Genomic DNA, 57,671 nt, shown 5'->3' on the forward strand with positions numbered 1-57,671 from the left:
ACTATGCCAGACCATTGGATTTTTTTGGCTTTTTCCCGACGATAGGAGAAAAAATGATCTTCTTGTTGATAGGTACAAAAAGGAGCGATCGCGATTTGTTCATCCCTAATTCCTAACTGTTGTAGTTGATGATAAATCACCCGTCGCACGTCTAAGCGCACTTTTCCTTTTTCCTCGTCAGCAAATAAGGGGGAAGGGGAGAGGTTAAATAAATTCGCCAGAATTTGCTCGGGATTGGTTTCTTGGGGAAATAAACTTAAACCCACTTCTGCGGCAACTTCTCCATCTACTTGATACACTTCTCCGGCAATTGCTGGCCCCAGGGCCAAGACTAAGTTATCTAAACAACTACCGGAGTTTAATAACTGCTTAACTGCTTTGACAACTATTCCCTTAGCTGTCCCTCTCCATCCAGAATGAATCGCCACCCCAACACCGCTAGAGCGATCGCCTATTAGTACGGGCGTACAATCAGCACTGGCTACCCAAATCCCTTGACCGGAAGCATCGGTGATAATTCCATCCGCTTCGGCTATTTCTGGGTTAGTAATCCCTTGGGGATTTAATAGGCGATCGCCATGTACCTGTTTGACCCGATAAACTGGTACATTTGCCCCTAAAGCGTCCGTAAAAGCTTCCGGGGTTTGGGGGTAATAATGACGGGTAAAAAAGCCGTGGGACCAATCCTCTAGGAGATTACAGGTAAGATAGGGCAATCCTTGCCATGTTTGCCATTGCCACAGAGAAGTCTCGGTTAATCGGACATTGATCGCTACATTGGTCACAGTCTAAGCCTCTCTGGCTGCAATAATACCTTATTCTCTCCTATCCTAGTTCTGAGCTTGGCTAAAAGGCAACCGGAAGATTATTACTTAAAACCCTTGACAAATGGCGAGATTTGCTTTAGACTTTTTATATAATGGGAATCCGTGCGCCCATATATATATAGTTTTTGGGCAAAGATAAGAGAGAAAAAAATAGACTCCAAAACCGGGTTGAGTAGGAATGAGGATAAAGGTGTGAAGACGGAAAATTTCTCTCCCGGACAAGCATTAAACAAAGCATTATTCGAGATTCGCGACAGATTGAGGAAAGGGCAGATTTAATTTTAATGTTATGTGGGGATGAATATTATCCAAATACCTCTAATCAGGGGATTATGGCAATTATCGAGGATTTATAGTTCTCCTTTGAAGGTTTTTTCTCTGAGTTGTTTCACCTCGTTGATTTTGCCTTGTAGGTTATCAAGATAAGTGAAGATTTCTTATTCTAAATCCCCACTTTCACTCATATTCACCCTCACCTATAAACAAATCATAAAACAAAGAAACCGAAATAATAACCGTTTGTTCTAATTCTATCATCTCCTCAAAATCCCGATCACCAGTAATCAAAAAATCCGCCTCACTAACCCTTGCTAAAGCGATAAACTTAGCATCTTTGGCATCTCTGGCAAAATCTACAGTAACATTAACTTCTATTACTTTAGGAATCGTTTCAATTTTATCAAGCCATTCCTGTCTTACTTCATCAGTTAACTTTAATTTCCGTCTATTTAAAACTTCTCGATATTCGGTTAAAATTTCCTGAGAAACTATCCAATCAATATCAGAATGGTCACTAATAAATTGAACAATCTCTCTCGGTTTTCTTCCTTTTAAAACTGCAGAAACAAGAATGTTAGTATCAACAATAACCTTCATTCTCCTCTCCGATAAGCTTCAATTTCGGCGGCTATTTCTTCTTCTGTAATATCTTGAATACCCGGAATTGCTTGAGTTTTATTAAATAAATTCCTTAATTCCTGACTTAACCTTACTCTTTCAGGATCAATCGGTTTGTCCTTATTTTGTTCCCGTTCTTTTCGATACTTCCTAATCTTTTCTTTTAATAAGGCTTTTGCGGATTCTCTCCCTTTAACATAATCGGGTAATATAATTTCATCCTCCTGTTCTTCTAATAGCTGAAACGCTTTAGAGATAACCTCTTGAGGGGTATTATATTTACCAGTTTTCAGTTGTCTTTCTAAAAACTGTTCCTGTTCAGGGGTTAACGTAATTTGTATCATAATTACCAAATAGTTTGAAGATTAGATAAAGCTTGAATATAGCAGAAACCTTAATCTGACCCTGATGCCTAACAACATTTTCTTTATCCTGATTTAAAACCCCCTTAATCTCAGCCATCAACCCCCTGATTCTTGCATCCTTTTTCATAATAGCACTCAGCAACTGTTCGGGGGGTAAATGTTCAAAATCTTCCAGGAACTGGGGAAGTGGGGAAATTTTCAGAAAAACCCTTGACAAATGGCGAGACTTGCTTTAGACTTTTTAGATAATGGGAATCCGTGCGCAAATATATATATAGTTTTTGAGCGAAGATAAGAGAGAAAAAAATAGACCCCAAAATCGGGTTGAGCAGGAAGAGGATAAAGGTATGAAGACAGAAAATTTCTCTCCCCGACAAGCATTAAACAAAGCATTTCTGAGAGTCAAACCGAGTCGTAGTCAGGTAGAGAAGTTTCAAACCCACCTGACTGGAAAGAGGGTGTGGGGTGTAGGGTGTGGGGTGTAGGGAAGGAAACCTCTTTCATCTGTGGGGGTGAAAATTTTTTCATCGGGACTAACTACAATTCTTAGGGAGTATAAACGAGACAGAATCCAAAGCTGACTGCTGATGGATATAAAATCGGCTCGATTTTTTTCTAAAAACCCTTGACAAATGACGAGACTTGCTTTAGACTTTTTAGATAATGGGAATCCGTGCGCAAATATATATATAGTTTTTGAGCAAAGATAAGAGAGAAAAAAATAGACTCCAAAATCGGGTTGAGTAGGAATAGGGATAAAGGTATGAAGACAGAAAATTTCTCTCCCCGACAAGCATTAAACAAAGCATTTCTGAGAGTCAAACCGAGTCGTAGTCAGGTGGAGAAGTTTCAAACCCACCTAGAACAACTTTTGGGGAGTATAAACGAGACAGAATCCGAGGAGTTCCATAAAAACCTGCTTGCAGACTTTCTCAAACACAGCTACTATAGTCCCCAACATTTCATCAACACCAAGGGAAGGAATGATTTAGTCATCCATAATGGGAAAGAATCGCGGGATTCCGTGGGGGTAATACTGGAAGTCAAGAAACCCAGCAATAAAAGCGAGATGCTGCGGAGAGACAAACTCAACTGTAAAGCATTACAGGAATTACTCCTCTACTTCCTACGGGAAAGAATAACCGAGAAAAACCTAGAGATAAAACACCTGATTGCTACCAATATATATGAGTGGTTTATCTTCGATGGGAATATCTTCGAGAGACTATTCGCACAAAATCAGGAACTTGTCAGACAGTTTAATGACTTTGAGACGGGGAGACTAACGGGAAAAACCACCGACTTCTTCTACAAACAGATAGGGGAACCCTTCCTGAACTCCATACTCGATTCCCTGACATACACCCATTTTGACTTGCGGGAATACTCCCAAACCATCCGGGAAGACGAACATAACCTTATCAGTCTCTATAAAATCTTTTCTCCCGAACACCTCTTAAAACTCCCCTTTGCGAACGATAGCAACAGTCTCGACAAAAACTTTTATAGTGAACTGCTGCATATCATCGGATTGACAGAGATAAAAGAGGGAGGAAAAAAACTCATCCAACGTCTGCAACCGGCAGCGCGACAACCCGGTTCGCTGCTAGAGAACGCTATCAGTCAAGTGGAGAGTTTAGATAAAATCTCTCGTTTACCCAATCCCGAAGAATTTGGGGAGACGGAAGAGGAGAGACTATTGAATATCGGTTTAGAGTTGGGGATAACCTGGATAAATAGAATCCTCTTCCTCAAACTATTAGAAGCGCAGATAATTAGGTATCATCGGGGGGATAAATCCCTAGGGTTTCTCAATTTAGGCAAAATTGCCAACTATGACGACTTAAATCGCTTATTTTTCAGCGTTTTGGCCAAAAAACAGACAGAAAGAAGCAAAGACATCCAGAATACCCATACTCAGGTTCCCTATCTCAACAGTTCCCTATTTGAACCGACAGACTTAGAACAGTCAACCATAGTCATCAGTAACCTGCGTTCGGAGAATATAGAGATTTTTGCAGGAACAGTCTTAAAGGATAGTCAGGGGAAAAAGCGAACAGGAGAAATCAACGCTTTAGCATACCTATTTGAGTTTCTCAATGCCTACGATTTTAGCAGCGAAGGTGGGGAAGCGATACAGGAGGATAATAAGACTCTTATCAATGCGTCAGTGTTGGGATTAATCTTCGAGAAAATCAACGGATATAAGGATGGTTCCTTTTTCACCCCCGGTTTCATCACTATGTATATGTGTCGGGAAACGATTCGACGCGCAGTAATAGAGAAATTTAACCAGAGTCAGGGATGGGATTGTCAGACAATCGAGGATGTGTATAACCGCATCAAAGACAAAACGGCAGCCAATGCTATTATCAATAGTCTCAAAATTTGTGATCCTGCGGTGGGTTCGGGACATTTTCTTGTTTCTGCTTTGAACGAGATAATCGCGATTAAGAGTGAGTTACAGATTTTATTGGATAAAGAGGGTAAAACTCTCAGGGATTATCGGGTTGAGGTGGTGAACGATGAGTTAATCGTCACCGATGATGACGGTAATCTGTTTGAATATAATCCCCGCAACCGAGAAAGTCAGCGAGTACAGGAGACTTTATTTCAGGAAAAACAGCGTCTGATTGAGGGGTGTCTCTTTGGAGTTGATATCAATCCCAACTCGGTGAAAATCTGTCGGTTGCGTTTATGGATTGAGTTACTCAAGAATGCTTACTACAAAGCAGATAACGAGTTAGAGACGTTACCGAATATCGATATTAATATCAAGGTTGGCAATTCTCTGATTAGTCGCTTTGGGTTATCCAATGATTTACAAGTCTTTTCCCGCAAAAGTCGTTTAAGTATCGAGAGTTATAAGGATGCGGTGAGAGTCTATCGCAACGCGGAGGATAAGTCGCAAAAGCGTGAGATGGAGAGATTGATAAGCGAGATTAAGAGTAGTTTTCGTCAGACTTTACAGTTAGATGAACCTCTGAAAAAGCGCTTGCGGGGTTTGGAAACGGATTTATATAGTCTAGAGAATCAAATTTTGTTATTTGAGGAGTCACCCAAGGAAAAGAAAGCGCGGGAAAGGAAGATTATTCAGTTAAGGAATGAGATTGATAAGTTACGTCCGCAACTAGAGGAGATTGAAAGCGGTAAGATTTATCATAATGCTTTTGAATGGCGCTTCGAGTTCCCCGAAGTCCTAGATGATAAGGGGAATTTTATCGGTTTTGATGTCATTATAGGTAATCCTCCTTGGGGAGCAAAAATAGATAATAAACATCTAACCAAAATAAAAGAGAAAAATTCCGATATTATCGTGAGAATGATAGATTCTTTCATGTTTTTTGTTAATTTGACATTCTCCATTAAATCGCAATATGGTCTTATCTGTCAAATTATCCCCGATGTTATTCTCTATCAAGTTGATAATGAAAAATTACGAGAGAAAATTTTTAAAACCCATCAATTAGAGATAGCTTTTAATCTGGGAGATAGAATTTTTGAAGATGTTGCTAGACCATGTTGTATTATACTTCTGACATCGAAATTTACTAATATATCTTGGGTGGGAGAATATCAAAAATCTTCTGATGATAGTGTTAATAGTCTCAGTCACAATTTATTAATACCAATAGAGACATCTTTTTTTAAAACAATTCCTAATCAAGTCATTACTACTAAAAACCTAATTGGATACAAAATTATCAATAGATATAATAAAATTAAACTTAGAGACTTAATAGATCAAGATGGAATTCAAAGAGGAGTCAGTCCTGATTTAAAAGAAGCTTTTATTGTTGATAAAAAAAATATCGATAAATTCCATCTGGAGCAAAATTTTATTTTTCCTACTATTACTGGTGGGAGGGATTTAAATAAATACTTGATCTCAGATATTGATAAAAAGATTATCTATACTAAAAAAACGGATGATCCTCAATTAATACCGCAAATAATTGAGTATTTAAAATCTTTTAAAGAGCGAATAACTTGTGTAGAAGTTAAAGAAAATAAACATCCTTTTTGGTCTTTGCACCGTCCCAGAAACCAAGAAATTTTTCTAAAACCAGAAAAAATTATTGGTGTGATTACTGGAGATAAAATTATTGTTGCTTTGGATAACAATCAAATATTTCCAACGGATGGACTATACTTAATGTCCAGTAGCGGAAGATTATCCAATAAATTTTTATTAGGAGTTTTAAACTCAAAAATCATTACTTATTTTTATCGATTATTGTCAATGGAAGTTAATCGTACTTTAGCTCAAATAAAGCCAACAATTTTAGAAGAAGTACCGATTGAAACACATCCTGAAACCTTAGTAAAAAAAATTGAAATTAAAGTCGATCAAATTCTCACGGCTAAAAAATCTAATCCCAAAGCTGACACCAGCGAGTTAGAAAAAGAGATTGACAAAATAGTGTATGAATTGTATGGATTAAGTGAGGAAGAAATCAGGATAATAGAGGGGGAAATAAAATAAATATAAATGTAGGGTGTGTTAGCGAAGCGTAACGCACCCAAAAGCATCCCAAAGGACTAAAAAAAATTTGATCCCCCTAAATCCCCCTTAAAAAGGGGGACTTAAATTTGATACATTCGTTCTCATGATAAATTCTGTTTTTAATAGTATGATGAACTCCCAATCGAACTTTAAAACCCATCTCCCCACTTCCCCATACCTATTACCTATAATTATTAGTATTCTATAATACCAATGCTTAGGAAACTATAAAGAAAATCCCAAGATTGAGCGAGTACCTTGGCAAAAAAAGCTATAATAGAATAAAATGCCTAATTTTTTCAACAAAATTGTTATGATAGTTACCAATAGACAAGAGCTAGAAGAACTGATACAACAGGTAAAAAAAGCTCAACAACAATTTGCCAACTATAACCAAGAACAAGTAGATCTTATCTTCAAAAAAGCCGCATTAGCAGCCAACAACGCTCGCATTCCCCTAGCTAAAATGGCAGTACAAGAGACAGGGATGGGAGTAATAGAAGATAAAGTGATTAAAAACCATTTTGCCTCAGAAATCATCTACAACAAATATAAACACAGCAAAACCTGCGGCATTATCGAAGAAGATAAATCCTTTGGATTGCAAAAAATCGCCGAACCCGTGGGCATTTTAGCGGGGATCGTACCCACTACAAATCCCACCTCCACAGCCATTTTTAAAGCCCTAATTGCCCTGAAAACCCGCAACGGCATCATTTTTTCCCCCCATCCGCGAGCCAAAGACTGCACCATCGCAGCGGCCAAAATAGTCTTAGAAGCGGCCGTCAAAGCAGGCGCACCGGCCGGTATTATTGGTTGGATCGATCAGCCATCGGTGGAACTTTCCCAAGCATTAATGCAACATCCCAGCATTAATTTAATCCTTGCTACCGGCGGTCCCGGTATGGTAAAAGCGGCCTATTCTTCCGGAAGACCTTCCCTAGGAGTCGGTGCCGGCAATACCCCCGCTTTAGTGGACGAAACTGCTCACATAAAAATGGCCGTTTCCTCGATTATTCTCAGTAAAACCTTCGATAACGGCATGATTTGCGCCTCGGAACAATCGGTAATCGTTGTCGATAGCATCTATGAAGAAGTTCGACAGGAATTTATTGATCGCGGGGCCTATCTTCTTTCCCCCGAAGAAAGGGAAAAAGTCGCCGGGATTCTCCTCAAAGATGGTCATATCAACCCCGATATCGTCGGACAACCGGTAGAAAAATTAGCCACCATGGCCGGAATTTCCGTTCCCGAAGATACCCGCTTACTAATCGGAGAAGTAGAAAATATTGGCTTAGAAGAACCATTTTCCTACGAAAAACTCTCGCCAATTTTAGCCATGTACCGAGCGAAAGACTTTGAAGATGGGGTAAAAAAAGCCGAAAAACTGGTCTTATTTGCCGGTCGAGGTCATACGGCCGTGCTTTATACCGCACCCTCCAATCGGGAACATATTAAGCACTTTCAAGACAACGTACAAACGGCCCGGGTATTAATTAATACCCCTTCCTCCCAGGGTGCGATTGGTGATATCTATAACTTCCGTCTCGATCCTAGTTTAACCCTCGGTTGTGGCACTTGGGGCGGTAATTCCATCAGCGAAAACGTCGAACCTACCCACCTATTAAATATTAAAACCGTAGCCGAGCGCCGGGAAAATATGCTTTGGTTCCGAGTACCACCAAAAGTATATTTTAAATACGGGTCATTACCGATCGCTATTCGGGAATTAGCCGGCAAAAAACGGGCCTTTATTGTCACCGATAAACCTCTTTTCGACCTAGGAGTTACCGCACCTTTACAGGAAATTTTAGAAGAAATCGGCATCACGATTAATATCTTTTATGATGTGGAACCCGATCCTTCCCTAGAAACCGTCGAACGGGGGTTAAATGTAATTAATACCTTCAATCCCGATGTAATTATCGCTATCGGTGGCGGTTCCCCCATGGATGCCGCTAAAATCATGTGGCTACTCTACGAGCATCCAGAGATAGAATTCGAGAGCTTGGCCATGCGTTTTATGGATATCCGCAAACGAGTCTATGAATTGCCCCCTTTAGGTGAAAAAGCTCTCATGGTGTGTATTCCCACCACTTCGGGAACAGGATCGGAAGTGACTCCCTTCGCCGTCGTCACCGATCGCCGTAATAATATTAAGTATCCTCTGGCAGATTATGCCCTAACTCCCAGCATGGCAATTGTCGATCCGGAATTAGTGCTAAATATGCCGAAAAAATTAACAGCCTACGGCGGAATTGACGCTTTAACTCACGCTCTTGAGGCCTACGTCTCGGTTTTAGCCTCAGAATATACCAATGCTCTTGCTCAAGATGCCATCCGACTGCTGTTTAAATACTTGCCCAGTTCCTATCATAACGGAGCTAAAGACCCGAAAGCGCGGGAAAAAGTCCATTACGCGGCGACTATGGCAGGAATGGCCTTCGCTAATGGCTTTTTAGGCATCTGTCACTCCATGGCCCACCAATTAGGGGCAATTTTCCATATTCCCCACGGTCTAGCCAATGCCTTGATGATTTCCCACGTCATCCTCTATAATGCCACCGATGCCCCCTTTAAACAGGCTACCTTCTCTCAGTACAAATATCCTAACGTGAAGTGGCGCTATGCCAGAATCGCTCATTCCTTGGGATTGGGAGGAGAAAGCGAGACCGAAAGTGTGGAAAGATTGGTATTAGCGATCGAATGTTTAAAACGGGAAATCGGTATTCCGGCCAGTATTAAAGAGGTAATTCCCGAAACTGAAGCCGAATTTATGGCCAAATTAGACCATTTAGCCGAACAAGCTTTCGATGATCAGTGTACCGGAGCCAATCCCCGTTATCCCCTGATTGAGGACTTAAAAACCCTGTTAATCCAAGCTTATCACGGCAATTTGCCCCTAGAGGTGGCGGTAAATGGTCACGGTGAGGTCAGTCTTGCCGATTTGAAGTTAGAGCCGCAACCGTTGAGCTTGTAGGGATAGATTTTGCCTTTGATTCCCCCTACCCCCTGTAGGGTTGATTCATGAATCAACCCTACTTCTTGCCTTTTGCCTATTGCCTTTTGCCTTTCTTCACTGGGAAATTTATTTTGCAGGACTACTTAAAAATTATCTTTTTTCCCCCGCAGCCGTGCAAACACTTGTATTGGTTCGCTGCTATCCATGGTCATGGCCAAAGCGGGACTATCCCAACGCAAAAAAGGATTAGTCAGCTTTTCCGTCCCCAAAATTGCCGGAATCGTGGGAATATCTTCAGCGCGATGTTTTTCCACTTCCCGATAACGCTGCTGCAAAGCAGCATTATTAGGGTCAACTGTCAAGGCAAACTTTAAATTATTTAACGTATATTCGTGAGCGCACCAAACCCTAGTCTGGTCAGGCAGCGATCGCAATTTAGTTAAAGAAGCCACCATTTGGCCCGGTGTTCCCTCAAATAAACGACCACAACCCCCCGAAAACAGGGTATCACCACAGAATAACTCGCCGTAATCTCCGGGGTTAACCGGGGGAAAATAATAGGCAATATGAGCGCGAGTGTGGCCGGGGACAAAGAAAACCTCGGCCCGGCGACCGGCAAATTCCACCCGGTCCCCCTCCTCTAAAAACAGCTGCTGGCCCGGAATGCGACCGCGATCCTCCTTTCCCCCATAAACACAAAGATGGGGATAACGATTAATTAAAGCCTGATTAGCCCCCACATGGTCGCCGTGGTGATGGGTATTAAAAATAGCGACTAAATCCACCTGTAAAGCCTCTAATCGCCTGAAAACGGGTTCAGGTTCCGCCGGATCCACCACGGCCGCGATTTTTTGTGCCGGATCGTAGAGGAGGAAAATATAATTATCGGAAAGGGCGTTAAGACGTTCGATCTCCATGGTAGAATTTTGGGCTAAGGTTTAACTCGATCATACCTATAGCAGCATCTTTGAGAAATCAGGCTAGAAACCTCAACCACTGGGACAAAATCTTAAATATGGCCGATGTAGAATAATAACTATAATAAAAGTGTCATAAAAAAGCAGTGAATTTATAGTAGTTATGACGATCAAATTTCGGTTTCATCCAGAGAAAGCAGTTGAAGCCGCTGCTATACTCTTAAAGCTGCACGGCAAACCGATGAAGTATTTAGGGTTGCTGAAAATGCTCTATATAGCTGACCGTCTTGCTTTAAAAACCATGGATCAACCAATTACTGGGGATAGATATGTATCAATGGATTATGGACCGGTTCTCAGGGGTGTTTATGATTTGATTAAAGGACAGCCCGTGGACTCTGCTTTACCCCTGTGGTCGAAATATATTTCTCCCCGGGATTCTAATTATGTTGACCTGCTGCAATATCCCGGCAATGAAGAACTCTGTGAAGAAGAAGAAATGATTCTTAAACAGGTTTACAAGACTTTTGGCCATCTCAATCCCTTTCTTGTAGCCGAATGGACTCACGATTTACCAGAATGGAAGGATCCCCATGGTTCGGCTATTCCAATTTTAGTGGAGGATGTTTTGCGATCTATGGGTAAAACGGAGGAGGAAATCGAAGATATTAGCCAAGAAGCCCAGCGAGAAGCCTATTTAGATGGAGCTTTACATGGCTAGTCTGGTAGTCAAGCTGGGGGATGCCTTTTTAATCGATACACCCCCTAATAAGCAACATCTCTATATTGCGATCGCAAAGACTTCTGAAAATAGATATTTATTTGTCAATGTTACAACTCGAAGAAGCAGTTCGGAAGCTACTTGTGTGCTTTTGCCCGGCCTTGGTGTCCCGAATTTTATCGTCTGTGAATCCGTGATTGCCTATCAATTTGCCCGGGAGATGGATGCCACGGAATTAGCCAGTTTAATCACTGCGGGTAGTCCGATTCCAAAAGGCTCCTGTTCAGCCACAATTCTCGCACAGATTCAGCAAGGTGGTCTAGTTTCTCGACGACTGAAAAACAAGTACAAAATTGCTCTTAGAGCTTTCTTAGATACATAGCTTCAGCCGTTTTCTGGTTAACAAGTTTTTGTCCCCTAACTCCCCGCAGGACAGGAATCGGCGAAAATTACGCAGGGAATCCCCACATGACTAACGGGAACAATATAGGGTTCTGTGGGGGGAAATAAAGCGACAACGTGGGGAACGGGACGGGGAGTATAATGCACTTGCGACTGGCCCCGATAAGCGAGGGAGGTGCTTGCTCCTGAATCCAACATCACCGCCTCCCGAAAGCCTGCCTGTACTAATAATTCTCCCAAAGCCATGGAATCGATCGGCTCTCGGGAAACCCCGATTACTGGCTGTCCTGCCTGATTAATCCCCCAAAAAGCCCGGTGACGCAGGGCATCAAAACCGTAAAGTGTACCAAAGGATTCTCGGGATTGTGGTTGTCCATCTTTGACTAACCAAGCGGCCGCGACAAAAGCATCCGTCACCTTGAGATCATCTCCAGCCTCCGCTGCGATTCCTTCTAGGGTATTATGACGGGCAGGATCAAAAGGAAGATAACGCACCCATTGATCAGTAATGATTACTAAAGGACGACCCTCTAACTTGCCGATTTCCCCTTCATATCCCGGGATAAAGCCGCCATTTTCGCTTAAAACCGGCCCGATCATCTGATTTGAGTCCAATTCCTTGAGAGAGAAAAAACCGCCATCTACAGCCGCGATCGCTTCTGTGCCAGCGATAATTTCCTCCACTTGATAACGACTATCAGCGTGAATAGTTTTGGGAATCCCGCCACTAATCAGAACAAGTGTATTAGTTGGGAATTCCACTTCCCGTTTTTGGATGGTGGTGGCAAAGTTAAAACCGCCATCGGTACGGGGTAAGGGATCACCTCCCCAAGCTTGCGGGACAACTTCCCTAGTGCGCGATTGCCCAAAGCGTCCAATCGTGAGTAAATCGGGGGATTGGCCAGCAAAATGCTCATCGAGGTCATTCATCGATAAAGCCGCCCGATAACCCGCTTTTTTGACGAATTCCTTCACTCGATCGTCCGCCTTCCCTTCCGGATAGGTAAAATAATTAATCGGAATACCCAATTCTTTTTCTAAGATTTGTTTCGATTGCTTGACTTCTTGCTCCAAATCTGCATCGGACAATAACCTTAAATCCCGGGGATGACTAACACTATGGGAGACAATCTGTACTAGAGGATCGGCGGCCATTTCCTGGAGTTGTTGCCAAGTGACACTGGTTCGGCCGGTTTTTTGAGTCATTTTATTGATATAAATCGAGAAAACGGCGGGATAGTTATATTTTCTCAATAAAGGATAGACATACTGGTAATGTCCCCCATAACCATCATCAAAAGTCAATAAAACCGGTTTAGCGGGAAGGGGGATACCTGTCCGCAGATGGGAAATTAACCAATCGATACTGATCGGAGTTGCCCCGATTTCCTGCAAAAATTGAAAATGTGCCTCTAATTCGCCTGGGGTAACGTCAAAAAATACCTCTTTTTCTGGTAAAATGTCGTGATACATTAAAATCGGTACTTTAGTTCCTTGAGCGCGGGGATGAATTTCCGGCCAGGGGGCTAATTCGATCGCTGTTGTCGAGTTATTTAGCCAATTATCGAGACTAATATCGTTTTTTTGGAGAGATAGGGAAAAAATCACTCGATCTGATAAGTTTTTATAGGTTTTACAATCAAAAATTCTCGATATATCCTTAAAAGAACTATTTTCTCGGACATAATCCGCGCATTCCGGTTGAAACTCCCTAAAAGGTGCGGGGAGAGAATCACCCCCCACCAGAGCATTAGAACGAGGATAGAGAGAAATTGCCCAAATAATCAGACAAACGACGATAAATGCCAAAAATCCGTATAGGGGAAGGAAAGAAAAGGAAGATTTTTGCCGAGCTTGCCAACGCATAAGATCAAGTAATAAAGTAAAAAGTAAAAAGTAAAAAAGCAGATAGGCCCTGAGTTACCGAAAAAACTGCCTTTTATCTAGATTTTTGGCTTTTGTTTTCTCGTCAGCAAAGCCCACTGATTACAAGCTGAGTTTCCCCATAATCCGCTCCCTTGTCAAGTTTTCTAGAACACCCTCATCAGTTATCAGTTATCAGTTATCAGTGAGCAGTGAGCAGTGAGCAGTGAGCAGATTTGAGTTTTCAGTGGACAGTGGTAATCAGTGAGCAGTTGTCAATAGACTACCTTTATTGATTCTCCTTATTTCCCCACACCCTACACCCCACACCCTACACCCCACACCCCACACCCCACACCCCATCACCCCACACCCCTCCTATGTTCACGCGGACTAAGTTGGTAAAGCGTGACACAAAACTGCTAGAGTTAGCAAAGACGAGTATATAAACTTTACAGATATTGTATGAGAGTTTTGGTTATTGGCGGAGACGGCTATTGTGGTTGGGCAACGGCACTCCATCTATCAAATAGAGGTTACGAAGTAGGCATACTTGATAGTTTAGTTCGTCGCTATTGGGACTTACAATTAGGCTGCGATACCTTAACACCGATCGCACCCATATCTCATCGGATTCAACGCTGGCAAGATCTGACGGGAAAATCGATCGATCTTTTTGTCGGGGATATCAATAACTACGACTTTCTGATTCAATCCCTGCGACAGTTTCAACCAGACACCATTGTTCACTTCGGAGAACAGAGATCTGCACCCTTCTCCATGATCGATCGCGAACACGCGGTTTTAACCCAAGTTAATAACGTTGTTGGCAATTTAAACATCCTCTACGCGATGAAAGAGGAATTTCCCGAAGCGCACCTAGTGAAACTGGGAACGATGGGTGAGTATGGTACACCGAATATAGATATTGAAGAAGGCTACATCACGATCGAACATAACGGTCGTAAGGATACTTTACCCTATCCCAAACAGCCTGGTAGTATGTACCATCTCAGCAAAGTCCATGATAGCCATAATATCCATTTTGCCTGTCGGATGTGGGGTTTAAAAGCCACGGATCTCAATCAAGGGGTGGTTTATGGAGTCCTCACCGAAGAAACGGGAATGGATGAGATGTTAATTAACCGTCTCGATTACGATGGGGTTTTTGGTACTGCTTTAAACCGTTTTTGTATTCAAGCGGCGATCGGTCATCCCCTGACAGTGTACGGTAAAGGTGGACAAACGCGAGGATTTTTAGATATCCGCGATACCGTGCGTTGTTTGGAATTAGCGATCGCCAATCCCGCTCAATCGGGGGAATTCCGCGTTTTTAACCAATTTACCGAACTGTTCAGCGTCGGTGACTTGGCACTGATGGTGAAAAAAGCTGGTTCCGCGTTAGGGTTAAATGTGGAGATTAACAATCTTGACAACCCGCGCATCGAGTTAGAGGAACATTATTTTAACGCTAAAAACACGAAATTACTCGATCTAGGCCTACAACCTCACTATCTCTCCGATTCTCTCCTCGATTCCCTCCTAAACTTCGCCACCAAGTATAAAAATCGGGTAGATATGAATCATATCCTACCAAAAGTCACTTGGAAACGATAATTTATTAGTAAATGATAAGTCGAGGATGGGTTACTTGCCCATCCTTTCCTTTTTTCTAATGTATCGGAATCAAACTCGATCTTAATCGGCACTGATGAGAATTATGGTCGTCCGCAATTGGGGAAATTAGGGCAACGTTCCCGCATTAACTGGGAAAATTCCGTTCTTTGAGCGGGAGTTAAGACTTGGCGAATTTCCAAAAAACTTTCAAATTGCAGGTTACTCATTTCTTGGCGATTGCGAGAGATTTGCTGATGTTTAGCACGGATATCTCGATCGGAAGCATTATTCGATAATAAACTATTTAATTCTTGTTCGTTGTTTCTAATGGTTTCTCGCAACTTTTTGGTTTTTTCCTGATATTTCTGACGAATAGCGGCAATTTTCGACTTTTGGTCATCGCTAAGGTTTAATTGTTCGATTAGTCTTTCTCGAGAATTATTCATCCCACGGGGACGACTCTCAGGACGCTGGGGAGAGCCAGTTTGAGCAGTGAATAGACGATCCTGGGGATAGGATAGCACAGTGGCAGTTGGGACTAGGTTAGCCGCCAGAGTTAAAGCCATGGTCGTGCCGAGAATCGAGAGAGTAGAAAGGGACATAATTGACCTCGACCAAGAAATTAAGGATTATAGGTAGAATAGGTGAGTTGAGGCTCGTTTAAGCTCATCCAAGGCGAACTATAAACGCTAGGAGCAGCCATCGGTGGAGCGATGCTATGGTTCCAACTCTCCACTAAAAAAGCTTCTAACTCCTCATCGGAAATTTGGCCTAGTTGTGGATGAGGATGAGACCAACGATAGGAAGCAAAAATCAGCGCCGATAAGGCAGTAATACCAGTTATCCACCCCAATAAAGGCAGCAATTTTGGGCAAGTTACCGGCCTTTCTCCCTTAATCATTTGCATTAACTGTTCTTCTTGATCTATCGGTCGAGGTGGCAGCGATGGACGATAGCGACGCAGAAAATTAACTACTTTCTCATCTTCCGGGGACATTAGAGAACTCCTTGTTTTTGCAAAAATTGACCCATGGTTTTACGCGCATAATGAAGACGTGATTTCACCGTACCGAGGGGAATTTCTAAGATTTGGGCGATTTCCTTTTGGGGTAAGTCCTCTAGATCGTGAAGGACAAGGACAGCGCGATGTTCTAAACTGAGAATTTCTAACCCTTGCTGGACCACCTCCTCATAATGCAATTGCATCAAATCAGGACTATCTTGGGGACGGGATTCACTATCAAGGGGGTTTTCCTCATCAGTGCTTTTGGCCATCCTCATTTGTCTTTTGGCTAATTGTCGCCGACCATCGATCGCCACATTGCAAGTAATCCGATAAACCCAAGTGGAAAAGTATTCAGGTGAACGCAATTTCGGCAACCCGTGCCACACTCTTAAAAATACCTCTTGGACAAAATCCTCTAGGAATTCCCTTCCACAGAGTTGATAGAGAGTAGAGCGGATTTTTGGTTGATAAAGACGGTAAAGGTGACGAAAAGCACCCCTATCACCCCTTTGACATTTCAAGATTAACTCTCGATCGCTCACACTTGTTTGCTTCTCGGTTATCACCTCGATCATTCCCCTCACCCCTAGCTACTTGTCCCTTTAGACTAGGGGGTGTCAAGAATGGTTCATAACCAGTGATCAGTTATCAGTGATCAGTTATCAGCTTTTTTCTCCCCACACCCCACACCCCACACCCCACACCCCACACCCCACACCCCACACCCCACACCCCACACCCCACACCCCACACCCCACACCCCACTTCCATCACCGAGGGAGTAATTGTTGATAGAAATCCAATTGTTTTTGAGCGAGGGCTTTATTAGTATAATTGGTCATTACTCTCTGATAACCCCTCTGGCCTAATTCTTGAGCGAAGCTGGGATTATCTAAGAGAGTTTGTATCGATTTAGCCAGTGCATCCCCATCTTTTTCGGGAAAAATTAGACCTGTATCGGCAATAACAAAGGGAATTTCTCCCGAATCAGAACCAATAACAGGAACCTGACAGGCCATGGCTTCAATTAAGACATGACCGAATTGTTCTTTCCAACCGACGGCCGTTAAGGTTTTGACCTGATAGGTGGTTTCTGACGGCAAAACTAAAGTGTTCATCAGGTTAAGATAATTAACTACTTGATCGTGGGGAACACTTTCCACTATCATCAAGCGCTCGCTTATTCCTGCGGCTGTAGCTTCGCTGACTATTTTATCTTTCAGGATTCCCCGACCTAACAGTAATAATTTCCACTTACCTGTTAATTTAGCTACAGCTTTAATCAGCGTTAGAATGCCTTTCTCTTCCACAAAACGACCGATAAAACCAATCACAAATTCATCACTTTCAATACCTAAAGATCGAGCTAAATCGGGTTGCTTGCTGGGGGAAAAAAGAACTTCATCCACGCCTAATTGTGGTAAAACGGTGTATTTACCCCTGTAACCCCGTTCTTTTAAAACATCTACCCCGTCCTGATTACCAGCGATTAAACCATCGGTATTTTTCAGGTTATAAGCTTCTAACCAAGAGATGGGAAATTTAGGAGTATAGGGAAGATTCCACCAAGTAAAAAATACATTTTTAGCCCTAATATTTAAGAGACGATTCAGAGTAATAAATTGAGCATAAGCGAGAGATTTAGAACCCTGTTCCACTTGAATAATATCGGGTCTAATTTTTTTTAATAAAGGAATTATATCAGTGCCAAAAGTTAATAAAGCTTGGTTATTTTGGCTAAAATTAGAGATAGGAATAACTCGGAAATTGTCGGCTATTTTCGGTTGACTTTCAATGATTTTATTTTGGACTCCTCCCGGTTGCCAACGTTGGGGAACAACAATAGTAACTTCAATATTGGGATTTAATCTTGTCAGGGAGCGCAGTTTCTCACAGTTGAGATCAACTATATATGTATGACTAGCGACTAAAATTCTCATAGATTATCTAGTTTTGTATAAATTTGGCCATCATTCCAGAGGGACTTAACTTGAGTTTTCAAAGCATCCAGAAAACCTAAACTATAAAAAATTCCCCTAGAAAGGATTTTAATCGGGGAACCACCTTTATTACAGGGAGGATTGCCAAGAACGTGACAATCAAATAATTTAGCGTAGAGTCGCAATTGTTGAGCGAGAGTGAGATTTTTCAGAGCCATCAGAAAGTGATTATGATAAAAAGTCGTCTGATAACTCAGAGAACGAGTGCTAATATCATGACAGCCGCCGGTTTCTTCCCCTAAATGAACCAGATAAGCGGTGGGAGCGTACCAGACATGATAGGGAGTCTGGCGTAACCTTAAGCAAAAATCCGATTCCTCGCGCACGGCACTGCCACGAAAGCGTTCATCGAACCAAATGCCGTATTTCGTAAATATATCCTTCCGGAAAGACATATTACAGCCCCGGGCCGAGATTACCTGCTGGGGTTTAGTGGTGTGAACAAGGTCGATGTAATACCAAGCAATGCCCGGATCCATGGCTTGGGGGGGTAAAAAGTCGATTTCGTAGGGTTTGCTGGTATCTGTCCCCATTTTTTGGGAGTCACCCAATTTCATGCGATCGAATACCCGACCGGCCACTACACCTATCTCAGGGTTCTTGACAAAATTCTCACTATGTGCCTTGAGATAATTATCCGGGAGCCGCACATCATCATCGATAAAAAGAACGATATCGCCTTGAGCGCGACGGACTCCATAATTTCTAGCACCGGGTAAACTCGCCCAATCCAGCCGATACCAGCTAATTTTGTGCTGATTAGCCAGATTTTCTAGATAGGATTGTATTTCGGGGCTGTGGGTAGCGGTTTGGTCGATAACTAATACCTCAAAATCGGGGTAATCTTGTTTGAGTAGGTCATCGAGGGTATCTTTAAGGGGTTCTTCGCGTCGATAGGTGGGTATGATGACAGAAATCGAGGGAAAATTCATAGCAGTAAACAGTAATCAGTGATCAGTAAACAGTAATCAGTAATCAGTGATCGGTAAACAGTAAAAAGACAGTAGGAAACTTCTCTTTAATACTGCACACTTAAAAACTCAAATCTGACAACTGATAACTGATAAATGATAACTGAAAAAGCTTATAGTAATTTCAAGCTAAAGAAACACCTTTGCGTTTAAATTTTAAGCCCTTTTTGGAGGATATTGTGGCGGTTTCCCCCGCCAGAATTTTGGCTTCTTTTTCCTGTTTTTCGATCACGGGTAATTTAAAAATTAGACCCGCGAATATCCAATAATAAACCCCCAGAGGATCCGTATCGAGGGCATACCAATAGGGAAGATAGGCAACAAAGAGCAACAAAACCCAATAACTACCGGCAAAACCTCGCAGAGTCGGGTCTTTGAGGGAACGATAGGTGCGGAAGGCCAGATAAACTAGATGGGTCATGAATATCATGTACAAGGTAAAACCAATGTATCCCAACTCGAATAAAACTTTACTGTGATAGGTTTCCACAAAGGAAATATCACCGAAAATCCTAGCAGAAGATGTGGCCACACCGAGTCCACGACCTAAAATACCGCCCTGATTACGGATAGCAAAATCCAACTGTTCTTGAAGAAAAGCGGTGGGGGGAGCCTGTTGCCAACGGCTGATGGCACTATCGTAGCGTTGTTGGACAAAATCGGGGTTAAGGAAAGAAAAACCGATAGCTAGAAGTAAAGTGGTGGCAAAAATGATCGGCAAAAATCGTTTTAAGTTAGCGATTTGTCCCGTAAGAATCGTCATCAGACCAATAATCATCGGTACAGCAAAGAAAGCTAATCTTTGCCCAGAGACCACTGCATTAATAAAAACTAGGGTTAAACCCACTAGGGCTGCTATTCGCCATTTTTGGGAAATTTCACTAAAGGCACTGGCATAACAAATTACGGCACTAGAGACCAAAAACCAAGCCCAGTGCCAGGGGGAAACAAAAGTACCTGGTAAACGGATCATATTCACTTCCGGACTATAGACTAATCCCCCACCGACCAAACACCTTGCCTCTAAGGTGGCTTTGAATAGTGCATCAGCCACGTAGCCTCTAGTTCCTACACAACGACCAGTTTTCAGCATCCAGTATTGCATTAGTCCTAGGACACAACAAATAATCACTAAAGTCACTAAAAGACGACCAAAAAATAACAGGGTGGGTTTGTCTTTGATCAAGTAATAAGTGCAGAAGATCAAGGGAACATAACCTAGCAAAACTTTAAACCCTAATAGTCCTTGTAGAAAAGTCTCACTTGTCCGACAGGGAACTCCGCGCAAACGGCCATCCCTAAACATAGTCATCCCGGCCACGGAATCGCAAGTAGGCAGAAATTGTCTCTGTAAATTGACGGCTAATAGACAGACCATACAGAAAACAAAGATTAATAATAGAGTTGTGCCTAATTGTTTCGGGACAATAATCGGTAATCGCTTTTTTCGACATTCTAAAACTAAGGCGATTAAAGCGGGTAGATAAAATATATCTTTACTAAGCTGGAGGATTTGACTACCTCCCAACCAATAGATAATAGTGCCAGTGAAGGGGACATAGATAATAAATGCCCAAAGAGCCGCACGGGGATAGCTAAAGGAGAAAACTCCTAAAATCAAGGCTAAACTTACTGCCGCTCCTATCTTGGGATCAAATAATAAGCTGAGGGGTAATCCGATCAAAATTGCTGCACAAATGGCAAAAATAATCAACCCCGTTAACTTTTGTTTCTTTTGCCTTTCTTCTTTTTTGAGGGCAAGTTTCTCTTTGATGTTAGGTGGGCGACTATCGGCTTTTGTTTCGCCTTGTTTATGCTTTTTTTTCTTACGATCGATACTTAGTCCGGTCATAATTATCCCTTGCTAGGCTAGGCTAAGGGCATTATAATCCCTATCTCCCTCGATCGACTACAAAAGATAGCTTCGCACCGCTTGCACTAGCCTTTCTGTCCAACAATTGGCTAATTCTAAGGTTTCTGCTTCCACCATCACCCGAATTAAGGGTTCTGTCCCGGAAGCGCGCACCAAAATTCGGCCTTTTTCTGCCATGGCTGTCTCCGCTTGGCGGATTTCCAGGCGCAAAGGTTCACATTGCTGCCAATTACGTCGCACTTCTCTATCCTCCACCCGCACATTGCGTAAAATCTGCGGATAAGTGACAAAGCTATGATCGACTAAATTAGCCAAGGAAACCCCCGATTTCTGCACTAAAGCCGCTAAATGTAGGGCGGTTTGCATTCCATCCCCAGAAACTCCGTAATGATGGCAGAGAATATGACCGGATTGTTCGCCCCCTAGCATGGCTCCAGTTTCCCACATTTGCGCCTGAACGTGCTGATCGCCCACGGCAGTCCGCAAGAATTGGCCCCCCAGTTTTTGCCAAGCGCGTTCAAAGCCTAAATTAGCCATCACCGTCGCCACTAATAACCCATCGGGTAGCTGTCCTGCTTCTAAGAGGGAACGACCCCAAAAATAGAGGATATAATCGCCATCTACCACTCTACCTTGACTATCCACGGCCATGACCCGATCGGCATCGCCATCGAAGGCAAACCCTAAATCCGCTTGCTGATTAATCACCGCCGCCTGTAGGCTTTCTAAATGGGTAGAACCACAATTAACGTTAATGCGATCGCCATCGGCTCGATCGTGTAGGCAGATAACTTCCGCCCCCAAAGTTTGGAATACTAAAGGTGCTAGGTTAACGGCTGCCCCCCAAGCTAGATCTAAAACTATTTTTAATCCCGATAGGTTAATATCCGTCCCGACGGAATCAATCACAGCTTGATAATACTTTTGGATTAATTCGGGACAAAAAGTCGCTTTTCCCCAATTTTCTGGTTTATCTGCTAATTCTAAATTGCCCCTTAAACCCGCTTCTATCTGTCCTGCTAAACTGCCAGACAATTTTAAACCGCTGCCGTCAAAAAATTTAATGCCGTTATCTTCGGGAGGATTATGACTGGCAGAAATCATGATCCCCCCCATCGCTTCGCTTTCTCTGGTTAAATAGGCGACGCAGGGAGTGGGACATAATCCCAGTTGCCAGACTTCTATTCCCGCCCAAGTTAAACCCGCAGTGATAGCATTGGCTAACATATCACTGGAATTACGCGAATCTTGACCGATAATTACCGGTTTGGTGACACCAGCTTGATTTTTTAATACCTGTCCTGCCCAAAATCCGATTTGTAGCGCTAGGGGGGCAGTTAATAATTCTCCCACTTGACCGCGAATTCCGTCCGTGCCGAACAGGGGTGATGACGGTAATTCAATCAAACCCCCTAAGGATAACAGGGGATGCGATCGAGTTTTTTGTCCATTTTGATACGATAGAGAAGCTACCATGGCCGATTCCTTTCCTCACACAACACATTCAGAGGATAACATGATCACCGATTTTTTAAAATCAATGTTCCCAGTTGACCTTAATCCTCCTTCCAGGGTTCCTGACAGTCTGGGGAGATGGGGTGTGGGGTGTGGGAAGAATAAATAAAAATAATCTCCTGTCTCCTGAATTCTGAATCCTGCCTCCTGAATGAAGATTGTTAATTTTTGCCAGAGGTCTAATCATTTGGTAAGCTAAAACGGTAATCTTGACCCCCGAATGCGCGTGCTGATCAGTGTTGTCATCCCCACCTACAATCGCCAAGCAATCTTAAAAAAATGTTTAATCGCTCTAGAAAATCAGCGTTTAACCGATAATAAGGTGGAAAACTACGAAATAGTCGTTGTCGATGATGGCTCTACCGATGGGACAATCCCTTGGCTAGAAAGTCAAAAAGCTAATTTACCCCATCTGCAACTGTGGCAACAGGATCACGGCGGACCGGCGATCGCTAGGAATCTGGGGGTAGAAAAAGCTCGTGGTGATACGATTATTTTTATCGATAGCGATCTGGTAGTGACAGAAAATTTTCTGCAAGCCCATGCCGAAGCTTTAACCGCCGGGGCAGCAAGTGTTGGCAGCGATCGCTTATTTACCTACGGCAGCGTCATTAATACCTGTAACTTCGAGCATCCTACCAGTGAACCCTATAAAATCACCGATTTCTCCGCCGCCTATTTTGCCACGGGCAACGTGGCGATCGCTAAAAAATGGTTATTAGCAGCGGGATTATTCGACACCCAGTTTCAACTCTACGGTTGGGAAGACTTGGAATTAGGAGTGAGATTGAAGCAATTAGGACTAAAATTAATTAAATGTCCTGAAGCCGTCGGTTATCATTGGCATCCCCCCTTTAATCTCGCACAAATTCCCAATCTCATCGATAAGGAAATTCAACGAGGACGAATGGGAGTGCTTTTTTATCAAAAACATCCCACCTGGGAAGTGCGGATGATGATTCAAATGACTTGGATTCATCGACTGTTGTGGGGTTTACTTTCCCTGGGGGGAACCCTGAATGAGCGCAGCCTCTCCCCTCTGTTACAATGGCTAATCGATCGAGGTAAACCGCAATTAGCCCTAGAAATTGCCCGCATTTTTCTCAATTGGTACAACGTGCGCGGCGTTTATCAAGCTTATCGGGAAATGCAGCCTCAGTGAAATGTCTTGCCAAACACCGATGCGGTGTGACAGGATTTAGCATCGACAACCGACTCCCTAAAACCAGAGACTTTGTACCTCACCATCGAGATAACTGCCCTAAAGGGCAACATTTGCCCAGAAAAAACTGAATATTTTCTTTCTTTTTCTGATAATTGCTGCCACAATCAAAAGCAATCGGCAGCGAGAGCGGCGGAAAACACTGACCACCTTTGCCCCTTGTCAATTATCGTCCGAGATTGGGCATATTTAGAAGTAAATTTTCCTAGAGGAGGAATCCCATAATGAGTATCGTCGATATTTTAATCGGTTTTGTCGGTGGAGGTGCGATCGGGGGTGGGGCTTTATATGCCCTCCAAGAGGGAAAAATCAGGGAAGCACTGCAAAAATATGAGAAAATTCAGGCGGCTTTAGGTGAAACCGAAGCAGAGTTAAAAGACAGCCAAGGACAGTTTGGCAATATCGAAGCCACCTATAAAGAAGAAGTGGCTAAACTGCAAAAAGAGTTAGAAGACAGCCAAAGACGTTTACAAGAGCCAGCAGGCGCAAATCCAGTTCAAGCCATGGAAGTTGCCTATAAAACCCAAATTCAGGAACTTGAACAGGAATACGAAACTAAAATCGAGGAATTGCGCCAAAGCTATCAAAGTCAAATTCGCGAGATTATCGACGGGAAGCAAGCAGAAATAGAAGCCCTGCGTCAAAGTCAACAGGCGCAGATTCTAGCATTAGAAAATGGCTATCAGTCACAAATTCAACAACTAGAACAGATTGCTCAAAGCCAACTGTTAGAACTACAAAAAGCTCCCCAAGCATTAGTGGCGGAGCCGTCTATTCAAGAAGATGATCAAACCACTCAAATTATTGAACCCTGGGATGATTTCCCCGATAGCCCCAGTGATGGTTTTATCACCGAAGAAACCCTAGGATTGGAAACGGAATTTGCTCCTGAAAGGCCGCCAGAAAACCCAGTTTCTCAACCAGAATTAGCCAGTGACATCAATCCCTTTGATGGTTTTATCACTGAAGAAACCCCAGTATTCGACCCAGAATTCACTCCTGAGATGGAGATGTTTGGCCAAGAGGAAGAAACTAGAATGATCAGTAGTCTAGGAGAATTATCGGGTAATTATGATCGGATATTCGGTCAAGAAACCGTTAGCAGTGACACCAGTTTCTCTGATTTATTAGCCACCGATGCGGAAAAATTCGCTGCTGCCCAAAATTCTCTAGATGACTTATTTGCCGATACTGCTGACAGCGATATACCCGAATTATTCGATCCTTTTGCCGCAGAAACCCCTAAAGTTGCTTCTGTTCCGAGTGACCAAGAAGAACTAGATTTCTTCAGTATGTGGGATGATGAAGAAATGGGCGATCTAGAATCCCTACCTTCTGAGGAAGAACTGCCCCTTGATGATCTATTTAAATTGGAGCAAGAGGACTCCCGTTAAACCGCGAAGCGGTTAGCGGGGGAATGTCAAGGGAGCAGAAGACAGAATTTCTTCCCCGGCCGATTTCTGGCTTCCGACCTTCCTAATCGGCGCAACCATAGGGGGCTGTGGCCATCTCCCCCTATCCCCATACCACAAAATAGTTTAAAAACTGTATCAAAAGTAACAGACATGAGAAACAAAAACAAATAAGATGCGCTAGGGTGCCATGCCCCAACTTAACTTTACCCAATCTTACCTAAGGAGATTTCCCAGTGAAACTCGCTATTAGACCCCTTGTTTTATCCACTGCCACTTTCGGCTTAATGTTGGGTGTGTCACAAAACGCCCAAGCCGCTGGCCTGATTCCCAGAGTCACTGCCTCAACTGCAAATTCAGCGTCTGGCTGGAATATAGCCAATACCGTCAACGGAGTCGGCCTGCCCTCTAATACCCCAAGTCTGACGGAAAATCACAATGTGACAAATAGTACTAATTCTTGGCGGACAAATACGATTCCAGTTGGCACACCATTAAGTTCAGTTACTATCGAATTTAACTTCAATCGTATCTACAATCTCGCTGGGTTTAGTTTCTGGAACCTTAGCAGTTCTTCCGCCACTCAAGGGATTAATACCTTGACGATTGAATATAAACTAAATACAGGAGCTTGGACTACTCTGACTGGCCCTGGCGTTCCTCTTGCCTTCGCGCAGGGTACTACTTCGACCACTAGCTCTATTTCCCCACAAGTGTTCAATTTTAGCCCAGTCTATGCGACTAATGTTAGATTTAGCAACATGACTAACCATGGGGGCAGTGGCAATAATCGTCGTCTTGGTTTCTCAGAAATTCAATTTCGCTCAATCCCGGAACCTTCTTCCACCCTTGCTCTGTTAGCTTTGGGTTTAGGGGGTGTTGGTTTGAGAAAAAGAGTTTAATCTTTAAGATGATAGGTTGGGCTATGGGATAACACCATGAAACCAATCTAATTACTTAAAGCAACCAACAGGGAAAAATCTAAATCTTAGGTAAAGTTGCGTCAATGGTCTTTGCAGCAATAAGCGGGGCAGTGGAATTCTTGGCTAGAGAATAAATCGTTAGCTTCTCACCAATTGAATAAACTGTCCCCCGTCCCTAGCAGATTTGACATTTTCCCAATCGTGACGCAAAAAATAAAGGTTTGGTCAGCCCCATGGTTACTCCTTGCAAGGGGGAGTTTTTTGCTGGAAAACCAGTGTTCGCTTGCACCGCGAAGCGGTTAGCGGGAAATGAATTGCGACCAGTAAAAAAACTAACGCGATAGCGTTTCCTTAGACGGAGTAGCTTGATTCTCAACATATTTTTTTAGTTGTTCAACAGTTACTCCACCACAAGTAGCGACAAAATAAGAACCAGTCCAAAAATGAGGTTTTCCATAAAAATATTTCTTGGCTAAATCAGGATATTCTTTTCTAATTAATCGACTACTAACGGTTTTTAAGTTAGCGCTCAAAACCGATAGGTTTTTGTCAGGTTTATACTCGATCAATAAATGAACATGATCTGATTCTCCATTAAACTCCAAAAGTTGACAATCCCATTTAAGGAGATTTTCAGCAAAAATATCTTTTAATCTTGTCAAAATTTCTGCACTTATAGCTTTTCTGCGATATTTCACCACAAAGACTATAGACAGACCTAAATCCATGATGATAAATACTTGACACATCCAAAGCGGTAAGTGTTATAGTTGTATAGTAGCACTCCGCCGGTCGGTACTAATGTTAGACGTTGTGAAAGTAAGGATTTATCCGAACAAAGAGCAGGAAATAGCCTGGCTAAAAAACTCAGGCTGCTGTCGATTTGTGTATAATTACTATCTTAACAAGAGTAACACACAGTACCGAGAAACGGGAAGAGGTATGTCTTATGTCGATAGGGCCAAAGACTTAACCCAACTCAAAAAAGACGCCAACTACTCATGGTTAAAAGAGGCTACAGCTACCACATTACAGCAATCTCTAAAAAATTTAGAGACGGCTTGCAAAAATTTTTTCAACCAGACAGGTAGATTCCCCAACTTTAAAAGTAAGCAGAAAAAACAATCAATCCGTTACCCTGAGAGTTGTTCAATGAGAAATAAGGGACTAAAGCTTCCCAAAATAGGGATTGTTAAAGCCAAAATTTCTCAACCAGTCAACGGCACAATTAAATGGGGGACGGTATCTAAAACCAGTAGCGATAAGTATTATGCCTCAATTCTGTTGGCAATTGCTGAAAATATCAATCCCCAAATTGGTAAAATTTCAGGAGTTGATTTAGGATTATTAACTTTAGTAACGGTTTATGATGGAGAAAAAGCTGACAAAATAGATTCAGTTAAACCGACAAGAAAGTATGCTAAACGTTTAAAACGTAGGCAACAAAAACTCTCTCGGAAGGTCAAGGGATCTAACAATCGTAGAAAGGCGGTAAAAATCGTGGCTAGAGTCCACGAAAAAATCGCTAACACCAGAGAAGATTTACTCGATAAAATCTCAAGAAAGCTAGTTGATGAAAACCAAATCATAGTAGCAGAGAGCCTTTGTGTCAAAGGATTAGCCCATACCAAATTAGCTAAATCAGTACATGATGCTAGTTGGGGTATGTTGCTAAATTTCTTAAGCTACAAGCTAGATAGAGAAGGAGGAAAACTTGTCGAGGTTGACAGATTTTTTCCTAGTTCAAAACTTTGCTCATGTTGTGGATTTAAAAAAGATTCTTTGACGTTAAGTATTAGAGAATGGCTCTGTCCAGAAGGCAATACTTATCACGATAGAGACGAAAATGCCGCCAAGAATTTAAGAGCAGAAGGACTAAGAATCCTGTCAACAAATACTGATGGGCAGTCAGGAGTTTAAGCTTGTGGAGAGACTGTAAGACTCGTTGGGATTCGTCTCAAAAAGCAGGTTTCTGTGAAGCAAGAATCTCCCATCACACCGCTTCGCGGTGTGATGGCGAGAGTGTCAAAAAGGTAAATAGTCATTTTGATCGCCTAATCGTCCTAATTATGCCACGCACTCAACGTAACGATAATTTTATTGATAAATCCTTTACCGTCATGGCGGATATCATTTTAAAGATGCTCCCCGCCGATAAAAAAGCCAAGGAAGCCTTTGTTTATTATCGCGATGGGATGTCTGCCCAAGCTGACGGCGAATACGCCGAAGCCCTCGATAATTACTATGAGGCTTTAACATTAGAAGAGGATCCTAATGATCGCAGTTATATCCTCTACAATATCGGCATTATCCACGCTAGTAACGGCGAGCATGAAAAGGCTCTGGAATATTACGAGGAAGCTATCCAACTTAATCCCAGAATGCCCTCCGCCTTGAATAATATCGCCGTTATTTACCATTTTCAAGGGGAAAAAGCCAGAGAAGACGGCCGACAGGCCGAAGCAGAAGCGCTCTACGACAAAGCGGCAGAATACTGGAAACAAGCCATCCGATTAGCCCCCAATAACTACATTGAAGCCCAAAACTGGCTGAAAATCACCGGGCGATCGGAAATTGATGTTTTCTTCTAAATTGAGGAGACAGGAGACAGGAAATTGCTTTTATTTATTCTCCCCACTCCCCAATTCATCATTCATTATTCATCATTACCCCATTTCCCCCATGATCGATCGAGCCACAGTTGAAAAAATCGCTCATTTAGCCCGTTTAGAGATTAATAGCGCCGAAGAAGAAGAATTTGCGGGGCAATTAAGCGGGATACTGGATTATTTCGAGCAGTTAAGCGAATTAGACACGGAAAATGTGCCACCCACCACGCGAGCGATCGAAATGCAAAATATTACTCGCGGCGATAGTAATAGACTTTATCGCGATCACGAGGTCTTAGTGCAAGAATCGCCGGCCCCAGAAGGGGATTATTTCCGGGTTCCCCGTATTCTCAACAGCGACGAAGACTAAATCAGTGATTACTGATTACTGGTCACTGATTTAGATGCCATCTAGGGTTTTTGCTGCTATCTTGGACTAAGATCAGACCTAACAATGGAGACATATATAATGATCGCATCCCAAGATCTGGCACCATTTCAGCTTATTTCGAGCGTAGAATCGGCGGCAACAGAATTTAGGCCCTGGGGTTCCTTCACTACTTTAGAAGAGGGTCCTGGATATAAAATCAAGCGGATTGAGGTGAATCCGGGTCATCGTCTCAGTTTACAGATGCACTACCATCGCAGTGAACACTGGATTGTGGTTTCGGGGACGGCAAAAGTCACCTGTGGAGATAACGAGGAAATTCTTGGTGCCAATCAGTCCACCTATGTGCCGCAGTGTACCGCTCACCGTCTGGAAAACCCCGGGGTGATCAAATTGGTATTAATTGAAGTGCAGAATGGGGAATATTTAGGAGAGGATGATATAGTGCGTTTTCAGGATGATTATGCTCGCCATCAGAGCTAAGACCGTGTTTAGGGAGACAGAAGGGCAAGAAACCATATTTTCGCCCAAAAAACCTTTTTAGGTTAGTCTGCCTGACTGTCTTTCCTGTTGGCAAGGCTCGTCAAGTTCTAGAAAAAATTCCTTTTCCGGCCGGGTAGCGGTTTTCCCCCATCGCCGGTCAACTTTTGACTATCTAAATTACTCGTTAAGATTGCAGGGGGGAAGGGAGCAGGGAGAGAGGGTTAGAGCATTTGTACTAAAAACCAATAGGCAGTTTAAATGCAGTACAGCTTAAAGGTGCGGGGACGGGGATTTATTTTGATGATGTTGTGTGCAAAGAACGGGTAAAATCTGTAGAAAAATAAACTTCCCCTAGACCCTGTGTGGGCAGCTTGAGGAAAGCCGGACTAGGGGAAATGATTTATTCCTTTGCTGGATTAACTTCAGCATATAACTCAAATTTGTCAGGACTATAACAGCCAGATGTCAATTCTGTGACAAATGTGAGTTTTCAGTTTACTGATTACTGGTGACTGATTACTGGTTACTGTCGTCCACTTATTTTCTGAGAATTCTAGAGGTACTTGTAAATATTTGTTACAACGAGACGAGGAAAAATCTGAGGACAGGGAGACAAGAAAGGATTATCGACGGGGATCAAGGATTTCAGTAGGAAACTGCATTGGGGATCAAGAGAAACCGATTGTAAAGTTTTCGATACCTCTCGCCGATTCTTGTAATAGTTCGATACATATAACATAGATGATCGGCGATGATTGTAAATTTATATTGCGAATAGCTCATCTTCTTCGGTGTTTTTCCTATACTGGTCTTCATCAACTTTGAGCCGACGTGCAGAAAAGTTAGACCACCAAGTTTGTAAGAGGTCAGGAAGATGCAATTAACCGCAAGAAATAACTGGGGCCACGTTTCTTTAGCAATGCTAAAAAGCTTTCTTCTCTGGAGTTTCGTCCTCACTGTCTGTTTATTAGTAGTGGGATTTCCTTTAGTAGTATTAATGATGACAGTGGGAGCATTGTCTGCGATTATCTTACAGTCAGTTTTACCGATTAGTTCCGTGCTTTTAGTTGCGGGAATGATTATTGGTATCAATATTTTGGCTATCCTAATTAGTGCCGCTTTATTAGCAGCAAAAGGTGTTCATCCCCATGAAGTTAGCTGGTTGCACTGGCTACACGGTGAGGTAAAAACCTCTCATCAAGCTGTTTATGCTTCTTGTCCCCTAACTTGCGGAGTAGTTCATTAAATCTGATTTTCTTACAGTGGAATTGCTTACCTTTTTTCTATTTAGATTTATTTAAGTTTTCAACTGCTTTATCGGTTGATTATACACACTCCAAGCTAGTGCAACCCGGGGAAACCCGGGTTTTTTCATCATTATTGAGCTAAAGCAGTTATCTGAATAATGGGGAGTCGGTCTTCGCTCAAATTAGGTTAAACTTGATCTATTATCAGAAAGGCTGTAACTGAATATTAGAAGACAGGGAGACGAGAGCTTTTGATAACTGATAACTGATAACTGATAACTGATCACTGATAACTAACCGGTATAATGGGCGAGAAAACCGGAAAAAATCGATGTCTAGCCTTCCAGAAACCGACAATCCCAGCTACAAGGGCATCTTAGCGGCATTAAACCATTTAATCAGCGTTGTTGCCCGTTTACGAGATCCAGAAAGCGGCTGTCCTTGGGATTTAGCCCAAACCCCAGAAACCCTGATTCCCTACGTTATCGAAGAAGCTTATGAGGTGGTAGCGGCGATTAAAAGCGGTGATAAAACTGCCATTGCCGAGGAATTAGGCGATTTACTGCTACAGGTGGTTTTACAAGCCCAAATTGCCAGTGATGAGGGTAATTTTAGCCTAGAAGAGGTGGCTAGAGGCATCACCGATAAATTAATTCGTCGTCATCCCCACGTTTTCGGGGAGCTATCCTTAGAAAATACCGAACAGGTGCGTCAAAATTGGGAAAAAATCAAAGCTGAGGAAAAAAATGACCCGACTATTAGCGGCAAATTAACCCGTTATGCCCAAACTTTACCACCCTTGATGGGGGCGATGAAAATTTCTCGGCAAGCAGCGCGAGTCGGTTTTGAGTGGGAAAATATCGGAGGAGTCTGGGAAAAATTCGACGAAGAGTTAGCAGAATGGCACGATTCCCTCGAATCGGGCGATAAAGAGCATCAACAGGCAGAATTAGGCGATTTACTCTTTACTATTGTCAATCTTGCTCGCTGGTATAATTTAGACCCCAGTATCGCTTTACAAGAGACTAATCTGCGTTTTATTCAACGTTTTTCCCTAGTGGAATCCTTGGCGGAAAAGCCTCTCCATGACTATACACTGGAGGAATTAACAGTTTTTTGGCAGCAAGCGAAAGCTAAGTTAAACCAACCATCATCCGGGCAATAATGCAAGAGCAAGAAATTAATAAGGACAAATCCAAGAGTTTTTGGGCTTCTATTCGAGAAAATCTGCAAATTATCGCTATAGCTTTAGTTTTAGCCCTACTGATTCGCACTTTTGTGGCTGAACCTCGTTTTATCCCCTCCGATTCTATGTTACCCACTTTAGAACAGGGCGATCGCTTAGTGGTGGAAAAACTTTCCTACGATTTCCATCCCCCTCGACGGGGGGATATCGTCGTCTTTGAACCGCCGGCACAATTACAATTACAGGGATATCAAAAGGACCAAGCTTTTATTAAAAGAGTGATTGCCACCCCAGGGGATGTGATTGCTGTCAAGGAGGGCAAAATTTACCTGAATAATCAACCCTTGTTGGAGGATTATATTCTCGAACCTCCCCAATATAATTTAATGCCTTTGCTCGTGCCGGAAAATAACTTATTTGTCATGGGAGATAATCGCAATAACAGCAATGACTCCCATATCTGGGGGTTTTTACCAGAAAATAACGTGATTGGTAGGGCGGTTTTTCGCTTTTTTCCTTTTAATCGTTTGGGGATTTTAGGGGGGAATACCTAACGGGAATTTTTAGTCCTGATGATGTTGAACAATTAAGACGGAACAGGGGGCATGATGAAGAACATAGTTACTCACACTACCTAAGAATAACTCTCCTAGACCCGATCGCCCACGCCGACCGATGACAATTAAATCAATATTTTCCTCTCGCGCCACTTTACAGATAGTTTTGGCGGCATGACCGTAAATTTGCTGGTATTCTCCCTTGACGCCCATTTCTCCCGCCTGATTAGCTCTTTTTTGCAACATTTCCAGCCCTTTTTGCTCGAATTCTTCCCATTGTTGCCGCCAAAAATCGAGAGTGAGATCATTACCCTGGGCGGGGTAAATATCGGCTAAATTGGGCGGAATCGGTAAAGGGCTATAATCTTCTTCAGGGGAAAGGACGTGCAGTAATAGGAGGTTAGCTTCATACTTACTGGCTAAGGATACAGCCTCTTTAAAAACACTCTCCCCCATCTCTGATAAATCTATTGCTATCAAGATTTTTTGATACATTTTTCCACCTCTGCAACCATGCCTTATTTAACGGAATCCGACGCTATTAGGAATGCGATCGATCACTTTTCTCATTTTCCCATTCTTTGGTTAGATACGGAAGTAGCCGATTACGATAGCAAGACTCCCCGTTTGTCTCTGATTCAAATTCTGGCTGATTCCACGGACTTAACGGGGGAGCGGGTGACAATTTTGGATGTTCTCGATCAACCCGATCTTACTGACTATTTTATCACTAAAATCATGTTGGTTGACCGGATAGAAAAGGTTTTTCACAATGCTAGTTATGATTGTAAATTTTTGGGCGGTAAGGGCCAAGTTAAAAAAATTACCTGTACCCTAGAGTTAGCTAAAAAGGTTCCCTACTATATTGCTCCTTTACCCAATTATCAACTAAAAACCCTGGCCGAATGTCTTTGTCATTTTCCCGCTATTGATAAAAGTGAACAGGGGGGTAATTGGGGCAAAAGACCTTTAACCGCGGCCCAGCTAGAATATGCACAAAAAGACCCCGTATATACGGCCCAAATCCATCATCGTCTTTTGCAGCTTTCCCATTTAATTACTCCCGATCCTGCTGGTGAGAATCTGGAAAGATTAACTAATCGTTATTGGGAAATTTACCAGCAATGGAAGATTTTAGATACAGAGATTGAACATCTCAAGGAACGTTTAAAGTCGGCAATGATTAAGCAAGAAGCTGCGGAGATTAACGGGTTTTCGGTCAGTTACCAAAATCGCACCAGCAAAAAAGTTAAACTGGCCGAATTAGCCAAAGTTGTCTATTTATCGGGCCAGGATAGCCAAATATCTCTTTCCTTGACTAATGATCTGCTCAAAGAATTGGGAGATTTAGCCCAAGGGTTAACCATCGAGGAAACTCGCCAAAAAATCAGTCAATTGACCATCAAACAAAGTGAAGCTGACTTGAGATGATGATAACAGAATTCATCGGATAGGGGATAGGAGTCAATACCAAATTAGGTTATACTTGATGTGGATGAGAAAGGCTGTAATAGCTAGAAAAAATTGCTTGCGGGGATAATCTAAATGACTGTCAAGATCGCTTATCTGGGGCCAGTGGGAACCTATTCAGAAACAGCCGCTTTAGCATTTGCTAACAGTTTACCACCCCAGCCTCGTCAATTAATACCCTATCCTAGCATTGCCTTGGCCCTGCGATCAGTTGTCCAAAATCAGGCCGATTTAGCAGTGGTCCCGGTGGAAAATTCCACCGAAGGAAGTGTGGTAATGACTCTTGATGCTTTATGGCAATTACCCGGGTTAAAGATTCAACAAGAATTAGTTTTACCGATTTCCCATGCACTTCTATCTCCCAGACAATCGCTAACAGAAATTAAAACTGTTTATTCCCATCCCCAAGCTTTGGCCCAATGTCAAAAATGGCTAGAAAATAATTTACCTACCGTGCCGATTATTCCCACAAATTCTACCACAGAAGCGATTCAAATTCTCGATCGAGAGACTAATTCGGCCGCGATTGCTTCTCCCCGGGCTGCCAAACTCTATCATGTACCAATATTAATACAACCAATTAATGATTATCCCGATAATTGTACCCGTTTTTGGGTAATGGCTTTAACTTCCCATCCTCAAGGTGAGCGGATGTCCCTCGCTTTTCAAGTTTTAGATCAACCGGGTGCTTTAGTCAAACCCTTAGAAGTTTTTGCCAAACGTCAGCTTAATTTATCTCGGATCGAATCGCGACCAACGAAACGATCTTTAGGTGAATACATATTTTTTATCGATCTAGAAATTAATCCAGATCAACAGCATTTAATCGGGGCAACTTTAGAAGAATTAACCAATTATACCGATGCGATCGAGGTTTTTGGTGCTTATCAGGTGGTTAATTTGCCTGTAGAAAGTTTAGAGGAATTATAAACTAAATTACCTGGAAATTACAGTAGTTAAATAGAGATATTTTAGCTTTTAAGAGAGGGAAGAATCGGCAAAGATGAGTTTTTCCCTGGGGTAGAATCAAACTTTTTTTCCCCCACCAGAGGAAGAATAATTTCCACAGTTGTTCCTAAACCTTGACCTTGACTAGAGATAGTAATATCTCCCCCCATCATCTTCATAAAATTCTTGGAAATAGCTAATCCTAAACCCGTACCGCTAAATTTTCTAGTTGTGGAACCATCAACCATCACGAAAGGACGGAATAATTTTGATTGCTGCTGGGGATCTATACCGATTCCTGTATCGATTATAGTCATAATAGCCTGTGGATGTTCTAAGTGAGTTATTAAAGAAATTGTGCCTCTATCAGTAAATTTAATTGAGTTAGAAATAACATTCAAAATTACCTGTTTTAATTTAGTGGGATCAGCATAAACTATCAGATTTTCTGGACAGAAAAGTAAATTTAATTTTAAGCACTTAAGTTGCAGCGATGCTGTTTGTAAATTAATAACTTCATTGATAATTTCGTGTAAATCTATTGGTTCAGGATTAACGGAAAGTTTACCCGCTTCTATTTTAGCAATACTGAGAATATCATCAATAATTTCCAAAAGATGTACGGCCGCATTATCCGCTTGTTGCAGATATTCTTTTTCCTCCTGCTCACTACTACAAAATCCATCCATAACGCAACGAATTGAGCCAATAATACCATTAAGAGGGGTGCGTAATTCGTGGGAAGTATTCGCCAAAAATTGGTTTTTTAATTGATTAGCATTTTCCGCTTCTTGCCAACTCTTAACTATTTCCTCTCCCCAAAGACGTAAACGTTCGATCATTTCCTCTAAGGCCGAGGCTAACTGATTAATTTCTCGAATATTAAAGTTTTCTGGTCTAATCTTTTGGGAAGGAATTTTTTGAATATTTAAGGCATAATCTCGCAGTTTTTCTAAAGGTATAGCTAAATCCCTGGCGATCAGTATAATAGCTACTAAATAAGCTAATAATAAACCAGAAATTAGATAAAAAATTGCCTCCCAAATTTGTTGTAGAGGAGCGAGAGCTTGGGAGAGGGGACTAATGGCTAGAACTACCCATTTTTGGGATGATTCTCCCGTAACTGGACTTGGGAGGGAACTATAGCCGGCGACTAATTCTTTGCCATCTTTCTCGAAAGAAAATAAATGGAGAAATCTCTGCTGACCTCTAACAGCATTACTGATGATTATATTGAGGCGTTCAGCATCAGCTTCTTGACTGATCTGGCGACCAATGCGCTCGAAATAGGGATGAGCGAGAATAATGCCATTTTCAGAAATAACCACGGGATAACCTGACAAAGAACCGGGTAAAACCTTCTCACTGTAAAGGAGAGAAGCTTGCAGAATCAGACTAGATTGTAATTGTCCTTGATCATCGTAGATGGGAACGGCAAAAATTAATTCTAATTGACGATTATTATTGGGAGATTTAGTTAGAAATTGCTTGGGTAAACTTCTAACTAAAATATTTTCGATATTCCCAGCAAAGCCAGTCCGTTTTTCCGTCCATCTTTCTAGAGGCAAAACTTGGATAACTTCTGGTTCACAGGCTCGATTTAATAAAGGCTTCTTGGTCTTAACATCAATTAATCCCACACAGTTAATCTGATTAGGAAGCTGCGCCGTGAATTGTTGTAAAAAAGCTTCTTTTTCGGCTAAGGTTCCCTGTTTTAAAACCAGACTTTCACCCGCAGTGATAAGATTAGCCTGCAAAAATTGAATTGATTGATCAATATTATCTGCTTTTCTGACGGCACTTTCGGTAAGATTTTGACGGGCCGTTTCCAAAAAAGCCGAACGCGCCTTACGATAGGTAACATAAACTCCCATTAGTAGTACAGGTACACTGACCAGGAGTAAGCGAGAGAGCAGAATACGACGAAAGGAGGATTGACCGATAGACATGGGCAGAAATTGGTTTGACTCTTGCTATCAAACTCCAGACCATACTAGCGTATTCGCCAATCGGACCTGGTGATATTCCTCGTCATTTGCCATGAATCGTCCTCACACCACTGTTATTTTAGCCATGAGTGCCGATGGTAAAATTGCCGACGCCTACCAGTCAGCGGCCAGATTTGCTTCTGCTACCGATAAAATGCGTCTAGAACAACATTTATCCCCCATGGATGCCGCTTTATTCGGTGCTAACACCCTACGCGCTTATCACACCAGTCTTCCTATCCGTCATCCCGATTTTCTCGCATACCGTCAACAACTGGGATTATCCCCGCAGCCGATACAGATCGTTTGTTCTCATTCAGGCCAGCTTGATCCCCGGATGAAATTTTTTCAGCAGCCTTTCCCACGCTGGTTAATCACGGCAGCGGAAAAAGTGGCAGCATGGGAAAATCGGGGTTTATTTGAGCTTGTCTTAGTCTGCGGTGATTGGAAGGCTATTTTTAGTCAATTTACCGCCCTAGGTATTAAAAAGCTGGCGATTCTGGGAGGAGGTGAATTAATTGCCTCTCTTTTAGCTGAAGATTTAATCGATGAAATCTATCTAACTATTTGTCCTTTGCTGTTAGGAGGCAATAAAGCGGCAACTCCCCTGGGAGGCACTGGATTTATGGCTGATTCTGCCAGAAAATTACGACTTTTGAGCGTGGAAACCGTGGAAGAAGAAATTTTCCTACATTATTCCCTTGAACGGGAGTCCCACAAATCTCAAAACTAGATTACCTTAAATAAAAAGGTTGACTTATCTTGTCCCATGGTAGAACAGCTTAAACCTCAATATTCTGTGGCTTGGATTGATAAAATGAGTGAGATTCCCCAACAAAAATGGGATGCTCTCGCTCAACCCCTAACTACTCCCTTTCTAGAGTGGGAATGGTTACATAATATCGAAACTTCCGGCAGCGCCACGGGACGCACCGGGTGGCAACCTGCTCATCTCACAGTTTGGCGCGGTGCTGAGTTAATTGCCGCCGCTCCTTTGTATATTAAAAGTCATAGTTACGGTGAATTTGTCTTTGACCATCAATGGGCGGATCTTTCCCGTCGTTTAGGGATTAGATACTATCCAAAACTGTTAGGAATGACCCCTTTTACTCCGGCGGTGGGTTATCGTTTTTTAATTGCTCCGGGGGAAAATGAACTGGAAATTACTGCTTTAATGATAGGGGCAATCGATCATTTTTGTGACCAAAATCATCTGTCGGGTTGTCATTTTCTTTTTGTGGATCCCCAATGGCGAATTTTAATGGAAAATTTTGGCTTTACTCCCTGGTTACACCATAGTTATATCTGGAATAACAAAGGTTTTCAAAGTTTTGAAGATTATCTGACGGTTTTTAATGCTAATCAACGGCGCAATATTAAACGGGAACGGAAAGCGGTGACTAATGCGGGGTTAATTATTAAAACTCTGGCCGCCGAAGAAATTCCCCATCATTTATTCCCGTTAATTTATCGGTTTTATAGCAGTACCTGTGATAAATTTTACTGGGGAAGTAAATATCTGACACAGAAATTTTTTGAACAATTATATCCGAATTATCGTCAGCGAGTGGTTTTGATTACTGCCTACCAAAATGAAAAAGATACTAAACCGGTGGGTTTATCTTTTTGTATTCGCAAAGATACTAATCTTTATGGTCGTTACTGGGGCAGTTTTCAAGAGTACGACTGTTTACATTTTGAAGCTTGTTACTATCAACCGATCGATTGGGCAATTAGTCAAGGTATTACCATGTTTGACCCGGGTGCGGGAGGACAACATAAAAAAAGACGGGGTTTTCCCGCCACTGCTAATCATAGTTTACACCGTTTTTATCATGGCAAAATGACTCAAATTCTCCGCAATTATATCCAAGAAATTAATCAAATGGAACAGGAAGAAATTGATGCAATCAATCAAGATTTACCCTTTTCTAAGAGAGAAATTGAGTTCAATGAGTAATTTAGATAGGGTTTGTCCTTGGGTGCATCTGATTTTTGTAAATCTACTGAGTTGGGATTTTTACGGGGAAACTATCTTCTAAAATTAGTCATTACTTCCGATTTGATCACTCAATCCAAGCTTTTGGGGGGTTCTACCCCCCAAACCCCCCGTTGGGGACGCAAGCGCGGTCACTGAGCGTGTCGAAGTGCCGTCCCCAAACCCCTCGCGCATTAGTTTTTTGGTGGGATGCTTACAGGCAGCTGCTGATATATTTGTAATAATTTAAGAGTCACTGATAATTGCTAATTGTCCGTATTTCTGCAAATGTGAGCTGCAGCCATTGTCTCTATTAGTGCAATCAACTATGAATACGAGGTTCCGGGTGCAGATTGGCTAAAATCTCACTTTCGATCGCCGCTAGGGTTTCTAAACGTTGCTCGATCACTGTCCGTTCAAAATAATCCGCTGCTAATAGCCAATAAATACCATAATGACGCGCTTCGGAAGCCATTAAACCGCGATAAAATTGAGCTAATTGAGGATCGGGACAATATTCTCCCAATAAACCTAATCTTTCGTGGGAACGCGCCTCAATTAAAGCTGATATTAACAGAGAATCCAAAAGGCGATCGGGTTCTTGGTGACGAATCTGGGCCTTTAATTTAGCACCATAGGGGGGAGAATTCAAAGGAGCGAGGGGAATTCCCCATTTATCTAACCATTGATTGACCTGTTCAAAATGTTCTAATTCCTCTTGTGCGATCGCCGTCAATTTCCGCACGAGGGAAGCGTAGGAAGGATAACGAAACATGAGATTTAAGGCCACTCCTGCCGCTTTTCGCTCACAATGGGAATGATCGAGCAGAATAATCTCTAAATTATTAATTGCCTGTTCTATCCAATCCTCAGAGGTGGCAGTGACTAATAAATTAATCTTTCCCATCGTCGCTGATTCCAATGTGCTGCATCTTTCACCCTAACCCAAAAAGTCGAACAACACCAGTCAAAAACTAAGGACACGGCTTCTGTGATAGCCTAGATGATTGGTGAAGCATAAACACGGCCAATCAATCAGATGGATTTTTTACTGGAAGTCGGTACAGAAGAACTACCCGCAGATTTTGTCGATAGCGCGATCGCACAATTGCAGGAAAGAGTTAGCAAGAGTTTAGAGACGGAATCTCTGGACGCGACTGCTATTCAAGTTTACGGAACCCCGCGCCGTTTGGCCGTGTTAATCACAGGATTACCGAGGGAGCAAGAGGCTCGCAGCGAGGAGATCAAAGGACCGCCAGTTAGTGCAGCCTACAAAAATGGCCAAATTACCGCCGCTGGTGAGGGTTTTGCTCGAAAACAGGGAGTTAGCACCGACGCTTTCTCCATTCGTGCCACAGACAAAGGAGAATTTGTCTATATTGAAAAAACGATTCCGGGTCGTCAAACAGCCGAGATTTTAAGCGAATTAATTCCCCAATGGATTACCCGTTTGGAAGGAAGACGTTTTATGCGTTGGGGAGATGGAGATTTAAAATTTCCCCGGCCAATTCGTTGGTTATTAACTTTAGTTGATGGGGAAGTTTTGCCCCTAGAATTAATTAATGGCTCTACCACTTTAACCAGCGATCGATTAACGTTTGGTCATCGCATTCTACACCCGCAATCCCTAGCTATTAGTCATCCCCAGGCATATTTAACCAGTTTGCGATCGATTTTTGTGGAAGCGGATCCGCAAGTGCGTCAACAGATAATTACTGATCAGATTACCACCCTAGCCAAAACACTGGAGGGAGTGGCAGAAATTCCCGCAGATTTATTGGCAGAAGTGACTAACTTAGTCGAATATCCCACGGCAATTGTTGGCAAATTTGACGATGAATTTCTGGAATTACCCCCAGAAGTAATTATTACTGTGATGGTGACACATCAGCGTTATTTCCCGGTGAAAACTCCCCAGGGTTTGTCACCCTATTTCATCACTATTTCCAATGGCGATCCCCAGAAATCTGAGATTATCTCCGCAGGAAATGAAAGGGTTATCCGCGCACGGTTAGCCGATGCCAGATTTTTCTATACTGCCGATTGCGATGAACCCTTAGATAGTTTTCTTCCCCAACTGGAAAACGTCACTTTCCAAGAAGAATTGGGAACCATGCGCGATAAAGTCGATCGAATTATGGAAATTGCTCAGATGATCGTCGAACAGTTAAATCTCGATGAACAAAGTCGCAGTGATATAGAGTCCACTGCCATGCTTTGTAAAGCGGATTTAGTTACCCAAATGGTCTATGAATTTCCAGAATTACAGGGAGTAATGGCCGAAAAATATGCTTTAATTAGTGGTGAATCGGCTATAGTTGCCCGGGGCATTTTTGAACATTATCTGCCTCGCAATGCCAGTGATCTACTCCCAGAAACAATAACCGGTCAAGTGGTGGGAATTGCCGACAGATTAGATACTTTAGTCGGTATTTTTGGACTGGGAATGCTGCCCACTGGTTCCTCGGATCCCTTCGCTCTCCGTCGGGCTGCCAATGCAATAATTAGTATTATCTGGTCAGCCAATTTTAATATCAATCTTTTGGCATTAATTGAGCAAATAGCTCAGGATTTTGTCACCAGTCATCCCGATAAACCTAACCCAGCCAATCTGATTAAAGATTTCTTTTTACAACGTCTGCAAACTCTCTTAATTGATGATTTGAGGATAGATTATGATCTCGTTAATGCAGTTTTAGGGGAAAACGATCCGGAGTATAAGTCTCGCGCTTTAGAAAATTTATTAGATACCCGTGAACGCGCTCGCTTTTTATCCCAAATTCGTCAGGATGGTCAGTTAGCCAACATCTATGAAACCGTCAATCGCTCGACCCGTTTAGCACAAAAAGGAGATTTAGATACAACTACCCTAGAAGCCAAGGGAATCATCAATAAGGAGTTATTTGAACAATCCTCCGAACAAGCATTTTATGACGCTTTAATTGCCCTAATTCCCGAAACTATCAGCGCAAAAGAGCAAAGAGATTATCAGCGTCTCGTCACTGCTTTAACGGCAATTTCTCCCGTGGTGGCTGACTTTTTTGATGGCGAAAATAGTGTGTTAGTCATGGCAGAAAAAGAATCTGTCCGTCGCAATCGTTTAAATTTGTTGGGTTTACTGCGAAATCACGCCCGAGTCCTAGCAGATTTTGGGGCAATTGTCAACTAAAATGGCCGATTTTGAACTACAGCAACAAGTCCAAAGATTACATCGACTGACGGTATGGGGTCGTTGGTTGTTCGTGTTGGGTTGTTGGTTAGTGATTGGTTCGGCGAGTTTATGGGTTTTACGAGATGATATAGCCTTAATGCGGCAGTATTTTACTTGGACAGCCCTTAGATACACTTTAGCTTTCAATTACTGGCCTTCTATCGGTCTAGCCTTTTGTGTTGCCATTACAGGAGCAGTGTTAGTCTGGCAAAGTCGCAACATTATTTTAGGACTTTCCCCCAGAGAAAAACTGCGCTTAGAGCAACGGGTGCAGAAAATTCGGGACAAAGGGCCGGGTCATCCCCTCTGGCGCTGGATCTTAAAAAGCAGGAAAAAAGACTTACAATAATAAAGCTTTGCTGAAAGCTGACGGCTAGAATCCCCACTAGATATAATTCTTTACGCAACAACTATTGACTTTTGAATCTACTTATGACCGTGACTCCCCAAGCTCCTCCGAAAACTCGCCGCGTGGTTTTTCCCTTCACCGCTATTGTCGGCCAGGAAGAAATGAAATTATCCCTAATGCTCAACGTCATCGACCCCAAAATTGGCGGGGTGATGATTATGGGGGATCGAGGTACGGGAAAATCGACCACGATTAGGGCTTTAGCCGACCTTTTACCAGAAATTGACGTAGTTGCTAACGATCCCTTTAATTCTGACCCCAATGATCCCGATTTAATGAGCGATGAGGTGCGGCAAAAGGTGGACGAGGCCATCCCCTTGACCATTGCCAAGAAAAAAGTGACGATGGTAGATCTGCCCCTCGGTGCGACGGAGGATCGGGTCTGTGGCACGATTGACATCGAAAAGGCCCTGTCAGAAGGGGTAAAAGCTTTTGAACCAGGATTGCTGGCCAAAGCTAACCGCGGCATTCTCTATGTGGATGAAGTCAATTTACTTGACGATCACCTCGTCGATGTGCTATTGGATTCGGCCGCTAGTGGTTGGAATACGGTGGAACGGGAAGGAATTTCCATCCGTCACCCGGCCCGGTTTGTTTTGGTGGGATCGGGCAACCCAGAAGAGGGAGAATTGCGCCCACAACTGCTCGATCGCTTCGGAATGCACGCCGAGATTCACACCGTCAAAGAACCACCTCTACGGGTCAAAATCGTCGAACAGCGTGCGGAATTTGATGGCAATCCTCTCTCGTTTTTAGAGAAATACAACTTAGAACAGGAAGAACTGCAAAGAAAGCTCGTGGAGGCCCAGAATCTTTTGCCTTCCGTGGAGCTTGATTATGATCTGCGGGTGAAAATTTCCGAGGTTTGTTCCGAGTTGGACGTGGATGGATTGCGCGGCGATATCGTTACCAATCGCGCCGCTAAAGCTCTGGCCGCTTTGGAAGGACGGACAACTGTGACGGTAGATGATATCCGTCGGGTAATTGTTCTCTGTTTACGTCACCGTTTGCGGAAAGATCCGTTAGAATCGATCGATTCTGGTTATAAAGTCTTGAAAGCTTTTAATCGCGTCTTTGGATTAGAGGAAAATCCCTAAATCTAATTCACCCTCTCCCCGAAGAGAGGGTTTTTTAATAGTCAAAAGTGATGAAATCATTATTTTGACATCTGACTGGGAGAATTTTAATCGCTTTTTTCCTTTTTACCTTTTACTTAGATATTACAGCGTTTATCTTAAAGATCAAGTATGATCTGACAGGGCATCGTCTCGGAGTATCCCGACTCCCCAAAAGGAAAACTTCTTATCTGACCATTAAGATAACTGCTGTATGTCTCGTCCTGTTGTTTATTTTGCCGTTACTAATCATGGTTTTGGCCATGCCGTCCGCAGTGCTTCGGTAGTAGCTAATATTATTGAACTTAATCCCGAAATTTTGCCGATATTAGTCACCACGGCCCCGCGCTGGTTATTAGATTCCTATATATCTGGAGAATATATTCAAAGACATCGGGGGTTTGATGTGGGGGTAATCCAATCGGATAGTTTAACGATGGATAAATTAGCTACTAAAGAAAAACTAGAACAAATAATTGCTCAATCAAGGTCAATTATTGCCAGTGAAGTTAATTTTATTAAAACTAATCGTGTGGGTTTAGTTGTGGCCGATTTACCCCCTTTAGCGGCACTAATTGCCAAAAGTGCGGGGATTCCTTGTTGGATGATCGGTAACTTCGGCTGGGATTTTATCTATCGTGATTGGGGTGAAGAATTTGCCAGTATTAGTGATTGGATTAGTCGTTGTTATAATCAATGTGATCGCTTATTTAAACTGCCTTTAGCAGAAGCGATGACAGCATTTCCTCACGTTACAGAAGCAAATTTAACTGGGGGGACACCCCGCTACAGTGAAGAACAATTGCGACAGGAGTTTAAGCTAAATGCCCCTAAAGAAAAAACTATTTTATTGAGTTTTGGTGGGTTAGGATTAGAAGCAATTCCCTATAATAACCTCGCCAGTTTTCCCGATTGGCAATTTATCACTTTTGAAAAAAACGCGCCCGAATTGCCCAATTTAATCCGCCTAGAGGATAAACCAGAGCGGAGCTATCGTCCCGTGGATTTTATGCCCCTGTGCGATCGAATTATTTCCAAACCGGGATATAGTACCTTTGCCGAGGCTTTAAAATTAGAGGTGCCGATTGTTTCCCTAATGCGAGAAGGTTTCGCCGAATCAGCGATTTTATTGGCTGGAATCCAAGATTATAGTTATCATCAAATTATTAGCAGTGAAGAATTTTTTCAAGGTAATTGGGACTTTTTACGCCAAGCTCCCCAACCGCCACGATTAAAGGTTAAACTGGCTAAAGATGGTGCAGAATCGATAGCGAGAGCTATCGTAGAATACTTTGAGAGGCAATAACCATCCGGGGAAAGTTGACAGCCAACCTGAGCAGAGAACCAGGGAGACAGAAACAAGATCGGGCAGCAAGCCGATACTTGTTACAATAGTTTACAAATCACCCTGCCCCGTCACTGAACTATGTCCGAACAGATGATCTCCCCAGAGACGCAAACCCCAGAAGCGATTACTGTTGAAGTGCAGCCCGTCCATATTCCCGAAGAGCATCGGGAAGATACCGGCCCCATGGATGACAACGTAGCCGAGAGTTGGCGCTACAATCCCCAAGTTATTAACGACTATTACCGTCGGCGACCTCTAGAAGTTTTGGGGAGATTAATCGAAATTGCCCTGCCAGTTTTATCTTTTGTCATCGGTATCTGGTGGGATAAACTGCGGGGAAAATCGCCGAAAAATGAAATTAGACGGGCCGTACAATTGCGGGAAATTTTGACCAAATTGGGACCGACCTATATTAAGATCGGTCAAGCTCTCTCTACCCGGCCTGATTTAGTACCACCTTTATATTTAGAAGAATTAACCACTCTCCAAGATCAAATTCCCTCTTTTCCTAACGAAATTGCCTATCGTTTTATCGAAGAAGAATTAGGTTATTGTCCCGAAGAAATTTATGCAGAATTATCCCCCAATCCCATAGCGGCCGCTTCCCTAGGACAAGTTTATAAAGGTAAATTAAAAACCGGAGAGAGAGTCGCCGTTAAAGTACAGCGTCCCGATTTGATTCGCTGTATAACTTTAGATGTGTATATCATGCGTAGTTTGGCGAGTTGGGCGAAAGGTAATATTAAAAGACTTCGCTCCGATTTAGTGGCAATTACCGACGAATTAGCTGGTCGTATTTTTGAAGAAATTAATTATCTTCACGAGGGACAAAACGCCGAAAAATTCGCTCAACTTTATGGTCACATTGCCGAAATTTACATCCCCAAAATCTACTGGAAATATACCGGGCGACGGGTTTTAACCATGGAGTGGGTGGACGGCACAAAATTAACTAATATCAAAGAAATTCAGGCCCAGGGTATTGATGCCACCCACTTAGTTAATGTGGGGGTGCAGTGTTCTTTGCGTCAATTACTTGAACATGGATTTTTCCATGCGGATCCCCATCCGGGTAATTTATTAGCGACCCCCGACGGTAAATTAGCTTATCTTGATTTCGGCATGATGAGCAATATTGAACCCTATCAACGCTACGGTTTAATCGAAGCGGTGGTGCATTTAGTCAACCGGGATTTTGAGTCTTTGGCCAAGGATTACGTTAAGTTAGACTTCCTGTCACCAACTACCAATTTAGAGCCAATTGTTCCCGCTTTTTCGGAAGTTTTCGGTAATGCTTTGGGGGCGAGTGTGGCAGAATTAAACTTTAAAAGTATCACCGATAAAATGTCGGCGATGATGTACGAGTTTCCCTTTCGAGTCCCTGCCTATTATGCCCTGATTATTCGCTCCATGGTGACTTTAGAGGGAATAGCGATTGGCATCGATCCTAATTTTAAGGTACTGAGTAAAGCCTATCCTTATATTGCTAAACGTCTGCTCACCGATCCTTCCACGGAGTTGCGCGATTCCCTGCGAGATTTATTGTTTAAAGACGGTACTTTTCGCTGGAATCGTTTAGAAAATCTCCTGCGAAATGCTAAAGATTCTAATGATTTTAACTTCGAGAAAGTCACCGATCAAGCGTTAGATTTTCTCCTTTCAGACAGGGGTATATTTATCCGAGAAAAATTAGTTAATGAGTTAGTCAATGCGCTCGATAACTTCGGTCGTCGCACTTGGTTTAATCTCACGGTTAATTTCCGGGAACAGGTGGGTTTAACTGTGCAGGAAACTCCCCCAGAATTGTTAGGTGATGCTAAGAGTTTTGAGCATCTTCGCAACATCTTTACTATTTTACAAGAAACAAAAGGATTCGATGCCATGGCTATGGTGCCAGTGATGACTAAACTAATCGTTAAACCGGAAACTCAACAGATGGGACAAAAAATTGCTGAAGGTTTGCTACAAAAATCCCTAGCGCGTTTAATTCGTTACTTAGTTCTCGAATTTGATAGACCAAATCATCAGCAAAATGGAGAATTATCGAAAGCTTTACCCGCTGCCGATTAACCTCTGTTCGGTCAATAAATGCCGTGAAATAAATTTCACGGCTACGAGAAGAACGCTAAACTGTTTTTAAAGTTTTGGCTCTTCTAGGTTCTGTGTGATAAGTTTAACTTACAATATGATCGATCAATCTTTGTGTCCTTTGTGTCTTTGTGGTTCGTTCCACTCACTCGCCAGCAGGACTGTATCCTAGAATACATTTTACCCACCAAACCTGGGAGAGCCAAGTTTTTTTATCCTAACTGGTTAACGGGGTTTAAAGGTGACTTGTAAACCGTCCCGGGGGTGGGGAGTGGGGATAGAGGTGAGGGTGAGATCTTGATTAGGGAGTAATTGCCAATCGTATTTTTCTACTAAACGGACGGCTAAAATTTTCATCTCTAAACGAGCGAATTCTTTGCCGATACATTCGCGCAATCCCGCACCAAAGGGGATATATCCGTAGGGTTTTTCCTCGGCTAAAAAGCGATCGGGATCAAAGGTTTCAGGATGGGAATAAATGTTATTATCTTTATGGGTATTGCTGATTTGATACTGAACTATCCATCCTTTCGGTAAATGATAACCGTTAAATTGACAGTCTTCTATTACCCGACGGAATCCTCCTCCCACGGGTGGAGTAAAACGTAAAACTTCTTTTAAAACGCGATCTAAATAGGTCATCTGTTTGAGGGTATCGACGCTTAAAGGAGTGGATAGATCAAAATTAGTTATTTCCTCCAAGACAAGCTGAAAAATATCGGGATGCAGTGCCATTTGTAGGCAGAAGGTGGCGATAGCGGAGGTTAAAGTTTCATGACCAGCAAAGAGTAATAATAGCACTTGATCCTTTAATTCCACTAAGGATAAACTTTGACCGTTTTCATCTTTAGCTTGTAAAAGGATAGCCAGAGCATCCTGGCCTAAGTCATCATTTTTTTGTCTTTCTAAAATGATAGTTTCTATGGCTTCTAGTAATTCTTCTCGACAGCGTAATGCTTTGCCGAAAGCTGTCCAGGGAAGGGGAATGGGAAGGGTAAATAGTCCCGCACACCAAGTATCAAAAGCTTCTCCTAATTTGGTAGCAGAACCCTGGTCAAGACCGACAAATAATTTACAGGCGATATCGAGGGTATAGTTTCTCAATTCAGGATACCATGACAGGGTTTTTGCGGTTTGCCAACGCTCTAAATAGCGAGCGGTAATTGTTTCTACCGTAGGGATATAACTTGCTAGGGACCGGGGTTGAAAAGCTTGATAGATTAAGCGACGACGGGAAGCATGGACATCTCCCGTATGCACCGCTAAAGATGCGCTGCCGAGGAGAGTTTTGGTACTTTTGGGCCAAGTTGCCGCAAAGTATTTATTCTCATTGCTGAGGAGAAACCGGTTAGCTTCGGCACCGGATAAAATTATCGTGGGACTGCCAAAAATATGAGTACGGAAAAGTTGACCATATTTATTATGACGTTTGTTGGCAAAATCCCCATCGGTCAAAAAAGCGATTGTTTCTCCTAATAGGGGTAATCCGAAACTGCCGGGGGGTAGGGGTAAATCTTTGCTTATAGTCATCGCTGCCTCTAGGGTAAAACTAATCATTTGCCGTCGATTAACCCTGTTTATTCTAACCTAAAGCACCGGAGAATTCATCCCCTAATCTAGCCTGACAATTAGCGATCGCACTTGGCAACGGTAAGCACCTAAGCAAAGTTAATTACACATCTCACCAGTCAGTCAACAGTGATAATTGCCGCCAATTGACATTTTTTAAGATCACCGCCATAATTAGCCTTTGCTAATAATAATTCGCGGCAAACGATGCTTAAACCCGCAGAGAATTTCCCAGGATATTGTACCTAAATCCCGCGCCCAATCGTCGGCGGTGATGCACTGCGGGCCATCTTTACCGATAAGGGTGACGATTTCCCCTGTTTTTACCTCTGGAATCTCGCTCACGTCAATCATTAACTGATCCATGGTTATCGCGCCGATTTGGGGTACTAAACGTCCTCTCAGGGATACTTTTAAACGATTGGAGAGATTGCGGGGAATTCCATCGGCGTAACCGATACCGACCACAGCAATACGGGTGTCTTTTGCCGCTATGTACTGATGACCATAACTCACTCCCGAGCCGGCGGCAATGGTTTTGACTTGGGCAATGCGCGCTTTTACTTGCAGGACGGGTTGCAAAGGGACTTTATCGGTGAGATGATCGGCGGGATAAAGACCGTAGAGAGCTAATCCCACTCTAACTCGATCGTAGTGCAGAGATCGATCGCTTAGGGTAGCGGCAGAGTTGGCTAAATGCAGACAGGGGGGATGATAACCTTTTGATCTTAACTCAGCGATCGCTTGTTGGAATCTTTGCCGTTGTAACTGCATGATCTCGGGGTTGGGATCGTCAGCCGTGGCAAAATGCGAGTATATACTGGCAATTTTCAGGTTAGGAGCCTCTAAAACCTGTTCGACGAATTTGGTGCCGTTTTGCCATTGTGTACCTAAGCGAGACATCCCCGTATCTAGTTTGATATGGACGGGCAGCCGCTGCTCTAAGCGTCTCATAACGGTGGCAAAAATTTGTACCTGTTCGATTTGCACCAGGGTGGGTTGCAATTGCCAATGGGCTAAGGCTGCCACTTCTTCCGGGGTATTGACTGCCCCTAAAATCATAATTGGGGCAACGATTCCCGCTTCGCGTAGTTCGATACCTTCCCCGATAGTCGCGATGGCTAAAGATTGCGCCCCGGCTTCTAAAACGCTGTTAGCCACCTTAACTGCCCCGTGTCCGTAAGCATCAGCTTTAATTACCGCCATTAATTCCGTTTTTGGGGCTAACAGGGCCTTGACTTTTCGCACGTTTTGTTGTAAGGCAGAGCGATCGATCTCTACCCAAGCACGATAGCGAATTACTTCCGACAATTGATAATCATGACGGTTTTTGGGCGGATTGATAATTTTTGGTTCGATGCTAAACACCACTCGCTCACTCCTTTGCACACATAACCCAATTTATACCAAAAGAAAACCGAGAGGGCTAGGAAAGAAGCCTGAAACTCCTCTGGATTTCCTCCTTTTTCCAGGCGGAATCTAGGCTTTAAGATGAATGGGATATTAGGAAGTTCCCGAAAAAATTGGCAGTTAGGGTTTTTTCCTAGAGAATGAACAGTAACGGGTAATCAGTGACAAGAAAGTAGGGAAATTTTCACCTAACACTATCTCAGTGGTTGGACAGAAGTGAAGTTAACTGTGGGGTAAGGAATGCCAAAAAGCCTAGACTTAAGATAAAATCATATCCAACTGGATGTAGTATAGGAGTTTACCAAATGTCTAACGAAACTGTTACTTATTCCCTAGAAGCTGTCCTCACAAGGATTGAGGGGAAGATCGATAAGATTGATGAGCGCTTGACAAAAGTAGAAATAGGAATAGCCGATCTCAAAGGAGATATTAAAGTGTTAGACGAGAAAATCGAAGGCATCGACAATCGGCTCAGATCGGTAGAGGGAACCCAAAAAAATCAGGTCTGGACATTGATTATCCTTTTGGGGAGTGCCATTATTACGGCCGCTTGGAAAGTATTTTTTTCCAGTAATATCTGAGTTCTCCAATCTCAACAAGACTACAGTTAACCGCTCCTGAAAGAAAATTTTCTTAAAGCTAGACTAAGATAAAATTATATCCAACCAGATGCAGTATAGGAGTTTACCCAATGTCTAACGAAACTGTTACTTATTCCCTAGAAGCTGTCCTCACAAGGATTGAGGGGAAGATTGACTCGCTTGAGAAGCGGGTTAACGAAAGATTTGACAAGGTAGAAGAGCGGTTAACCAAACTAGAAATAGGAGTAACTGATCTCAAAGGGGATATTAAAGTTTTAGACGGGAAAATCGAAGGCATCGACAATCGGCTAATATCGGTAGAGGGAACCCAAAAAAATCAGGTCTGGACATTGATTATCCTTTTGGGAAGTGCCATTATTACGGCCGCTTGGAAAGTCTTTTTTTCCAGTAATATCTGAGTTCTCCAATCCTCAACAAGACTACAGTTAACCCAACACAGTTGACCAGATTTCCTCATTGCTTATTTACCAATACAAAAACGGCTAAAAATGCGATCAAGTACCGATTCAGTCACTTCTTCGCCGGTAATTTCTCCTAAGGATTGAATGGCAGCACGCAGATCGATCGACCAAAAATCAAAAGGCAAATTTTCGTCAATTGTGTTTTTGACCTGTTGCAAAGCAATTTTCGCCCTAGTTAAAGCGGCCGCCTGTCGTTGATTAATGGCTAAATCCAAATTAGCCGCCTGTATTTCTTGATTTTGGACAGCATTAATAATAGTTTTTTCTAACTCTTCAATACCCTGATTTTGGGCGGCGGAAAGCTTGACAACTCGCTCAATTTCTGCTGGATAAATTACCGTTTCGGGATGAGCTAAATCAATTTTATTAATCACTAAAATTAATCGGCGATCGCTGACAGAGCGATAAATTTCCTCGTCTTCCTGGGTCCATCCTGACTCTGCGGAGACGGTTAAGAGAACTAAATCAGCAGACCGGGCCGTTTGGCGGGAACGTTCCACCCCAATTTGTTCGACTCGATCGCTGGCCGAGCGAATTCCTGCCGTATCGAGGACTTGTACGGGGATTCCCGCCACAACTAGCTGAGATTCGACGATATCGCGGGTGGTGCCGGGTAAATCGGTGACAATCGCTCGATCGCTCCGACTCCAAGCATTTAACAAACTGGATTTCCCCACATTCGGCCGTCCCACGATCGCCACTTTCAGACCACTACGCAGCAATTCCCCGCGCTCGGCGGTGGCTAAAATTAAATTTACTTGACAAAAAACCTGTTCTATGCTATGGAGAACCGCCTCATGATCCAAGGGCGGTAAATCCTCTTCAAAGTCAATACGGGCCTCAATTTCAGCCAAAATATCGAGACAGGTGGCACGCAAATGGCGGATCGGTTGAGCGAGTTTCCCCTGCAACCCAGCGAGGGCAAATTGTGCCGCTTGGGGAGAACGCGCCCCAACGAGATCGACGACGCTTTCGGCTTGAGTTAGGTCAATTCTGCCGTTAAGAAAGGCACGCAGGCTAAATTCCCCCGCTTGTGCCAAACGCGCCCCATTTTCTAGACATAACTGTAACACCTGTTGTACGGGCATAATGCCGCCATGACAGTGAAATTCCACCACATCCTCGCGGGTGAAAGAGCGGGGCGCTAACATGAGCAACAGCAAAGCTTCATCGATAATTGCCTGACTTTGGGGATGTCGGATATAACCGTAGAGAAGACGATGACTTTGCCATTTTTGACGGTTGGGGGTATGGAAAAGCCGACTAGCGATCGCCACTGCCTGACTACCGGATAAACGGACAATACCGATACTACCCTGTTCTGGAACGATCGCCGTAGCGATGGCGGCGATCGTATCCCCTGTGTTTAACATCTCTGAATCACTCCTTGCTAAAATTGAAGTCAGGATCAATTTTGTCAGCATTTATGCCCGAAAATATGCGCTCACGGTCATTAAAAGCGAAAAATAAAGGGAATAACCTAATTAATCGTCTGACGCGCTCCTGTCGCTACTGGTGGGTTCGCTTGGTGCGATTGCAGGGACATCCGATCGAAATCGCTCGCGGGTTAGCGGTGGGGGTGTTTTCTGGGGCTTTTCCTTGGATGGGATTACAGATCATTATTGCGATTTTTTTAGCTTTCTGTGTGCGGGGCAATAAAATTGCGGCAGCGGCAGCCACTTGGGTGAGTAATCCTTTTACCTATATTCCCCTGTTTTTGTTTAATTATAAATTGGGAGAATTGTTTTTAGGTCAAGGAAATCAAGCGATCGATAGTCGTATTTTTGCCTCTAACCAAAGTTGGGCGGAAAATTGGGCAAGTTTGAGCGGTGAATTTTTATTAACGCTATTTTTTGGCAGTTTGATTACAGGTCTGTTGGCGAGCATTATCACTTATTTTGTTAGTTATCGTCTCCTCAGTCAATGGCATCACCGGCGACAAACAAGGAGAAAACGCTGATAAATTGTCACCGTTCGGGGGGGACGAAATCTGGTAATCTAAGAGGCATCGATGAGAAGCACCTACGGTAATCCCATAATAAGTCTAAACTATGATTGAAATGATTGAATGAATACTATGATTGTGTTGTATTCAGCAAACCTTCATCAATGATCAATTATAGTCCATCCCATAATTCCATAATAAGTCTAAACTATGATTGAAATGATTGAATGAATACTATGATTGTGTTGTATTCAGCAAACCTTCATCAATGATCAATTATAGTCCATCCCATAATTCCATAATAAGTCTAAACTATGATTGAAATGATTGAATGAATACTATGATTGTGTTGTATTCAGCAAACCTTCATCAATGATCAATTATAGTCCATCCCATAATTCCATAATAAGTCTAAACTATGATTGAAATGATTGAATGAATACTATGATTGTGTTGTATTCAGCAAGTCTTCATCAATGATCAGTTATAGTCCATCCCATAATTCCATAATAAGTCTAAACTATGATTGAAATGATTGAATGAATACTATGATTGTGTTGTATTCAGCAAACCTTCATCAATGATCAATTATAGTCCATCCCATAATTCCATAATAAGTCTAAACTATGATTGAAATGATTGAATGAATACTATGATTGTGTTGTATTCAGCAAGTCTTCATCAATGATCAATTATAGTCCATCCCATAATCCCATAATAAGTCTAAACTATGATTGAAATGATTGAATGAATACTATGATTGTGTTGTATTCAGCAAACCTTCATCAATGATCAATTATAGTCCATCCCATAATTCCATAATAAGTCTAAACTATGATTGAAATGATTGAATGAATACTATGATTAGGTTGTATTCAGCAAGTCTTCATCAATGATCAATTATAGTCCATCCCATAATTCCATAAATCACAGTTAAGACGATGGATGTTGCTGTTGTCGCAGCGTTTGTAAGTTTTCCCGAATATTAACAGTAGTAGGATGATTCTCCCCTAAAGCTTGCTCTGCAATTGCTAAAGCTTGTAAATAGAGTGGTTCTGCTTCTTCGTATTTTCCTTGAGAATCGTATAATTTTGCTAAACCATTGAGGGAAGATGATACATCGGGATGCTTGTCACCTAATAGTTGTTTCCTCAATTCTAATGCTTGTAAAAAGAGGGTTTCTGCTTCTTCGTACCTTCCCTGAGATTGGTAGAGTTTTGCTAAATTATTAAGATTTTCAGTGATATTGGGATAGTTATCGCCTTCAAAAATTTCTGGACAGTATTTTTTTTGATTTGCCAGAAATTCCTGTGAGGTAACTTCAGTAAAATATTGGTGGATAATATTGCGAAATTCTTTAGGATCTAGCATGGTTAATTTTCTCCTTCTATTTAATTAACTCTTCATACTCATCATGAGAACCAATCCAAAACCAGTAATAATCTTCACCTTTTTTCAATGCTAAAGCTCTATAATTCTCAGTTATTCGGACTGACTAGACATTTTTCCCTACTTTCTTGAAATGTAATGATCGATGGAAAACATTACTAATCCAGAGACGATAGGCTTTTTTTGCCTGTTGCTTAATGTAGGGAGGTAAGTTGGCATAACATTGCCAAAAATCAGGAGTTGTTAAGGATTTCATCTAAAGGCTTAACTTGATTGTTACTGATATCATTGTTGACTTTTTGTAATAGTCGATCGAGTTTCCCTGATTCGAGATCGTTTTTTATCTGTTTGTCCCAACTATCATCAAGATAGTCTTGTAACCAAGCTGATAATTGATGGATTTCTTCGTCAGGCAACTGGAGAATCGCGGATTCAATATCTTTGAGTGTAGTCATGATTGTTTGGTTGATTGAAGGTGATTGTATTATTTTATATTGTTGTATTATCGGATGGGTTAATAACCCATCCTACGGGAGCGACTCTAAGTTTTCCCGAATCTTAACAGTATTAGGATGATTCTCCCCTAAAGCTTGCTCGGCAATTGCTAATGCTTGTAAAAAGAGGGGTTCTGCTTCTAAGTATCTTCCTTGAGAATAGTACAATAATGCTAAATTGTTGAGGGATTGTGCCACATCGGGATGATTGTCTCCTAAGAGTCGTTTTCTCAAATCTAATGCTTCTAGATAGAGAGGTTCCGCTTCTGAGTATCTGCATTGGGAACGGTACAATGCTGCTAAATTGTTGAGGGAAAGTGCCACATAGGGATGATTGTCTCTGAAGAGTCGTTTATACAAATCTAATGCTTCTAGATAGAGAGGTTCCGCTTCTGTGTACCTGCCTTGGGAACGGTACAATGCTGCTAAATTGTTGAGGGAAGTAGCAAAATCGGGATGTTCTTCTCCTAAGCGGCGGCGAGTTACTTCTAGACATTGCTCATACCAAGGTTCAGCTTTTTCGTACAATCCTTAGCTGCCTCTACCCCTCTTTGCGCCGTCATATCTCCCGAAGGATTCTGCAATGCTGACAACTGTAAACCCTTATCTATCAACTGCTGCTGCATCGTTGCCAACGTCCAATTAGTACGCCGTTTGAGGAAACGCCCCACCAATTCCAACCCTAAAGGTAAATACCCTAGCCACGCACATAGCCCCTTCCCTACCTCTAATTCAGCTTGCAGACGCGACGCACCAATCAGAGATTCCAGTAAAGCAAGGGCGGCTGATTCGCTTAAAACAGGTAAGCGCAACTGCTCAAACGATGCTGCCAGCCAATTTTGCCGAGTCGTAATCAATACCTTAAAGCGTTGTTCTTGGGGAGGCAAATAATCTTGGATTTCCTCATACTGATGCACATCATCTAAAATTAGCAGTACATCCCCCGGCGGTTGCCATCTCGCCCAACAATAATCCAATTGCCCCCGCAAATTCAAATCTTCCGGGGGAAACAAACCCAACAGCGACTTAGCAAAATCTAATAGTTGTACCCCCACCGTTCCCCCTTGCACCCCTATCCAACAAATACCGCCGGGATAAGTCGATTTTTTCTTATGATATAGCGCATACTGGAGGGCTAATTCTGTTTTACCCACTCCTACCATTCCCGTAACGACGGCGGTAATCGCAATTCTTTCTTGTTGCTGTAACTGGTGGTGCAGTTGTACCATTGCATCTTCACGCCCCACGAAATTAACGGCCCCAGTACGCGCTCGATTGAGATTATTCGGCGATTCTGCTGGTTTTTCCGCTTGGGGAGTTTGAGGAGGATTGATAATTTGGTCGCCCTGTACAACTCCAGCAACTCCATAGGCTGCGTTGAAGTTTTGCTCAATCTTGGACTCTTCTGCCATTGCTCGGATATCTCCTTTGCCACATTGTAGGATGAGTTCGTAACCCATCCCAATATCACTCTGCTGTTTTCCAACCTTCAATTAAAGCCATTGTTACATTGAGGTAAGGATTATCTAGAAATTCCTCAAGGGCAGCTTTTCCCCCTGATGTCACCGCGCCTAGCAATCGCTTTCTGACAGGAGTTGACACCGCCGCATTGATGTAAGCTTCCTTTTGTTTTTCCGTCGCAGTGGGATTTGTCTCTTCCAGTTGTTTGAGCAATCGCTGAATTTCTGCGGCAGCTTCGGCTAAATCTTGCTTCTGAGAAGAGGGGTAGATAATTTGGTCTCCGGCAACTTTTCCGGCTACTCCGTAAACGGCTGCATTAAAGTTCTGTTGTACTTCTGGTGAATCAGGCATAGCTCATACTCTCACCGATTAAAACGAGGGACAATTCAGATTTCTGTTCAGTATATCGTAACAAAAATGGCTCTCTTGGATTTGGTGGGTAAAATGTATTCTGAGATAAATTTCTCCTAGGGAGGGAGTGGAAGGAACCACAAAGACACAGAGGACACAAAGATCGACCATAATGTAAGTTAAACTGATCACACAGAACCTATAAGATTTCGAGAAAAAGCTAAACCTACCAAACCCGGGGCGTAAACTCCGCATCATTTAAAATTATTACATTTTCCCCTGACTGCACCAACACAAACAAACCCTGACGACAACCATAACTCGCCACCTCATTGGGAACAATCATCGCTGCCACCGCTCCCAAAGCCTTTACATCTCGAAAACGAGGCATTAACCGCTTAAACTTCGCCAAACGTTGTAAATGCTCGTCCACATCCCTTTGAGTTAACTTACTTTTGACCTCCACTAAAATGGCATCCGTATCATTTACTACCAATAGATCAATCTCTAAACCCTCATTATCCCGTTTTACCGAAATACCGGGGTGAAACTCATGCACATCAATACCCCGCTCTTGAAAAAGACGCACCACCGCAGGACGCACTTGCCACTCGACAAACTCTCCTAAACGATTGCCCAACTCCCCAATCTGCTTACTAACCCTGTTAATTTGCTTATCTGTTTCCTTGATTTGTTTATCCGTTTCTTTTTGAGCTTGGGATAACTCTTGTTGGGATTGGGATAACTCTTGTTGGGATTGAGCTAATTGCTTTAGTATTGCCCGAATCTCTTCAATAGTGGCTGTCATAATGAATTTTCTCAAGTTAAAATGAAATTTTCTCTATTATAGCCCGATCGCTTTTTCTCCCTTGAAGTAACTGTTCAGGGGGTAGGTTTGATTCATGAATCAACCCTACAATGAATCAACCCTAGTTCAGGGGGGGACAAAATCTAGTAATCTAAA

The 57,671-nt window shown here is 42.6% G+C and carries 50 protein-coding genes and 3 pseudogenes (1 of these 53 only partly in view); 28 read left to right on the forward strand and 25 right to left on the reverse strand.

The genetic code is table 11. The features are described 5' to 3' along the window. From pgeF to myaer_RS11650, 3 genes are all read right to left on the reverse strand, one after another. Nucleotides 1-785, reverse strand: partial view of a peptidoglycan editing factor PgeF gene (gene pgeF / locus myaer_RS11635; RefSeq protein WP_046662208.1) — the 5' portion only. 10 nt of this gene lie to the left of the window's left edge; the window shows 785 of its 795 coding nt (coding positions 1-785); it begins with the start codon at nucleotides 783-785; its stop codon lies beyond the left edge, outside the window. 498 nt (nucleotides 786-1,283) lie between these two features. Then, a complete protein-coding gene (locus tag myaer_RS11645; protein WP_046662209.1) occupies nucleotides 1,284-1,703 on the reverse strand; it encodes a putative toxin-antitoxin system toxin component, PIN family in 420 nt (139 codons plus the stop codon). After that, nucleotides 1,700-2,068, reverse strand: a complete 369-nt coding sequence (locus myaer_RS11650) for a ribbon-helix-helix domain-containing protein (protein ID WP_046662210.1) — start codon at nucleotides 2,066-2,068, stop codon at nucleotides 1,700-1,702. The genes myaer_RS11645 and myaer_RS11650 overlap by 4 nt, the downstream gene beginning before the upstream one ends. Before the next feature lie 368 nt (nucleotides 2,069-2,436). Here myaer_RS11650 and myaer_RS22685 point away from each other — a divergent pair. The 3 genes and pseudogenes from myaer_RS22685 to adhE all read left to right on the forward strand — a co-directional run. Further along, nucleotides 2,437-2,535, forward strand: a pseudogene (locus tag myaer_RS22685) (type II restriction endonuclease); the annotation flags it as partial. A 317-nt stretch (nucleotides 2,536-2,852) separates the two neighbouring features. Next, nucleotides 2,853-6,575 carry a DUF7149 domain-containing protein gene (locus myaer_RS11670; protein ID WP_046662213.1) on the forward strand — a complete coding sequence of 1,241 codons (3,723 nt, stop codon included), beginning with the start codon at nucleotides 2,853-2,855 and terminating at the stop codon, nucleotides 6,573-6,575. A gap of 334 nt (nucleotides 6,576-6,909) precedes the next feature. Then, nucleotides 6,910-9,576 carry a bifunctional acetaldehyde-CoA/alcohol dehydrogenase gene (gene adhE / locus myaer_RS11675; protein ID WP_046663725.1) on the forward strand — a complete coding sequence of 889 codons (2,667 nt, stop codon included), beginning with the start codon at nucleotides 6,910-6,912 and terminating at the stop codon, nucleotides 9,574-9,576. A gap of 125 nt (nucleotides 9,577-9,701) precedes the next feature. Here the strand turns inward: adhE and gloB are convergent, their stop codons facing one another. Then, nucleotides 9,702-10,475: a hydroxyacylglutathione hydrolase gene (gloB, locus tag myaer_RS11680; protein ID WP_046662214.1), complete on the reverse strand. Its 774-nt coding sequence runs from the start codon at nucleotides 10,473-10,475 to the stop codon at nucleotides 9,702-9,704. A 163-nt stretch (nucleotides 10,476-10,638) separates the two neighbouring features. On the opposite strand from gloB, the gene myaer_RS11685 reads away from it, so the two are divergent. Continuing rightward, entirely contained in the window at nucleotides 10,639-11,196 is a 558-nt protein-coding gene (locus myaer_RS11685; RefSeq protein WP_046662215.1) for a Panacea domain-containing protein, read from the forward strand. After that, the gene (locus myaer_RS11690) at nucleotides 11,189-11,578 is read left to right on the forward strand and encodes a hypothetical protein (protein ID WP_008200532.1); all 390 of its coding nucleotides are present in this window, start codon (nucleotides 11,189-11,191) and stop codon (nucleotides 11,576-11,578) included. Before myaer_RS11685 ends, myaer_RS11690 begins: the two co-directional genes overlap by 8 nt. A 35-nt stretch (nucleotides 11,579-11,613) precedes the next feature. Here myaer_RS11690 and myaer_RS11695 read toward each other — a convergent pair whose 3' ends face one another. Beyond that, a complete protein-coding gene (locus myaer_RS11695; RefSeq protein WP_046662216.1) occupies nucleotides 11,614-13,464 on the reverse strand; it encodes a polysaccharide deacetylase family protein in 1,851 nt (616 codons plus the stop codon). Between the two features lie 462 nt (nucleotides 13,465-13,926). Between myaer_RS11695 and myaer_RS11700 the strand changes: the two genes are divergently transcribed. Next, on the forward strand, nucleotides 13,927-15,078 hold the full coding sequence (locus myaer_RS11700; protein WP_002747854.1) for an NAD-dependent epimerase/dehydratase family protein: 1,152 nt from the start codon (nucleotides 13,927-13,929) through the stop codon (nucleotides 15,076-15,078). Nucleotides 15,079-15,179: 101 nt separating this feature from the next. Here the strand turns inward: myaer_RS11700 and myaer_RS11705 are convergent, their stop codons facing one another. The 7 genes from myaer_RS11705 to glmM all read right to left on the reverse strand — a co-directional run bounded on the left by myaer_RS11705 (nucleotide 15,180) and on the right by glmM (nucleotide 22,404). Continuing rightward, entirely contained in the window at nucleotides 15,180-15,680 is a 501-nt protein-coding gene (locus myaer_RS11705) for a Spy/CpxP family protein refolding chaperone (protein ID WP_046662217.1), read from the reverse strand. Nucleotides 15,681-15,700: 20 nt separating this feature from the next. Further along, nucleotides 15,701-16,075, reverse strand: coding sequence for a hypothetical protein (locus myaer_RS11710; RefSeq protein WP_046662218.1), 375 nt, complete (start codon nucleotides 16,073-16,075; stop codon nucleotides 15,701-15,703). Then, nucleotides 16,075-16,659 (reverse strand): sigma-70 family RNA polymerase sigma factor, encoded by a 585-nt coding sequence (locus myaer_RS11715; RefSeq protein WP_046662219.1) that lies wholly within the window; start codon nucleotides 16,657-16,659, stop codon nucleotides 16,075-16,077. The genes myaer_RS11710 and myaer_RS11715 overlap by 1 nt, the downstream gene beginning before the upstream one ends. Nucleotides 16,660-16,854: 195 nt before the next feature. Further along, the gene (gene hpsO / locus myaer_RS11720; protein WP_046662220.1) at nucleotides 16,855-18,024 is read right to left on the reverse strand and encodes a hormogonium polysaccharide biosynthesis glycosyltransferase HpsO; all 1,170 of its coding nucleotides are present in this window, start codon (nucleotides 18,022-18,024) and stop codon (nucleotides 16,855-16,857) included. Further along, complete coding sequence (gene hpsN, locus myaer_RS11725) at nucleotides 18,021-19,016, reverse strand: hormogonium polysaccharide biosynthesis glycosyltransferase HpsN (protein WP_046662221.1); 996 nt, start codon at nucleotides 19,014-19,016, stop codon at nucleotides 18,021-18,023. Before hpsN ends, hpsO begins: the two co-directional genes overlap by 4 nt. Before the next feature lie 163 nt (nucleotides 19,017-19,179). Further along, nucleotides 19,180-20,907: a hormogonium polysaccharide biosynthesis protein HpsL gene (gene hpsL, locus myaer_RS11730; RefSeq protein WP_046662222.1), complete on the reverse strand. Its 1,728-nt coding sequence runs from the start codon at nucleotides 20,905-20,907 to the stop codon at nucleotides 19,180-19,182. A gap of 57 nt (nucleotides 20,908-20,964) precedes the next feature. Next, nucleotides 20,965-22,404, reverse strand: a complete 1,440-nt coding sequence (gene glmM, locus myaer_RS11735; protein WP_046662223.1) for a phosphoglucosamine mutase — start codon at nucleotides 22,402-22,404, stop codon at nucleotides 20,965-20,967. Between the two features lie 259 nt (nucleotides 22,405-22,663). On the opposite strand from glmM, the gene myaer_RS11740 reads away from it, so the two are divergent. From myaer_RS11740 to myaer_RS11750, 3 genes are all read left to right on the forward strand, one after another. Beyond that, nucleotides 22,664-23,605, forward strand: a complete 942-nt coding sequence (locus myaer_RS11740; protein WP_046662224.1) for a glycosyltransferase family 2 protein — start codon at nucleotides 22,664-22,666, stop codon at nucleotides 23,603-23,605. A 284-nt stretch (nucleotides 23,606-23,889) separates the two neighbouring features. Continuing rightward, nucleotides 23,890-25,059, forward strand: a complete 1,170-nt coding sequence (locus myaer_RS11745; protein ID WP_046662225.1) for a hypothetical protein — start codon at nucleotides 23,890-23,892, stop codon at nucleotides 25,057-25,059. A gap of 254 nt (nucleotides 25,060-25,313) precedes the next feature. Beyond that, nucleotides 25,314-25,979 (forward strand): PEP-CTERM sorting domain-containing protein, encoded by a 666-nt coding sequence (locus myaer_RS11750; RefSeq protein WP_046662226.1) that lies wholly within the window; start codon nucleotides 25,314-25,316, stop codon nucleotides 25,977-25,979. Between the two features lie 353 nt (nucleotides 25,980-26,332). Here the strand turns inward: myaer_RS11750 and tnpA are convergent, their stop codons facing one another. After that, entirely contained in the window at nucleotides 26,333-26,728 is a 396-nt protein-coding gene (gene tnpA / locus myaer_RS11755; RefSeq protein ID WP_201261995.1) for an IS200/IS605 family transposase, read from the reverse strand. Nucleotides 26,729-26,801: 73 nt separating this feature from the next. On the opposite strand from tnpA, the gene myaer_RS11760 reads away from it, so the two are divergent. The 7 genes from myaer_RS11760 to lepB all read left to right on the forward strand — a co-directional run bounded on the left by myaer_RS11760 (nucleotide 26,802) and on the right by lepB (nucleotide 32,467). Continuing rightward, a complete protein-coding gene (locus myaer_RS11760; RefSeq protein WP_235614737.1) occupies nucleotides 26,802-27,920 on the forward strand; it encodes a transposase in 1,119 nt (372 codons plus the stop codon). A 149-nt stretch (nucleotides 27,921-28,069) separates the two neighbouring features. Further along, nucleotides 28,070-28,591 carry a photosystem I assembly protein Ycf3 gene (locus tag myaer_RS11765; RefSeq protein ID WP_046662227.1) on the forward strand — a complete coding sequence of 174 codons (522 nt, stop codon included), beginning with the start codon at nucleotides 28,070-28,072 and terminating at the stop codon, nucleotides 28,589-28,591. Between the two features lie 91 nt (nucleotides 28,592-28,682). Next, nucleotides 28,683-28,979 carry an Asp-tRNA(Asn)/Glu-tRNA(Gln) amidotransferase subunit GatC gene (gatC, locus tag myaer_RS11770; RefSeq protein ID WP_046662228.1) on the forward strand — a complete coding sequence of 99 codons (297 nt, stop codon included), beginning with the start codon at nucleotides 28,683-28,685 and terminating at the stop codon, nucleotides 28,977-28,979. A gap of 99 nt (nucleotides 28,980-29,078) precedes the next feature. Next, entirely contained in the window at nucleotides 29,079-29,480 is a 402-nt protein-coding gene (locus myaer_RS11775) for a phosphomannose isomerase type II C-terminal cupin domain (protein ID WP_046662229.1), read from the forward strand. A gap of 874 nt (nucleotides 29,481-30,354) precedes the next feature. After that, nucleotides 30,355-30,726, forward strand: coding sequence for a hypothetical protein (locus myaer_RS11785; protein WP_012267375.1), 372 nt, complete (start codon nucleotides 30,355-30,357; stop codon nucleotides 30,724-30,726). A gap of 332 nt (nucleotides 30,727-31,058) precedes the next feature. Continuing rightward, nucleotides 31,059-31,892, forward strand: a complete 834-nt coding sequence (gene mazG / locus myaer_RS11790) for a nucleoside triphosphate pyrophosphohydrolase (RefSeq protein WP_046662230.1) — start codon at nucleotides 31,059-31,061, stop codon at nucleotides 31,890-31,892. Next, nucleotides 31,892-32,467: a signal peptidase I gene (gene lepB, locus myaer_RS11795; protein ID WP_046662231.1), complete on the forward strand. Its 576-nt coding sequence runs from the start codon at nucleotides 31,892-31,894 to the stop codon at nucleotides 32,465-32,467. Before mazG ends, lepB begins: the two co-directional genes overlap by 1 nt. A gap of 9 nt (nucleotides 32,468-32,476) precedes the next feature. Here the strand turns inward: lepB and myaer_RS11800 are convergent, their stop codons facing one another. Next, the gene (locus myaer_RS11800; RefSeq protein ID WP_046662232.1) at nucleotides 32,477-32,965 is read right to left on the reverse strand and encodes a universal stress protein; all 489 of its coding nucleotides are present in this window, start codon (nucleotides 32,963-32,965) and stop codon (nucleotides 32,477-32,479) included. Nucleotides 32,966-32,983: 18 nt separating this feature from the next. Here myaer_RS11800 and myaer_RS11805 point away from each other — a divergent pair, with 18 nt between their 5' ends. Further along, nucleotides 32,984-33,901: a 3'-5' exonuclease gene (locus myaer_RS11805; protein ID WP_046663728.1), complete on the forward strand. Its 918-nt coding sequence runs from the start codon at nucleotides 32,984-32,986 to the stop codon at nucleotides 33,899-33,901. A gap of 114 nt (nucleotides 33,902-34,015) precedes the next feature. Further along, nucleotides 34,016-34,870, forward strand: coding sequence for a prephenate dehydratase (gene pheA, locus myaer_RS11810; protein ID WP_046662233.1), 855 nt, complete (start codon nucleotides 34,016-34,018; stop codon nucleotides 34,868-34,870). A gap of 41 nt (nucleotides 34,871-34,911) precedes the next feature. Here the strand turns inward: pheA and myaer_RS11815 are convergent, their stop codons facing one another. Further along, nucleotides 34,912-36,837, reverse strand: coding sequence for a sensor histidine kinase (locus myaer_RS11815; RefSeq protein ID WP_046662234.1), 1,926 nt, complete (start codon nucleotides 36,835-36,837; stop codon nucleotides 34,912-34,914). Between the two features lie 91 nt (nucleotides 36,838-36,928). Between myaer_RS11815 and myaer_RS11820 the strand changes: the two genes are divergently transcribed. Together myaer_RS11820 and myaer_RS11825 are read left to right on the forward strand one after the other, a co-directional pair. Further along, nucleotides 36,929-37,609: a RibD family protein gene (locus myaer_RS11820; RefSeq protein WP_046662235.1), complete on the forward strand. Its 681-nt coding sequence runs from the start codon at nucleotides 36,929-36,931 to the stop codon at nucleotides 37,607-37,609. A 36-nt stretch (nucleotides 37,610-37,645) separates the two neighbouring features. Further along, nucleotides 37,646-38,836, forward strand: a complete 1,191-nt coding sequence (locus tag myaer_RS11825; protein ID WP_046662236.1) for a GNAT family N-acetyltransferase — start codon at nucleotides 37,646-37,648, stop codon at nucleotides 38,834-38,836. A gap of 340 nt (nucleotides 38,837-39,176) precedes the next feature. On the opposite strand, the gene myaer_RS11830 is transcribed toward myaer_RS11825, so the two are convergent. Further along, a complete protein-coding gene (locus tag myaer_RS11830; protein ID WP_046662237.1) occupies nucleotides 39,177-39,761 on the reverse strand; it encodes a tRNA-(ms[2]io[6]A)-hydroxylase in 585 nt (194 codons plus the stop codon). Nucleotides 39,762-39,893: 132 nt separating this feature from the next. On the opposite strand from myaer_RS11830, the gene glyS reads away from it, so the two are divergent. From glyS to myaer_RS11855, 5 genes are all read left to right on the forward strand, one after another. Continuing rightward, nucleotides 39,894-42,023 (forward strand): glycine--tRNA ligase subunit beta, encoded by a 2,130-nt coding sequence (glyS, locus tag myaer_RS11835; RefSeq protein WP_046662238.1) that lies wholly within the window; start codon nucleotides 39,894-39,896, stop codon nucleotides 42,021-42,023. 1 nt (nucleotide 42,024) lies between these two features. Continuing rightward, nucleotides 42,025-42,414 carry a hypothetical protein gene (locus myaer_RS11840; RefSeq protein ID WP_046662239.1) on the forward strand — a complete coding sequence of 130 codons (390 nt, stop codon included), beginning with the start codon at nucleotides 42,025-42,027 and terminating at the stop codon, nucleotides 42,412-42,414. An 83-nt stretch (nucleotides 42,415-42,497) separates the two neighbouring features. Then, nucleotides 42,498-43,571, forward strand: coding sequence for a magnesium chelatase ATPase subunit I (gene bchI, locus myaer_RS11845; protein WP_046662240.1), 1,074 nt, complete (start codon nucleotides 42,498-42,500; stop codon nucleotides 43,569-43,571). A 232-nt stretch (nucleotides 43,572-43,803) separates the two neighbouring features. Then, nucleotides 43,804-44,895: a glycosyl transferase gene (locus myaer_RS11850; protein WP_046662241.1), complete on the forward strand. Its 1,092-nt coding sequence runs from the start codon at nucleotides 43,804-43,806 to the stop codon at nucleotides 44,893-44,895. A 120-nt stretch (nucleotides 44,896-45,015) separates the two neighbouring features. Then, entirely contained in the window at nucleotides 45,016-47,007 is a 1,992-nt protein-coding gene (locus myaer_RS11855; protein ID WP_046662242.1) for an ABC1 kinase family protein, read from the forward strand. A 243-nt stretch (nucleotides 47,008-47,250) separates the two neighbouring features. Here the strand turns inward: myaer_RS11855 and myaer_RS11860 are convergent, their stop codons facing one another. Beyond that, a complete protein-coding gene (locus tag myaer_RS11860) occupies nucleotides 47,251-48,555 on the reverse strand; it encodes a cytochrome P450 (RefSeq protein WP_046663729.1) in 1,305 nt (434 codons plus the stop codon). A 213-nt stretch (nucleotides 48,556-48,768) separates the two neighbouring features. Beyond that, nucleotides 48,769-49,965 carry an alanine racemase gene (gene alr, locus myaer_RS11865; RefSeq protein ID WP_046662243.1) on the reverse strand — a complete coding sequence of 399 codons (1,197 nt, stop codon included), beginning with the start codon at nucleotides 49,963-49,965 and terminating at the stop codon, nucleotides 48,769-48,771. A gap of 344 nt (nucleotides 49,966-50,309) precedes the next feature. On the opposite strand from alr, the gene myaer_RS11870 reads away from it, so the two are divergent. Both myaer_RS11870 and myaer_RS11875 read left to right on the forward strand, forming a co-directional pair. Next, on the forward strand, nucleotides 50,310-50,585 hold the full coding sequence (locus myaer_RS11870; RefSeq protein ID WP_046663730.1) for a polyhydroxyalkanoic acid synthase PhaR subunit: 276 nt from the start codon (nucleotides 50,310-50,312) through the stop codon (nucleotides 50,583-50,585). Nucleotides 50,586-50,695: 110 nt separating this feature from the next. Continuing rightward, nucleotides 50,696-51,004, forward strand: coding sequence for a DUF4164 family protein (locus tag myaer_RS11875; RefSeq protein WP_046662244.1), 309 nt, complete (start codon nucleotides 50,696-50,698; stop codon nucleotides 51,002-51,004). A 62-nt stretch (nucleotides 51,005-51,066) separates the two neighbouring features. Here the strand turns inward: myaer_RS11875 and mnmE are convergent, their stop codons facing one another. Then, the gene (gene mnmE / locus myaer_RS11880; RefSeq protein ID WP_046662245.1) at nucleotides 51,067-52,440 is read right to left on the reverse strand and encodes a tRNA uridine-5-carboxymethylaminomethyl(34) synthesis GTPase MnmE; all 1,374 of its coding nucleotides are present in this window, start codon (nucleotides 52,438-52,440) and stop codon (nucleotides 51,067-51,069) included. 53 nt (nucleotides 52,441-52,493) lie between these two features. Between mnmE and myaer_RS11885 the strand changes: the two genes are divergently transcribed. Beyond that, on the forward strand, nucleotides 52,494-53,027 hold the full coding sequence (locus tag myaer_RS11885; protein WP_046662246.1) for a DUF2062 domain-containing protein: 534 nt from the start codon (nucleotides 52,494-52,496) through the stop codon (nucleotides 53,025-53,027). A gap of 918 nt (nucleotides 53,028-53,945) precedes the next feature. Here myaer_RS11885 and myaer_RS11890 read toward each other — a convergent pair. From myaer_RS11890 to myaer_RS11915, 6 genes and pseudogenes are all read right to left on the reverse strand, one after another. After that, entirely contained in the window at nucleotides 53,946-54,383 is a 438-nt protein-coding gene (locus myaer_RS11890) for a tetratricopeptide repeat protein (RefSeq protein WP_046662247.1), read from the reverse strand. A 16-nt stretch (nucleotides 54,384-54,399) separates the two neighbouring features. Then, a pseudogene (locus myaer_RS11895) lies at nucleotides 54,400-54,657 on the reverse strand (hypothetical protein). Continuing rightward, nucleotides 54,635-54,856, reverse strand: a complete 222-nt coding sequence (locus myaer_RS11900) for a hypothetical protein (RefSeq protein ID WP_002736659.1) — start codon at nucleotides 54,854-54,856, stop codon at nucleotides 54,635-54,637. The pseudogene myaer_RS11895 and the gene myaer_RS11900 overlap by 23 nt, the downstream one beginning before the upstream one ends. Before the next feature lie 72 nt (nucleotides 54,857-54,928). Next, nucleotides 54,929-56,355 (reverse strand): annotated as a pseudogene (locus myaer_RS21650) (tetratricopeptide repeat protein). A gap of 7 nt (nucleotides 56,356-56,362) precedes the next feature. Next, nucleotides 56,363-56,707 (reverse strand): hypothetical protein, encoded by a 345-nt coding sequence (locus myaer_RS11910; RefSeq protein ID WP_046662248.1) that lies wholly within the window; start codon nucleotides 56,705-56,707, stop codon nucleotides 56,363-56,365. Nucleotides 56,708-56,933: 226 nt separating this feature from the next. After that, nucleotides 56,934-57,515 carry a DUF3782 domain-containing protein gene (locus myaer_RS11915; RefSeq protein WP_046662249.1) on the reverse strand — a complete coding sequence of 194 codons (582 nt, stop codon included), beginning with the start codon at nucleotides 57,513-57,515 and terminating at the stop codon, nucleotides 56,934-56,936. Nucleotides 57,516-57,671 lie beyond the last annotated feature (156 nt).

This window comes from Microcystis aeruginosa NIES-2549 (assembly GCF_000981785.2).
In the GTDB taxonomy this organism is placed as follows: Bacteria; Cyanobacteriota; Cyanobacteriia; order Cyanobacteriales; family Microcystaceae; genus Microcystis; species Microcystis aeruginosa_C.

Excerpts from the sequence above, each read along its gene's own strand:
- myaer_RS11740 (WP_046662224.1), top strand. The coding sequence starts at position 22,664 with ATGCGCGTGCTGATCAGTGTTGTCATCCCCACCTACAATCGCCAAGCA.
- myaer_RS11830 (WP_046662237.1), bottom strand. The coding sequence starts at position 39,761 with ATGGGAAAGATTAATTTATTAGTCACTGCCACCTCTGAGGATTGGATA.
- myaer_RS11915 (WP_046662249.1), bottom strand. The coding sequence starts at position 57,515 with ATGACAGCCACTATTGAAGAGATTCGGGCAATACTAAAGCAATTAGCT.
- myaer_RS11800 (WP_046662232.1), bottom strand. The coding sequence starts at position 32,965 with ATGTATCAAAAAATCTTGATAGCAATAGATTTATCAGAGATGGGGGAG.
- myaer_RS11855 (WP_046662242.1), top strand. The coding sequence starts at position 45,016 with ATGTCCGAACAGATGATCTCCCCAGAGACGCAAACCCCAGAAGCGATT.
- bchI (WP_046662240.1), top strand. The coding sequence starts at position 42,498 with ATGACCGTGACTCCCCAAGCTCCTCCGAAAACTCGCCGCGTGGTTTTT.
- myaer_RS11885 (WP_046662246.1), top strand. The coding sequence starts at position 52,494 with ATGCCCGAAAATATGCGCTCACGGTCATTAAAAGCGAAAAATAAAGGG.
- adhE (WP_046663725.1), top strand. The coding sequence starts at position 6,910 with ATGATAGTTACCAATAGACAAGAGCTAGAAGAACTGATACAACAGGTA.
- myaer_RS11645 (WP_046662209.1), bottom strand. The coding sequence starts at position 1,703 with ATGAAGGTTATTGTTGATACTAACATTCTTGTTTCTGCAGTTTTAAAA.
- myaer_RS11710 (WP_046662218.1), bottom strand. The coding sequence starts at position 16,075 with ATGTCCCCGGAAGATGAGAAAGTAGTTAATTTTCTGCGTCGCTATCGT.
- myaer_RS11870 (WP_046663730.1), top strand. The coding sequence starts at position 50,310 with ATGTCTAACGAAACTGTTACTTATTCCCTAGAAGCTGTCCTCACAAGG.
- hpsL (WP_046662222.1), bottom strand. The coding sequence starts at position 20,907 with ATGACCGGACTAAGTATCGATCGTAAGAAAAAAAAGCATAAACAAGGC.
- mnmE (WP_046662245.1), bottom strand. The coding sequence starts at position 52,440 with ATGTTAAACACAGGGGATACGATCGCCGCCATCGCTACGGCGATCGTT.
- myaer_RS11765 (WP_046662227.1), top strand. The coding sequence starts at position 28,070 with ATGCCACGCACTCAACGTAACGATAATTTTATTGATAAATCCTTTACC.
- hpsN (WP_046662221.1), bottom strand. The coding sequence starts at position 19,016 with ATGAATTTTCCCTCGATTTCTGTCATCATACCCACCTATCGACGCGAA.
- hpsO (WP_046662220.1), bottom strand. The coding sequence starts at position 18,024 with ATGAGAATTTTAGTCGCTAGTCATACATATATAGTTGATCTCAACTGT.
- tnpA (WP_201261995.1), bottom strand. The coding sequence starts at position 26,728 with ATGGATTTAGGTCTGTCTATAGTCTTTGTGGTGAAATATCGCAGAAAA.
- myaer_RS11785 (WP_012267375.1), top strand. The coding sequence starts at position 30,355 with ATGCAATTAACCGCAAGAAATAACTGGGGCCACGTTTCTTTAGCAATG.
- myaer_RS11760 (WP_235614737.1), top strand. The coding sequence starts at position 26,802 with ATGTTAGACGTTGTGAAAGTAAGGATTTATCCGAACAAAGAGCAGGAA.
- myaer_RS11900 (WP_002736659.1), bottom strand. The coding sequence starts at position 54,856 with ATGACTACACTCAAAGATATTGAATCCGCGATTCTCCAGTTGCCTGAC.
- glyS (WP_046662238.1), top strand. The coding sequence starts at position 39,894 with ATGGATTTTTTACTGGAAGTCGGTACAGAAGAACTACCCGCAGATTTT.
- lepB (WP_046662231.1), top strand. The coding sequence starts at position 31,892 with ATGCAAGAGCAAGAAATTAATAAGGACAAATCCAAGAGTTTTTGGGCT.
- myaer_RS11910 (WP_046662248.1), bottom strand. The coding sequence starts at position 56,707 with ATGCCTGATTCACCAGAAGTACAACAGAACTTTAATGCAGCCGTTTAC.
- myaer_RS11700 (WP_002747854.1), top strand. The coding sequence starts at position 13,927 with ATGAGAGTTTTGGTTATTGGCGGAGACGGCTATTGTGGTTGGGCAACG.
- myaer_RS11745 (WP_046662225.1), top strand. The coding sequence starts at position 23,890 with ATGAGTATCGTCGATATTTTAATCGGTTTTGTCGGTGGAGGTGCGATC.
- myaer_RS11860 (WP_046663729.1), bottom strand. The coding sequence starts at position 48,555 with ATGACTATAAGCAAAGATTTACCCCTACCCCCCGGCAGTTTCGGATTA.
- myaer_RS11815 (WP_046662234.1), bottom strand. The coding sequence starts at position 36,837 with ATGTCTATCGGTCAATCCTCCTTTCGTCGTATTCTGCTCTCTCGCTTA.
- myaer_RS11850 (WP_046662241.1), top strand. The coding sequence starts at position 43,804 with ATGTCTCGTCCTGTTGTTTATTTTGCCGTTACTAATCATGGTTTTGGC.
- myaer_RS11775 (WP_046662229.1), top strand. The coding sequence starts at position 29,079 with ATGATCGCATCCCAAGATCTGGCACCATTTCAGCTTATTTCGAGCGTA.
- myaer_RS11695 (WP_046662216.1), bottom strand. The coding sequence starts at position 13,464 with ATGCGTTGGCAAGCTCGGCAAAAATCTTCCTTTTCTTTCCTTCCCCTA.
- myaer_RS11685 (WP_046662215.1), top strand. The coding sequence starts at position 10,639 with ATGACGATCAAATTTCGGTTTCATCCAGAGAAAGCAGTTGAAGCCGCT.
- mazG (WP_046662230.1), top strand. The coding sequence starts at position 31,059 with ATGTCTAGCCTTCCAGAAACCGACAATCCCAGCTACAAGGGCATCTTA.
- glmM (WP_046662223.1), bottom strand. The coding sequence starts at position 22,404 with ATGGTAGCTTCTCTATCGTATCAAAATGGACAAAAAACTCGATCGCAT.
- myaer_RS11820 (WP_046662235.1), top strand. The coding sequence starts at position 36,929 with ATGAATCGTCCTCACACCACTGTTATTTTAGCCATGAGTGCCGATGGT.
- myaer_RS11715 (WP_046662219.1), bottom strand. The coding sequence starts at position 16,659 with ATGATCGAGGTGATAACCGAGAAGCAAACAAGTGTGAGCGATCGAGAG.
- gloB (WP_046662214.1), bottom strand. The coding sequence starts at position 10,475 with ATGGAGATCGAACGTCTTAACGCCCTTTCCGATAATTATATTTTCCTC.
- myaer_RS11825 (WP_046662236.1), top strand. The coding sequence starts at position 37,646 with ATGGTAGAACAGCTTAAACCTCAATATTCTGTGGCTTGGATTGATAAA.
- myaer_RS11670 (WP_046662213.1), top strand. The coding sequence starts at position 2,853 with ATGAAGACAGAAAATTTCTCTCCCCGACAAGCATTAAACAAAGCATTT.
- myaer_RS11805 (WP_046663728.1), top strand. The coding sequence starts at position 32,984 with ATGCCTTATTTAACGGAATCCGACGCTATTAGGAATGCGATCGATCAC.
- myaer_RS11690 (WP_008200532.1), top strand. The coding sequence starts at position 11,189 with ATGGCTAGTCTGGTAGTCAAGCTGGGGGATGCCTTTTTAATCGATACA.
- myaer_RS11875 (WP_046662244.1), top strand. The coding sequence starts at position 50,696 with ATGTCTAACGAAACTGTTACTTATTCCCTAGAAGCTGTCCTCACAAGG.
- myaer_RS11650 (WP_046662210.1), bottom strand. The coding sequence starts at position 2,068 with ATGATACAAATTACGTTAACCCCTGAACAGGAACAGTTTTTAGAAAGA.
- myaer_RS11840 (WP_046662239.1), top strand. The coding sequence starts at position 42,025 with ATGGCCGATTTTGAACTACAGCAACAAGTCCAAAGATTACATCGACTG.
- gatC (WP_046662228.1), top strand. The coding sequence starts at position 28,683 with ATGATCGATCGAGCCACAGTTGAAAAAATCGCTCATTTAGCCCGTTTA.
- pheA (WP_046662233.1), top strand. The coding sequence starts at position 34,016 with ATGACTGTCAAGATCGCTTATCTGGGGCCAGTGGGAACCTATTCAGAA.
- myaer_RS11890 (WP_046662247.1), bottom strand. The coding sequence starts at position 54,383 with ATGCTAGATCCTAAAGAATTTCGCAATATTATCCACCAATATTTTACT.
- myaer_RS11705 (WP_046662217.1), bottom strand. The coding sequence starts at position 15,680 with ATGTCCCTTTCTACTCTCTCGATTCTCGGCACGACCATGGCTTTAACT.